This is a genomic window from Pantoea sp. RCC30.1 (genome assembly GCF_058148845.1).
Genome location: NZ_JBXUHX010000017.1, coordinates 1 through 40,527, shown reverse-complemented (window position 1 = coordinate 40,527; position 40,527 = coordinate 1). Strand labels below are relative to the sequence as shown.

38 protein-coding genes, 1 other RNA gene and 1 other annotated feature are annotated in these 40,527 nt (G+C 54.2%); of the genes, 14 read left to right on the top strand and 25 right to left on the bottom strand.

Going from position 1 to position 40,527, the window contains the following annotated elements; all coding sequences use genetic code 11:
* Positions 1-345: 345 nt before the first annotated feature.
* Both pykF and AC2LB6_RS15660 read left to right on the top strand, forming a co-directional pair.
* Complete coding sequence (gene pykF, locus AC2LB6_RS15665; RefSeq protein WP_490094195.1) at positions 346-1,758, top strand: pyruvate kinase PykF; 1,413 nt, start codon at positions 346-348, stop codon at positions 1,756-1,758.
* 304 nt (positions 1,759-2,062) lie between these two features.
* The gene (locus AC2LB6_RS15660; RefSeq protein WP_003853216.1) at positions 2,063-2,299 is read left to right on the top strand and encodes a major outer membrane lipoprotein; all 237 of its coding nucleotides are present in this window, start codon (positions 2,063-2,065) and stop codon (positions 2,297-2,299) included.
* A gap of 79 nt (positions 2,300-2,378) precedes the next feature.
* On the opposite strand, the gene AC2LB6_RS15655 is transcribed toward AC2LB6_RS15660, so the two are convergent.
* The 7 genes from AC2LB6_RS15655 to sufA are packed head-to-tail and all read right to left on the bottom strand — an operon-like array spanning position 2,379 to position 9,041.
* Entirely contained in the window at positions 2,379-3,404 is a 1,026-nt protein-coding gene (locus AC2LB6_RS15655; RefSeq protein ID WP_490094194.1) for a L,D-transpeptidase family protein, read from the bottom strand.
* A 56-nt stretch (positions 3,405-3,460) separates the two neighbouring features.
* Positions 3,461-3,877 (bottom strand): cysteine desulfuration protein SufE, encoded by a 417-nt coding sequence (gene sufE, locus AC2LB6_RS15650; RefSeq protein WP_434147225.1) that lies wholly within the window; start codon positions 3,875-3,877, stop codon positions 3,461-3,463.
* A gap of 21 nt (positions 3,878-3,898) precedes the next feature.
* Positions 3,899-5,122 (bottom strand): cysteine desulfurase SufS, encoded by a 1,224-nt coding sequence (sufS, locus tag AC2LB6_RS15645; RefSeq protein ID WP_490094255.1) that lies wholly within the window; start codon positions 5,120-5,122, stop codon positions 3,899-3,901.
* Entirely contained in the window at positions 5,122-6,402 is a 1,281-nt protein-coding gene (sufD, locus tag AC2LB6_RS15640) for a Fe-S cluster assembly protein SufD (protein WP_490094193.1), read from the bottom strand. Before sufD ends, sufS begins: the two co-directional genes overlap by 1 nt.
* Complete coding sequence (sufC, locus tag AC2LB6_RS15635) at positions 6,377-7,123, bottom strand: Fe-S cluster assembly ATPase SufC (RefSeq protein ID WP_086905756.1); 747 nt, start codon at positions 7,121-7,123, stop codon at positions 6,377-6,379. Before sufC ends, sufD begins: the two co-directional genes overlap by 26 nt.
* A 42-nt stretch (positions 7,124-7,165) precedes the next feature.
* Positions 7,166-8,659, bottom strand: coding sequence for a Fe-S cluster assembly protein SufB (gene sufB, locus AC2LB6_RS15630; protein WP_490094192.1), 1,494 nt, complete (start codon positions 8,657-8,659; stop codon positions 7,166-7,168).
* A gap of 7 nt (positions 8,660-8,666) precedes the next feature.
* Positions 8,667-9,041, bottom strand: a complete 375-nt coding sequence (gene sufA, locus AC2LB6_RS15625; protein WP_090961546.1) for a Fe-S cluster assembly scaffold SufA — start codon at positions 9,039-9,041, stop codon at positions 8,667-8,669.
* A 388-nt stretch (positions 9,042-9,429) separates the two neighbouring features.
* On the opposite strand from sufA, the gene AC2LB6_RS15620 reads away from it, so the two are divergent.
* The gene (locus AC2LB6_RS15620; protein WP_490094254.1) at positions 9,430-9,834 is read left to right on the top strand and encodes a hypothetical protein; all 405 of its coding nucleotides are present in this window, start codon (positions 9,430-9,432) and stop codon (positions 9,832-9,834) included.
* 33 nt (positions 9,835-9,867) lie between these two features.
* Here AC2LB6_RS15620 and ydiJ read toward each other — a convergent pair whose 3' ends face one another.
* Entirely contained in the window at positions 9,868-12,921 is a 3,054-nt protein-coding gene (gene ydiJ / locus AC2LB6_RS15615; RefSeq protein WP_490094191.1) for a D-2-hydroxyglutarate dehydrogenase YdiJ, read from the bottom strand.
* A gap of 205 nt (positions 12,922-13,126) precedes the next feature.
* On the opposite strand from ydiJ, the gene ydiK reads away from it, so the two are divergent.
* Positions 13,127-14,245, top strand: coding sequence for an AI-2E family transporter YdiK (gene ydiK, locus AC2LB6_RS15610; protein ID WP_490094190.1), 1,119 nt, complete (start codon positions 13,127-13,129; stop codon positions 14,243-14,245).
* A gap of 292 nt (positions 14,246-14,537) precedes the next feature.
* An RNA gene (gene rprA, locus AC2LB6_RS15605) (antisense sRNA RprA) lies at positions 14,538-14,645 on the top strand.
* A 67-nt stretch (positions 14,646-14,712) separates the two neighbouring features.
* Here the strand turns inward: rprA and ppsA are convergent.
* Entirely contained in the window at positions 14,713-17,097 is a 2,385-nt protein-coding gene (gene ppsA / locus AC2LB6_RS15600) for a phosphoenolpyruvate synthase (protein ID WP_490094189.1), read from the bottom strand.
* Positions 17,098-17,535: 438 nt separating this feature from the next.
* Between ppsA and ppsR the strand changes: the two genes are divergently transcribed.
* The gene (gene ppsR / locus AC2LB6_RS15595) at positions 17,536-18,363 is read left to right on the top strand and encodes a posphoenolpyruvate synthetase regulatory kinase/phosphorylase PpsR (RefSeq protein WP_003853242.1); all 828 of its coding nucleotides are present in this window, start codon (positions 17,536-17,538) and stop codon (positions 18,361-18,363) included.
* A 152-nt stretch (positions 18,364-18,515) separates the two neighbouring features.
* Positions 18,516-19,562 carry a 3-deoxy-7-phosphoheptulonate synthase gene (locus tag AC2LB6_RS15590; protein WP_490094188.1) on the top strand — a complete coding sequence of 349 codons (1,047 nt, stop codon included), beginning with the start codon at positions 18,516-18,518 and terminating at the stop codon, positions 19,560-19,562.
* A gap of 7 nt (positions 19,563-19,569) precedes the next feature.
* Here AC2LB6_RS15590 and AC2LB6_RS15585 read toward each other — a convergent pair whose 3' ends face one another.
* The 15 genes from AC2LB6_RS15585 to AC2LB6_RS15515 form a co-directional block, all read right to left on the bottom strand.
* Positions 19,570-21,021 carry a protein adenylyltransferase SelO gene (locus AC2LB6_RS15585; protein WP_490094253.1) on the bottom strand — a complete coding sequence of 484 codons (1,452 nt, stop codon included), beginning with the start codon at positions 21,019-21,021 and terminating at the stop codon, positions 19,570-19,572.
* 79 nt (positions 21,022-21,100) lie between these two features.
* Entirely contained in the window at positions 21,101-21,847 is a 747-nt protein-coding gene (locus AC2LB6_RS15580) for an EAL domain-containing protein (protein ID WP_490094187.1), read from the bottom strand.
* 294 nt (positions 21,848-22,141) lie between these two features.
* Positions 22,142-22,600, bottom strand: a complete 459-nt coding sequence (locus AC2LB6_RS15575) for a C40 family peptidase (protein ID WP_003853251.1) — start codon at positions 22,598-22,600, stop codon at positions 22,142-22,144.
* 68 nt (positions 22,601-22,668) lie between these two features.
* Positions 22,669-23,418: a vitamin B12 ABC transporter ATP-binding protein BtuD gene (btuD, locus tag AC2LB6_RS15570; protein WP_490094186.1), complete on the bottom strand. Its 750-nt coding sequence runs from the start codon at positions 23,416-23,418 to the stop codon at positions 22,669-22,671.
* A complete protein-coding gene (locus AC2LB6_RS15565; protein ID WP_136199111.1) occupies positions 23,419-23,964 on the bottom strand; it encodes a glutathione peroxidase in 546 nt (181 codons plus the stop codon).
* A 61-nt stretch (positions 23,965-24,025) separates the two neighbouring features.
* On the bottom strand, positions 24,026-25,009 hold the full coding sequence (gene btuC, locus AC2LB6_RS15560) for a vitamin B12 ABC transporter permease BtuC (RefSeq protein ID WP_490094185.1): 984 nt from the start codon (positions 25,007-25,009) through the stop codon (positions 24,026-24,028).
* Positions 25,010-25,187: 178 nt separating this feature from the next.
* Entirely contained in the window at positions 25,188-25,490 is a 303-nt protein-coding gene (gene ihfA / locus AC2LB6_RS15555; RefSeq protein WP_003853259.1) for an integration host factor subunit alpha, read from the bottom strand.
* A 4-nt stretch (positions 25,491-25,494) separates the two neighbouring features.
* A complete protein-coding gene (gene pheT / locus AC2LB6_RS15550) occupies positions 25,495-27,882 on the bottom strand; it encodes a phenylalanine--tRNA ligase subunit beta (protein ID WP_490094184.1) in 2,388 nt (795 codons plus the stop codon).
* Positions 27,883-27,896: 14 nt separating this feature from the next.
* Positions 27,897-28,880, bottom strand: coding sequence for a phenylalanine--tRNA ligase subunit alpha (gene pheS, locus AC2LB6_RS15545; RefSeq protein ID WP_090961585.1), 984 nt, complete (start codon positions 28,878-28,880; stop codon positions 27,897-27,899).
* Between the two features lie 71 nt (positions 28,881-28,951).
* Positions 28,952-29,077, bottom strand: a sequence feature (Phe leader region).
* Positions 29,028-29,072, bottom strand: a complete 45-nt coding sequence (gene pheM, locus AC2LB6_RS15540) for a pheST operon leader peptide PheM (protein WP_106120997.1) — start codon at positions 29,070-29,072, stop codon at positions 29,028-29,030. It overlaps the preceding feature by 45 nt.
* Positions 29,078-29,194: 117 nt before the next feature.
* Complete coding sequence (rplT, locus tag AC2LB6_RS15535; protein WP_003853267.1) at positions 29,195-29,551, bottom strand: 50S ribosomal protein L20; 357 nt, start codon at positions 29,549-29,551, stop codon at positions 29,195-29,197.
* A gap of 44 nt (positions 29,552-29,595) precedes the next feature.
* The gene (rpmI, locus tag AC2LB6_RS15530; protein ID WP_010245683.1) at positions 29,596-29,793 is read right to left on the bottom strand and encodes a 50S ribosomal protein L35; all 198 of its coding nucleotides are present in this window, start codon (positions 29,791-29,793) and stop codon (positions 29,596-29,598) included.
* A gap of 99 nt (positions 29,794-29,892) precedes the next feature.
* Positions 29,893-30,444 carry a translation initiation factor IF-3 gene (gene infC / locus AC2LB6_RS15525; protein ID WP_029519030.1) on the bottom strand — a complete coding sequence of 184 codons (552 nt, stop codon included), beginning with the start codon at positions 30,442-30,444 and terminating at the stop codon, positions 29,893-29,895.
* A 3-nt stretch (positions 30,445-30,447) separates the two neighbouring features.
* The gene (gene thrS, locus AC2LB6_RS15520) at positions 30,448-32,376 is read right to left on the bottom strand and encodes a threonine--tRNA ligase (RefSeq protein WP_490094183.1); all 1,929 of its coding nucleotides are present in this window, start codon (positions 32,374-32,376) and stop codon (positions 30,448-30,450) included.
* A gap of 247 nt (positions 32,377-32,623) precedes the next feature.
* Positions 32,624-33,385 carry a DUF481 domain-containing protein gene (locus AC2LB6_RS15515; protein ID WP_090961591.1) on the bottom strand — a complete coding sequence of 254 codons (762 nt, stop codon included), beginning with the start codon at positions 33,383-33,385 and terminating at the stop codon, positions 32,624-32,626.
* A 351-nt stretch (positions 33,386-33,736) separates the two neighbouring features.
* On the opposite strand from AC2LB6_RS15515, the gene ghoS reads away from it, so the two are divergent.
* Both ghoS and AC2LB6_RS15505 read left to right on the top strand, forming a co-directional pair.
* Entirely contained in the window at positions 33,737-34,057 is a 321-nt protein-coding gene (gene ghoS / locus AC2LB6_RS15510) for a type V toxin-antitoxin system endoribonuclease antitoxin GhoS (RefSeq protein WP_490094182.1), read from the top strand.
* Positions 34,058-34,135: 78 nt separating this feature from the next.
* On the top strand, positions 34,136-35,029 hold the full coding sequence (locus tag AC2LB6_RS15505) for a fructosamine kinase family protein (RefSeq protein ID WP_490094181.1): 894 nt from the start codon (positions 34,136-34,138) through the stop codon (positions 35,027-35,029).
* 12 nt (positions 35,030-35,041) lie between these two features.
* Here the strand turns inward: AC2LB6_RS15505 and AC2LB6_RS15500 are convergent, their stop codons facing one another.
* Positions 35,042-35,578 (bottom strand): YniB family protein, encoded by a 537-nt coding sequence (locus AC2LB6_RS15500; RefSeq protein ID WP_490094180.1) that lies wholly within the window; start codon positions 35,576-35,578, stop codon positions 35,042-35,044.
* 145 nt (positions 35,579-35,723) lie between these two features.
* Here AC2LB6_RS15500 and hxpB point away from each other — a divergent pair, with 145 nt between their 5' ends.
* The 5 genes from hxpB to AC2LB6_RS15475 all read left to right on the top strand — a co-directional run bounded on the left by hxpB (position 35,724) and on the right by AC2LB6_RS15475 (position 40,457).
* Complete coding sequence (gene hxpB, locus AC2LB6_RS15495; protein ID WP_490094179.1) at positions 35,724-36,392, top strand: hexitol phosphatase HxpB; 669 nt, start codon at positions 35,724-35,726, stop codon at positions 36,390-36,392.
* A gap of 176 nt (positions 36,393-36,568) precedes the next feature.
* A complete protein-coding gene (gene kduI, locus AC2LB6_RS15490) occupies positions 36,569-37,405 on the top strand; it encodes a 5-dehydro-4-deoxy-D-glucuronate isomerase (protein ID WP_490094178.1) in 837 nt (278 codons plus the stop codon).
* A gap of 16 nt (positions 37,406-37,421) precedes the next feature.
* Entirely contained in the window at positions 37,422-38,183 is a 762-nt protein-coding gene (kduD, locus tag AC2LB6_RS15485; protein WP_490094177.1) for a 2-dehydro-3-deoxy-D-gluconate 5-dehydrogenase KduD, read from the top strand.
* A gap of 140 nt (positions 38,184-38,323) precedes the next feature.
* The gene (locus tag AC2LB6_RS15480) at positions 38,324-38,914 is read left to right on the top strand and encodes a metal-dependent hydrolase (RefSeq protein ID WP_490094176.1); all 591 of its coding nucleotides are present in this window, start codon (positions 38,324-38,326) and stop codon (positions 38,912-38,914) included.
* A 151-nt stretch (positions 38,915-39,065) separates the two neighbouring features.
* Positions 39,066-40,457, top strand: a complete 1,392-nt coding sequence (locus tag AC2LB6_RS15475; protein WP_010670021.1) for an L-cystine transporter — start codon at positions 39,066-39,068, stop codon at positions 40,455-40,457.
* Positions 40,458-40,527: the final 70 nt, after the last annotated feature.

The window sequence follows — 40,527 nt, the reverse complement described above, 5'->3', positions numbered from 1 at the left end:
ACTTTAAGAATTTCCTCAGTTTGCGCAACTCCACTTTTATTGATCTGCATCGCCAACCCCCTCAGCTTTTTGATTGGTTTTCGCATACTTAGCGTCTATACTGTCCCGCGTTGCTTACTTGAAAGGTTTCAGCGATCACGTGCATACTGCGATAACTCAAATGATTTGCGCAACAACAGCGTGGTGGTTACCAACCGTAACCGCACAACTTCCCTGCACGCCTGGCCTTCGTCACCTATTCTTACTCAGTACTGCCCTTTTCAGTCTCAATCAGAAATTTCACTTCGATGCGCTGCCATCGGATTCCGCCCTTATTCATCCATCACAACTTACAGAAAATCCGTCATGAAAAAGACTAAAATCGTTTGTACAATCGGCCCGAAAACCGAATCTGAAGAGATGCTGACTCAACTGCTTGAAGCTGGCATGAATGTTATGCGTCTTAACTTCTCTCACGGCGACTATGCTGAGCATGGTCAGCGCATCACCAACATGCGTGCCGTAATGCAAAAAACCGGCCGTCAGGCCGCGATCCTGCTGGATACCAAAGGCCCTGAAATCCGCACCATGAAACTGGAAGGCGGCAACGACGCTGCTCTGAAAGCGGGTCAGACCTTTACCTTTACGACCGACCAGAGCGTGATCGGCAACAGCGAGTGCGTTGCGGTCACCTACCCGGGCTTCACTGCTGACCTTAAAATCGGCAATACTGTGCTGGTCGATGATGGCCTGATCGGCATGGAAGTGACCGAAGTCACCGAAAACACCGTGGTGTGTAAAGTCCTGAACAATGGCGATCTGGGTGAGAACAAAGGCGTTAACCTGCCAGGCGTCTCCATCCAGCTGCCTGCCCTGGCTGAAAAAGATAAGCGCGACCTGATCTTTGGTTGCGAGCAGGGCGTAGACTTTGTCGCCGCCTCTTTCATCCGTAAACGTTCTGACGTGCTGGAAATTCGTGAGCACCTGAAACAGAACGGCGGCGAGCACATCCAGATCATCTCCAAAATCGAAAACCAGGAAGGCCTGAACAACTTCGACGAAATCCTCGAAGCCTCAGACGGCATCATGGTTGCGCGTGGCGACCTGGGTGTTGAGATCCCGGTTGAGGAAGTCATCTTCGCGCAGAAGATGATGATCAAAAAATGTAATAAAGCACGCAAAGTGGTTATCACGGCTACCCAGATGCTTGATTCCATGATCAAGAACCCGCGCCCTACCCGCGCAGAAGCCGGTGACGTCGCCAACGCCATCCTCGACGGAACTGATGCCGTCATGCTGTCAGGTGAGAGCGCCAAAGGCCGTTATCCGCTGGAGTCGGTCACCATCATGGCGACCATCTGTGAGCGTACTGACCGCGTGATGAAGTCCCGCATCGACAGCCAGAGTGATAACCGCAAAATGCGTATTACTGAAGCGGTCTGCCGTGGTGCTGTTGAGACCGCTGAGAAGCTGGAAGCCCCTCTGATTGTGGTGGCTACTGAAGGCGGTAAGTCGGCTAAAGCTGTACGTAAATATTTCCCGAACGCGACCATCCTGGCGCTGACCACCAATCCGACCACTGCACGTCAGCTGATCCTGAGCAAAGGCATTGAGACGCGTCTGGTGACTGAGATCGCTTCAACCGACGATTTCTATCGTCTGGGTAAAGAAGCGGCGCTGGAAAGTGGCTATGGTCAGAAAGGTGATGTTGTGGTACTGGTGTCAGGTGCATTAGTACCAAGCGGAACTACCAACACCGCTTCCGTACACGTACTGTAAAACTTTCTTTAAGAGTTATTTTAAAGCGCCTGATTCAGGCGCTTTTTTTTATTTCTGCTTAAAGCAAAGGTAAGAAAAATCCAATCGAAAATAACAATCCGATTACGCTTTATATGAAGGTTAATCCGATTAAATCCCTCTGTTTTAGCTAAATTTTTCTATCATGTTCTGGGATTCGCTGCTTCTTTGAGCGAACGATCAAATTTAAGCATGTTCTCATCAAAAATTTATTCTCAACTTAAAAAGCTTTGTGTAATACTTGTAACGCTACATGGAGATTAACTCAATCTAGAGGGTATAAATAATGAATCGTACTAAACTGGTACTGGGCGCGGTAGTTCTGGCTTCAACTATGCTGGCTGGTTGCTCAAGCAACGCTAAAATCGACCAGCTGTCTTCAGACGTTCAGACTCTGAACGCTAAAGTTGACCAGCTGAGCAACGACGTGAACGCAGTGCGTTCAGACGTTCAGGCTGCTAAAGATGACGCAGCTCGCGCTAACCAGCGTCTGGACAACCAGGCTCACTCTTACCGTAAGTAAGAGTTCTGGTTTAAAAATGGCGCCTTTATGGCGCCATTTTTTTTGCCTGAATTCCGTGCCCTTTCAGGCACGTATTGCTTCAGGGTTGAACCGCTTTACCTTCAGTCTGTACAACCGGATTCTCAGCGCCCACAGACGCACTCTCCAGCCCCGCAGGCGGCACGGTATCACTCTGCACCGGCTCTCCACTGCTGACCAGCACAGGCATGCCTGAGCGGCGCGTTAAGCTGGCTTTAATCAGCGCGCTATCACTCTTCTCACTTTTCATGAACTTCTTCAGGTCACTGGTGATTGCAATCGGCATGGTCTGCGGATCGTCTTTGTCGTTACGCGACAGCGGCTGGTGCACTTCCACGTAGCGTTTCCCATCCGGCTCCACAGCGTACTTCACCGGCTGATTGATGATCTGAACACGGGTGCCCTTGGGGGCGGCGTTAAACAGCGCCTCGATATCCTCTGAACGCAGGCGGATACAGCCTGAACTGACGCGCATGCCGATGCCAAACTTCGCATTGGTGCCGTGGATCAGGTACTGGCCGGTGCCGCGCGCCAGACGCATGGCAAACTGTCCCATCGGGTTATCCGGTCCGGCTGGGACTACGCCGGGTAGCGTAATGCCCTCTTTAGCGTAACGCTTGCGGATGTTCGGGGTGGGCGTCCAGGTGGGATTAGGGATTTTCTGGCTGATCTGCGTCACCATGACTGGCGTTGCCGCACCCATCTGGCCAATGCCGATGGGATAGACGATGACTTTATCTTCCCCTTTGGGATAGTAGTAGAGGCGAAGCTCGGCGAGATTCACCACAATCCCTTCGCGCGGCGTATCGGGCAGGATCATCTGCAGCGGTACCATCAGCTGGGTACCCGCTTTGGGCAGCCAGGGATCGGTACCGGGATTCGCCTCCAGCATGCCCAGCAGGCCGACCTGGTAGCGGGACGCGATTGATTCGAGTGGTTGTTTATCATCAGGAACCTGAGTCAGGACGTTTTCGCCAATCAGGCGACTGTCAGGCGGTGGCAGCGGATATTCGGTGGCGAACGCGGGTGCAGAGAGCCCAAAGCAGGTCAGCAGCAATGCACCGGCTAAACGTAAAGCAGGTTTCATGCAATTTTCTCGTCAGATAAAAAAACAGACGCCGGATGGCGTCTGTCGAGTGTAACTTAGCTGAGGTTCTGAGCGGTATGGCGAATAGACCGAATCATCGCCTCCAGCCCCTGCGACCGGGTGGGCGTCAGGTGCTGCATCAGGGCCAGTTCGCCAAACCAGTGGCGCACATCCAGCGCCAGGATTTCGGCGGGCGGCAGGTTCTGATAAAGACTAAATACGATAGCAATCAAGCCTTTAACAATAGCAGCATCGCTGTCGCCTTCAAAGGCAATCGAACCATCTTCCTGCGGAGTCATTCTGATCCACACCTGACTCTGACAACCCGAAATCACGTTTTCCGGCTGGTGTAAGGTTTCAGAAGATTCCGGAAGCTTTGAGCCCAGCTCGATGATGTAGAGGTACTTCTCTTCCCAGTTTGCGCAACGATTGAAGTTGCGAACCAGTTTCTCTTTTTCAGGCAAAGTCGCCATCACTCACTCCGTTAAAACTGTTCAGCCGCCCAGCAGACGATGAATGCGCGTCAGACCAGCAGCCAGGCGATCCACTTCCTCTTCACTGTTGTAGAAGGTGAAGGAGGCACGGCACATCGCCGGAACATTGTAGTGCTGCATCAGCGGCATCGCGCAGTGATGTCCCGTGCGGATGGCAATACCATATTGATCCAGGAAGCTGCCGACATCATAGGCATGGTGCTTGCCCAGATTGAAGGCGATGACACCAGCGCGTGACTGTGGGCCATAGATCTGAATATCCGGTACCGTGCCCAGCTTATCGAGCGCGTAGTTCATCAGAGCCGTTTCGCGCTGATGAATGGTATCCAGTCCCAGCGCCTGCACATAGGCCAGTGCCGCACCAAAACCGATAATGCCGCCGGTATTGGGCGTACCCGCTTCAAAACGCCACGGCGCGCTGTTCCAGGTGGTGCCGGTGGGCAGCATGACGCGGTCGATCATCGAACCGCCGCCTTCCCACGGTGGCATCTCATCCAGCAGCGCTTTGCGGCCGTAGAGAATACCCACGCCGTTCGGACCATAAAGTTTATGGCTGGAGAAGACGTAGAAGTCGCAGCCGATATCCTGCACATCGACTTTGTCATGCATGACTGCCTGCGCGCCATCCACCAGCGTGATCACGCCAGCGGCTTTGGCCTGGGCCACGATCGCTTTAACCGGATTAACGGTGCCAAGTACGTTAGAAACGTGCGTGACCGCCAGCAACCGCGTACGGCTGTCGATCAGCCCCGCCAGTTGCTCCAGGGCCAGCTCACCGTTGTCATTTAATGGCAGGACTCGCACTTCTGCGCCGGTGCGCTGGGCCAGCATCTGCCAGGGAACGATATTGGCGTGATGCTCCATCTCAGTGATGATCAGGTTGTCGCCAGTCTGAAGATTACTGCTGCCCCAGGTGTTCGCCACCAGATTGATGCCTTCGGTGGTGCCTTTGACGAAAACGATCTCTTCCTGAGACTGCGCATTGATAAAACGGGCAGCCTGATCGCGCACGTTTTCCATGTCGCTGGTCGCCTGCTGGCTCAGCGTATGGATGCCACGATGCACGGCCGCGTAGCCGTGCTGATAGAAATGACTCTCGGCGTTAATCACCGAGAGTGGACGCTGTGCGCTGGCCGCACTGTCAAGATAGGCCAGCGGATGACCGTTGACCTCACGCTTCAGGATGGGAAAGTCAGCCCTGATGCGTTCGAGATCGAAGTTCATCATATGTCGCCTCCGGGAAAACGTTCAGCAATACGCTGCAGCACAGCCTGACGCATCACTTCATTTTCCAGTGTTTCGGTCAGTTCTGCGGCAAACGCATGGATAATCATGGTCTGCGCAGCATCCTTCTGGATACCGCGCGAACGCAGATAGAACATCTGCTCATCATCAATGCGACCGATGGTGGCACCGTGGCTGCACTTGACGTCATCTGCATAAATTTCCAGCTGCGGTTTGGTATCGACTTCAGAGAGCTTACCCAGCAACAGGTTGTTATTGGTCATCTGCCCGTCAGTCTTCAGCGCATGCTGTGCCACTTTGATATGACCGTTAAACACCGCTCGGCCTTTGTCACGCACGATAGTTTTATGCATCTGGCGGCTCATACAGTGGCCTTTGTTGTGCTCCAGGTAAGTACGGGTATCCGCCACTTCCTGTTTCACCGGCAACACCAGGCTGTTGATCGCCAGCGTGGTATTTTCACCGTTCAGCTGAGTACTGGTGTTGTGACGAGACAGCCCGGCACCCAGCAGGAAGCTGGTGCTGCTGACCTGGCCATCGTTGCCAATGACCAGATCGTTGTGCGCGAAGTGATAGCTGTCGCTGCTTTCAAAGGCCAGCTTCGTGTGGGTCAGCTTTGCGTTGTCGCCTACGGCAAAGGTAAAGCGCGTGCCGGTGAAATGGGCGCGCTCATCCAGTGAAACGTAGTGCTCAATAACTTCCGCTTCTGCACTTTCTTCCAGTTGCAGGTGATGACGATAGTGAACCGTGTTCATGCCCGACTGCTGGCCGCTGGTAATATGCAGCAGGTAGATCGGACGCGCAGCGGATTTACCGCGAGCCAGACGCAGAGTCGTGACCTCTTCTGCCAGACTTTCTGTCAGATGCAGGAAAACTTCCGGCTGAACCGCAGCAGGCAGCGGACGGCGCTCAGCGGCCATGCTGTGCTGAACTTCAAACAGTTCGACGTCGCGGCTACTGAAGGCAGGCTGGAACTGACCGTCAACATAAACCAGACGGATCGCATCCAGCGGCAGCGCCAGGGCATCAACCTGTTCGGCGCTCAGGGTCTGTGGCGCGTCGGGCAGCACAAACTGCTGGGACAGCAGCGTGTCCAGCGGCGTGTACTTCCAGTTTTCATGCTTGCGGGTTGGCAGGCCAACGCGCATCAGTTGCTGCCAGTGCTGCTGTGCCTGCAGAGAACGCACGTCGCCACGCGACTCAAACAGGTGGTGCCACTGTTGCAGCGCAGAATCACTCTTCGTCGGTAAGCCAGCCATAACCTTGCTCCTCCAGCTGTTTCACCAGCGAGAAGTCGCCAGATTTCACGATTTTGCCCTGATACAGAACATGAACGAAGTCTGGCTTGATGTAGTCCAGAATACGCTGGTAATGCGTTACGATGATAAAGGCACGCTTCTCGTCGCGCAGGCTGTTCACGCCATTGGCAACGATTTTCAGGGCATCGATATCCAGACCGGAGTCAGTCTCATCCAGGATGCAAAGCTCTGGTTCCAGCGCCGCCATCTGCAGAATGTCGTTACGTTTCTTCTCACCACCGGAGAAGCCGACGTTCACTGAACGGGTCAGCAGATCTTCAGGCATCTTCAGCAGCTGAATTTTCTCTTCAATGAAGTCCTGGAAATCGAAGCGGTCCAGCTCTTCCTGCTGACGATATTTGCGCACCGCGTTGACCGAGGTTTGCAGGAAAAACTGGTTGCTGACGCCTGGGATCTCTACCGGATACTGGAACGCCATAAAGATGCCTTCACCAGCACGCTCTTCAGGGGCCAGTTCCAGCAGATCTTTACCTTTGAAGCTGACCGAGCCACCAGTGACTTCATAATCCTCGCGGCCTGCCAGCGTGGCTGACAGCGTACTTTTACCTGAGCCGTTCGGACCCATGATGGCATGCACTTCGCCCGGTTTAATTTCGAGATTCAGGCCACGCAGAATGGCTTTATCTTCAACACTGACCTGCAAATCTTTAATGCTTAACATTCTTATTCCTTCACATTGCTTCCGGCAAGGCGTGTGATGGCATCAGCCCACACTGTGCTCAAGGCTGATGGCTAACAATTTCTGGGCTTCCACGGCAAATTCCAGTGGCAGCTCCGAGAATACGTCTTTACAGAAGCCGTTTACGATCATCGAGATCGCATCTTCTTCACTGATACCGCGTTGCAGACAATAGAACATCTGATCTTCACCGATACGTGAGGTCGTGGCTTCATGCTCCAGCTGAGCGGTGTTATTACGGGTCTCGACATACGGGAAGGTATGTGCGCCGCAATCCGGGCCGATCAGCATCGAGTCACACTGGGTAAAGTTACGGGCATTGGTCGCGGTTGGCATGATCTTCACCAGCCCGCGATAGGTGTTCTGACTTTTACCGGCCGAGATCCCCTTGGAGATAATGGTCGATTTGGTGTTTTTACCAATGTGAATCATCTTGGTGCCGGTATCGGCCTGCTGACGACCGCTGGTCAATGCCACCGAGTAGAATTCGCCCACTGAGTAGTCTCCACGCAGAATGCAGCTCGGGTATTTCCAGGTGATAGCAGAGCCGGTTTCAGACTGCGTCCAGGACATCTTGCTGTGGTCACCTTCACACAGCGCGCGCTTGGTCACGAAGTTAAGGATACCGCCCTCACCTTCGCCGCCTGGGAACCAGTTCTGAACGGTCGAATACTTCACTTCGGCATTTTTGTGGATGATCACTTCCACCACAGCCGCGTGCAGCTGATAGGTATCACGCACGGGCGCCGAACAGCCTTCGATGTAGCTCACGTAGCTGTCTTCATCGGCTATCAGGATGGTGCGTTCGAACTGGCCAGTTTTCGCCGCGTTGATGCGGAAATAGGTCGACAGCTCCATCGGGCAACGCACCCCTTTCGGGATGTAAACGAAGGTGCCGTCAGAGGCAACCGCCGAGTTCAGCGCGGCAAAGAAGTTATCATTAGCCGGAACAACCGTTCCGAGATACTGCTTCACCAGCTCCGGATGCTCCTGAATCGCTTCGCCGAATGAACAGAAGATAATCCCCTGCTCCGCCAGCTTGCCGCGATAGGTGGTTGCAACCGAAACGGAGTCGAAAATGGCGTCAACCGCCACTTCACGACCTTCACGTACCGGCACACCCAGCTGATTAAACGCGTTTTCCACTTCCTGCGTCAGATAGTCGCTGGCTGGCGCACTGCCTGAAGCCTGCGTGGCACCCGGCTCGGAAGCGCAGCTGTCATCACAGTTGCCGCAGGACGGTGCGGAGTAGTAGCTGTAATCCTGGTAGTCGAGTTTTTCGTAGTGCGCTTTCAGCCAGTGTGGCTCTTCCATTTCAAGCCAGGCGCGAAAAGCCTTAAGACGAAACTCCAGCATCCACTCTGGCTCGTTACGCTTGGCCGAAATCGCCCGCACCACGTCTTCGTTGATGCCGTTAGCAAATTCTTCGGTCTGCAGTTGGGTAAAGAAGCCCTCTTTATAGTTGAGCTTGCCTTCCCAGATTTGTACATCGTCAGATGTTTCGCTGTGTCGTGACATATTTCACTTACTCGACGCCAAAGCTCTCACCGCACCCGCAGGCGTGCTGAGCTTTAGGGTTATTGAATTTAAAAATCTGATTCAGGCCTTCGCGAACGTAATCCAGCTCGGTGCCATCAACAAATGGCATCGCCTGTAGCGGCACAAACAGCGTTGCGCCGTGGAATGAGAACTGCAGATCGTCGTCGACGGGCTCTTTGACCAGATCCATGACGTAGCCAAAACCGGCGCAGCCGGATTGTTTCACGCCAAGGCGCAGACCCTTGACATCAGGGTCCTGAGCCGCCAGATTGAGAATTTGTTGCGCTGCGGTTTCAGTCAGCGTCAGCCCTTTCCAGACAAAATCGTCGGGTGAGAAAGAGTCTGTATTAACGGATGCCATGTTGATACCTCTTGAGTCCGAACCTTTTCAGGCTATCCCCCTATGGTAGTGATCTGACCAATCACTTCAACCTCTTGTTTTGCAGGGATAATCATCTAGTGCTGTTTTATCTGCTTATTTAGTAAGCATAGCTGCTTCAGCTCACCTTGCAGTGAGAGAATCAGCATCAATAAGCCGGTTATAACCTATTAATAAATCACTCTTTTTAAAATAACCATTTTTGATAAAAATGTTTATTGATAGGTTACGCCTTTCTTCGATGTAAACAGATTGTTATTTCCGATTATACCGACAGGCAGGATAAATCGATAAATTTTTCTGCCCGCCAATTGCAATCCTGGCCTGGATTAATATGATAATTATTATCATTCACATTCAGGGCGGCGCAATGACCCTTTCTGTCTCAGCCTGGCTACAGCACAAAATCGACGAATACCAGTTTTCGATGCGGGATATCACCGTCGACTTTTATATGGCGCAGGCAAAGCTCGACCGGGCCGACTGCACGATCCACCAGCTGCGTCAGTTTAATGATGCCTGTCAGGATATGGCAGAAGTCTGCCAGATGAACGGTGACGATCAGAGTTATCTGCATGCCATGGGTAAACTGCATCACCGACTGGTGCAGGAGATGGGAAACAACAATCGCGATCGCCTGTTTCGCCTTCAGGCTTATCAACTGGCACGATTGACCCTGACCCGACTTTGCCACCAGCTGGCCATGGTCGGAGAATGGAACAAAGCCACCGTGCTGCAAAGTGACTTTGTGCGTCACGCAGGCTGGATATTCTAATCCAGCCACGGCGTGACGTCGCGCACAATTTTTTTACATTATTTCTAACAATGCCTGAAGCGGATGGCGCATGCCGTTGCCTTCGACCCGCTTAACCTGACTGCGGCAAGAATAACCGGTGGCCAGGCAGCGCTGGCGCGGCAGTCGCTGCAGCTGCGGATGCCAGGAGAGCGAGTAGATCCCCAGTGAGTTTTCGAGGTTTTTACTTTCGTGGCCGTAGGTGCCCGCCATTCCGCAGCAGCCGACATTGATGTTTTCCAGTTTCGCACCAAACCGTGCAAAGATCTCCTGCCACTGATTCGGCGTCGAGGGCAGCGCAGTCACCTCTGTGCAGTGCGCAAAGAGATACCAGGATTCCCCGCCCGTGGCCTGCACGTTACGTTCTGCCAGCGCACGCTCTAACCATTCATGCACCAGCAACACGTTAAAGTCGCCGCGCGATTCACCCAGCGTCTGACGATACTCATCGCGATAGCAGAGTACGGTAGCTGGATCGACACCAACCATTGGCAGTTCCAGCTTAGCCACCCGGTTAAGAAAATCGGCGGTACGGGCTGCGGTGCGGGCGAAGCGTTGCAGGAAACCTTTCACGTGCTGCGCTTTACCGTTTGGCGAGAATGGCAGCAGCACCGGACGGTAGCCCAGCTTCTCAATCAGCCTGACAAAATCGTTAACCAGCTGTGCCTCGTAGAAGCTGGTAAAGGGATCCTGTACCACCAGCACACAGCTGGCGCGCTCGGCAGCTGACAGCCCTTCCAGCTGCTCCAGCGTCATGTTCATGGCAGGATGACCACTGAGCTGCTGTTTCAGATTCGGTGCTGAGAGCAGAGGCAGATCGACCATGCCGATATGTGTTTTGCTTAACTCTTTCACCCACGGCTGGCGCAGGAAGAAGTTGAACACCTTCGGCGCTTTCGCCATCAGGGGCGCATAGCCCTCGACCGCCGCCACCAGATGATCGCTGACCGGACGCAGATAACGGGTGTGATAGAGCTGCAGGAAGCGCGAACGGAACGCGGGCACATCAATTTTAATCGGACACTGAGTGGAGCAGGCTTTGCAGGCCAGACAGCCCGACATCGCCTCTTTTACCTCGTGCGAGAAGTCATATTCTCCTTTACTGGCATGCCAGCTGTTGCGGGTACGGGCAATCATCCCGCGCAGCGACAGGCCGTTTTCCGGTAGCTGCTTTTCCAGTGTCAGCGGATCGACGCCCTGTTCGGCCAGCAGCCGCAGCCACTCCCGCGTCAGCGTCGCCCGCCCTTTGGGTGAGTGAATGCGGTTGCGGGTGATCTTCATGGAGGGACACATCGGGCTGCGGACATCAAAGTTAAAACATAACCCGTTGCCGTTACACTCCATCGCCCCACGCCATTCATCCCGGACCGTGACCGGAATCTGCCGATCAAAGGTACCGCGCTTCACCGCATCGACCTGCATCATCTCGTCGTTGCTGTTAAAGGGCGTACAGATCTTGCCAGGATTAAGACGGTTAAGTGGATCAAAGGCGGCTTTGATGCGGCGCAGTTCGTTAAACAGCGTCTCGCCAAAGAATGCCGGACTGTACTGGGCGCGGAATCCTTTGCCATGTTCGCCCCACAGCAGGCCGCCGTAGCGCGCGGTCAGCGCCACCACTTCGTCGGAGATCTGTTTCATCATCATCTCCTGCTGCGGATCGCACATATCCAGCGCCGGACGCACGTGCAGAACGCCTGCATCGACGTGACCAAACATGCCGTAGCTCAGGCCGTGACTGTCCAGCAGCGCGCGAAATTCGACAATGTAGTCCGCCAGTTTTTCCGGCGGGACGGCGGTATCTTCCACAAACGGAATTGGCTTCGCACGGCCTTTGGCATTACCGAGCAGACCCACCGCTTTTTTACGCATGTTATAGATGCGCTCAATGCCATCAAGGTCGTTACAGAACTGATAGCCAATTACGCCGCCCTGCTGCTGCGCCATCAGCGCGTCAAGGCGGGCGCAAAGCTGTTCAATCTGCTGATCGATCAGCGCCGCGTTGTCACCGGCAAATTCAACAATATTCAGACCCAGCATCTCTTTGTCGGGTACATCAGCAATCAGTTCACGCACCGAGTGCCAGACGATATCTTCCCGCGCCAGGTTCAGCACTTTGGAGTCTACAGTCTCAACCGACAGCGCCTGCGCTTCTACCATAAAGGGCGCATTACGCAGGGCAGAATCAAAAGAGTCATATTTGATGTTCACCAGTCGCCGCACTTTTGGCAGCGGGGTGATATCGAGCCGCGCTTCGGTGACGAAGGCCAGCGTACCCTCTGCGCCACACAACAGACGCGTCAGATCAAAAGTTTGCATATCGTCGCTGAATACGTGGCGCAGATCATATCCGGTCAGGAACCGATTCAGTTTCGGAAACTTCTCCAGAATCAGCGCACGATGCTCGCGGCAGCGCGTCAGCACCTGCTGATAGAGCCGGCCTTCAGGTGTGGCCGTCTGCGCCAGGGTTTCAGCCAGCGCGGTCGCCATGGGACGCGTATCAAGGATATCGCCGCCCAGCAGCACGGCGCGCAGGCCCAGCACATGGTCTGAGGTTTTGCCATAAACCAGCGATCCCTGACCCGACGCATCGGTATTGATCATCCCGCCCAGCGTTGCACGGTTACTGGTGGAAAGTTCTGGCGAGAAGAAAAAGCCGAAAGGCTTCAGCCACGCATTCAGCTGATCTTTAATCACCCCCGCTTCGACCCGCACCCAGCCCTCATCCGTATTGATCTCCAGGATGCGGTTCATGTAGCGCGACATATCCACCACAATCCCCTGATTCAGCGACTGCCCGTTGGTGCCGGTGCCACCGCCACGCGGGGTAAAGACCAGACTCGCAAAGCGCGCTTCTCCAGCCACGCGGGCGAGCAGTGCAACATCCGCCGTCGAACGCGGAAAGAGCGCCGCGTCGGGCAGCAACTGATAGATACTGTTATCGGTCGAGAGTGAGAGACGATCGGCATAGCTGGTCGCCATGTCACCGGTAAAACCCTGCTCTTTCAGCGACTCAAGGAACGTCAGCACCAGTTGAACGAGGCCCGGCGCCTGCGAAATCTGTGGGATCATGATTGTCTGACCGAAGGTGTTGTAAACGTTTGCGTTTATACGTTAGCGATTTCTCGTTTTATCATACTTTTCCTGCGTCTGCCCTTTTTTCAGAAAAGGCAAAAACCTTTCACCACGACGCTGTTTAATCCCTGGTAAATAGATCATGATAAAAACGGGCATCCGAATGCCCGAAAATGAAGGATTAAGACGAGGTTATGAGTCAATGATGAAAAGCCAGTACCGGGATATGGATTTACCGCAAATACTCTTCACCCTGATGTTCATTCTGCTGCTGATCGTCGCCTGTTTATGGGTGGTGCAGCCGTTTATTCTGGGCTTTGCCTGGGCCAGCATGGTGGTGATTGCCACCTGGCCATTGATGCTGAAATTCCAGCGACTGTTATGGGGACGCCGTTCACTGGCAGTGATCGTGATGACACTGCTGCTGTTGTTGTTGTTTATTATTCCTATCGCCCTGCTGGTCAGCAGTCTGATTGATAACAGCGCGCCGGTGATTGCCTGGGTGACTCAGGGTCACACGATGCCGAAGCTGATGTGGCTGAGGGAAATCCCGATGGTCGGCAGAAAACTTCATGTCAGTTATGACACGCTGGTGGCGAGCGGCGGTGCCGGCGTGATGGCGAAAATACAGCCTTATATTGGTCGCACCACGGGCTTTTTTGTGGCTCAGGCCGGTCATTTCGGGCGCTTTATGATCCATCTGGGCGTGATGTTACTGTTCAGCGTGCTGCTTTACTGGCGTGGCGAACAGGCTGCCCAGGGCATCCGTCACTTCGCGTTTCGCATGGCGGGGCGACGCGGTGATGCCGCCGTAATGCTGGCAGCCCAGTCCATTCGTGCCGTGGCGCTTGGCGTGGTGGTGACGGCGCTGGTGCAGGGTGTGCTGGGCGGTATCGGTCTGGCGATCTCGGGCATTCCATATGCCACGCTGTTGACGGTGCTGATGATCCTCTGCTGTCTGGTACAGCTGGGTCCGCTGCTGGTGCTGGTTCCTGCCATCATCTATCTCTACTGGAGCGGCGATACCACATGGGGAACCGTGCTGCTTGTCTGGAGTTGTGTGGTCGGCACGATGGATAACGTTCTGCGCCCGATGTTAATCCGTATGGGCGCAGACCTGCCGATGATTCTGATCCTCTCAGGCGTTATTGGCGGCCTGTTCGCGTTCGGGATGATTGGTCTGTTTATCGGGCCGGTGGTTCTGGCGGTTTCCTACCGTCTGGTTTCCGTCTGGGTGCATGAAGCGCCAGCCCCTGATAATGACCCGATGGCCTCGGCTGATGCCCTGGCCGATCACGAGGGTATCCCGCCAGCCGTCTGATGCAATGCGGTAACACGCTTCGCCAATCCCCCTTTTGAGCATTGATTAGTGCGGTTAATGATCATTAACCGCACCCACTCTCACCAATCAGATAAATTCTGTTTTTCATTAGCGATTTTTAAGAAAAAAGCCATCTTTGGCCGAAAAGTGACCTTTCAGGGCTAAAAAAGATTACTTTCTGGACTGTTTCTTAAGCCAAATGGCAAAGTAAAGGTGACAAAAGATTATCGGCTTTAAACTAATAAGAGGATTCTTAAAGACGCCAGCCAGCCGTATGAATAACATGTTTCCTATGTTCGAAATCAACCTGATGATTTTCAGACAAACTAATTCCCCTGAGTAGCGTAAAGAATTGCTGTGTGTAGTCTTTGCCCATCCCCTGTGATGGGCTTTTTTTTGCCTGAATCAAGCCAGCTATAAATAGAAAAGGCCCGCAATGCGGGCCTTTATGATTGCTAAAACCGATGTCAGGCGCTTTTATTTAGCTGCGCCAGGCTTACCCAGGTTTCCACCACGGTGTCCGGGTTCAGTGACAGACTGTCAATGCCCTCTTCCATCAGCCAGGCGGCAAAATCCTGATGGTCGGACGGTCCCTGCCCACAGATTCCGACATATTTTCCCTGCTTCTTCGCCGCTTTGATGGCCATGGAGAGCAGCGCTTTTACGGCTTCGTTACGTTCGTCAAACAGTGCGGAGACCACGCCGGAGTCGCGGTCCAGCCCCAGCGTCAGCTGAGTCATATCGTTGGAACCAATAGAGAAGCCATCGAAGTGCTGCAGGAACTGTTCTGCCAGCAGGGCATTGGACGGAATCTCACACATCATAATGATCTTCAGTCCGTTCTCGCCACGCTTCAGTCCCTGACGCGCCAGCTCTTCCACTACGGCCTGCGCCTGATCCACGGTGCGCACAAACGGAACCATGATTTCGACGTTGGTGAGGCCCATTTCGTTGCGAACACGCTTCACCGCTTCACACTCCAGCGCAAAACAATCCCGGAAGCTGTCCGCCACATAGCGACCTGCCCCACGGAATCCCAGCATCGGGTTTTCCTCTTCCGGCTCGTAGCGTTCACCGCCCACGAGGTTGGCATATTCATTCGTTTTAAAATCTGAAAGTCGGACAATTACGCGTTTCGGTGCAAATGCAGCACCAAGCGTGGCAATTCCTTCGGTCAGGCGAGCAATGTAAAACTCGACCGGATTATCAAATCCTTTCATCATTTTACGGATCTGCTGCTGCAGTTCCGGCGTCTGCTTATCGAATTCCAGAAGCGCTTTGGGGTGAACGCCGATCATACGGTTAATGATAAATTCCAGACGCGCCAGACCAACACCTTCATTAGGCAGACAGGCGAAATCAAAGGCACGATCCGGGTTACCCACGTTCATCATGATTTTCAGCGGCAATTCAGGCAGCGAATCGACCTGCGAACTGGTGACGTCGAAGTCGAGCAACTGATCGTAAACGTAACCGGTGTCGCCCTCGGCGCAGGAGACGGTGACCTGATGGCCCTCTTTCAGCCGATCGGTGGCGTCACCACAGCCGACGACGGCCGGAATGCCCAGCTCACGCGCGATGATCGCCGCATGACAGGTTCGTCCGCCACGGTTAGTAACAATCGCTGACGCCTTTTTCATGATCGGTTCCCAGTCCGGGTCGGTCATGTCCGTCACCAGCACATCCCCTTTTTCAATGCGATTCATTTCGCTGATATCGTGGATGACTTTAACGACGCCTGCGCCAATACGATGACCGATAGCACGGCCTTCAACCACGACACTGCCCTGCCCCTGCAGCGTGTAACGCTCCATCACCTGACCATTAGAGCGCACGGTTTCAGGACGCGCCTGAACAATAAACAGCTTGCCCGTGTGACCATCTTTAGCCCACTCAATATCCATCGGGCGCTGATAATGCTGTTCAATCAGCACGGCCTGCTTCGCCAGCGCCTGCACTTCTTGATCACTCAGACAGAAACGGTCGCGTTCAGCTTCCGGCACATCTTCGATCCGCACCTGCTCGCCATGCGCCTGAGAGTCGGCATAGACCATGCGAACCTTTTTCGAGCCCATATTGCGGCGCACGATCGACGGACGATCGGCTGCCAGAGTTGGCTTGTGGACGTAAAACTCATCCGGGTTAACGGCACCCTGCACTACCATCTCACCCAGTCCCAGCGCGGCGGTAATGAAGACCACCTGATCAAAGCCGGACTCGGTATCAATGGTGAACATCACACCTGACGAGGCCAGGTCAGAGCGCACCATGCGCTGAATACCAGCCGACAGTGCAACGCCACGGTGGTCGTACCCCTGATGCACGCGGTAAGAGATAGCACGGTCATTAAATAGCGAGGCGAAAACATGCTTCACCGCCACCATCACGGCGTCGATGCCCTGCACATTGAGGAAGGTTTCCTGCTGGCCGGCAAAGGAGGCGTCAGGCATGTCTTCTGCGGTGGCAGAGGAGCGGACAGCGAACGAAGCGGCATCATCATCTGCAGAAAGTTGCTTATAGGCGTCCAGAATGGCGGACTCCAGCTCTGGCAGGAAAGGCGTCTCTACCACCCACTGACGAATCTGCTTACCCGCTTTTGCCAGCGCATCCACATCATCAATATCGGTCTCATCCAGCAGCGCATAAATTCGCTGGTTCAGACCGCTTTGATCGAGGAACAGGTTAAAGGCCCAGGAGGTGGTCGCGAAACCATTGGGCACGGAAACGCCCAGCGACGACAGATTAGTAATCATTTCACCCAGAGAGGCATTTTTGCCGCCTACCCGATCAACATCATGCATGCCAAGTTGGTTATACCAGAGCACAAGTGGCTGTTCGCCTTTAGTGGACATTGAGCTTATCCTTTATCGATTATCAATGAATGGACACAGGGAGTTATCTGTCCTCAGCCTGGCATATCACCCCCTCAATAACGATCTGTTGAATCGTTAAAGCAGAATTTCAGCAACAGTTTCGGAATTGTGAGCGGATTATTTTGCTGTTGCGCAAAGACGCTATTTTTCGCTAAATGATTGATGCAGCGGGAAATGGCAGGTTTTCATCCATTTAACCATTCTGTTTTGTTGCGCAACAGTGGCGTGGCTATTTGCGGTTTAATAACAGATAAAAAAGAATTCCGTCGAGAGGAAACGCTTTTCCATTTTTTATTATCATGATGAAACAGCAGGCAAATAATCCGGACAGACCTTCCAGAATTTAAAATCAGAGATGATTTATTTAAGCGCATGGCTCATGCTGATTGCTCACTCTTGTCTGAGGCTGATTTCGTTATGACAACTGACAGAAGCGTTTTTTATATCTCCGATGGTACGGCCATTACGGCTGAAGTGCTGGGCCATGCGGTGCTGTCGCAGTTTCCGGTCAATATCACCAGTCTGACGCTGCCATTTGTGGAAAACGTCCAGCGGGCGCTGGCGGTTAAAGCCCAGATTAACGCGCTCTATCAGCAGAGCGGCGTCCGGCCGCTGGTATTTTTCTCCATCGTCACGCCGGAAGTGCGCGACATCATCGTGCAGAGCGACGGATTTTGTCAGGATATCGTGCAGGCGCTGGTCGCCCCGCTGCAGCAGGAGCTGGGCCTGTCGCCCGCGCCGGTTGCTCACCGTACCCATGGACTGGATGCCAGTAATCTGGGGAAATATGATGCACGCATTGCGGCGATCGATTACGCCCTGGCGCATGATGACGGTATCTCGCTGCGCGGGCTGGAGGATGCACAGGTAATTCTGTTAGGCGTCTCGCGCTGTGGCAAAACCCCCACCAGCCTCTATCTGGCGATGCAGTTTGGTGTTCGCGCCGCCAACTATCCTTTTATTGCTGACGACATGGATAACCTCAAACTGCCGCCCGCGCTGCGTGCACATCAGAATAAACTTTTCGGGCTAACCATCGATCCGGAACGCCTGGCGGCGATACGTCAGGAGCGAGCGGAAAATACCCGTTACGCCTCAATGCGTCAGTGCAGGCTCGAAGTGGGCGAAGTTGAAGCGCTGTTCCGCACTCATCAAATCCGCTATCTCAACAGCACCAACTACTCGGTGGAGGAGATTGCCACTAAAATTCTCGACATCATGGGCCTGACGCGCCGCATGTATTAAGAGGCTAAGCGGGAAGGACTTGTAAAGCGGCGCTGCCGTCGCTTTTGATTTCATTATCAAATCCCGGGTTGAATTCGCAGGCTAATGGTTTATTGTGACCACCATCACTTCCCGGTATTTCACCGCTGCGAAGAATCGTTTTCGAGAAACTCATGAACAAAACCGACGAATTGCGTACCGCACGCATTGGTAGTCTGATTACCCCCGCCAGCCTGGCGGCTGAGCATCCTGTCTCTGCGGCGATTGCCGACAATGTCACTGCTGCCCGTAAGCGTATAGCCCGTATTCTTACCGGGGAAGATCCCCGCCTGCTGGTGGTAATCGGCCCCTGTTCGCTGCACGACCCGAAAGCAGCACTGGAGTATGCTGAACGTCTGAACGCGTTACGCAGCCGTTATGAAGACCGGCTGGAGATTGTGATGCGTGCTTACTTCGAGAAGCCGCGCACCGTAGTGGGCTGGAAAGGCTTAATCTCCGATCCGGATCTGGATGGCAGCTATGATGTGAACCGTGGCATCGGTATCGCCCGCAAGCTGCTGATTGATATCAACGCACTGGGTCTGCCAACCGCCACCGAGTTTCTGGATATGGTGATCGGCCAGTTTATTGCCGACCTCATCAGCTGGGGCGCAATTGGCGCACGCACCACCGAAAGCCAGATCCACCGCGAAATGGCCTCGGCCCTCTCCTGCCCGGTCGGCTTTAAAAACGGTACTGACGGTAACGTACAGATTGCCGTGGATGCGATTCGTGCCGCGCGTGCCAGCCACATGTTCCTGTCGCCGGATAAGCTGGGCCAGATGACCATCTATCAGACCAGCGGCAACCCGCACGGTCATGTAATCCTGCGTGGCGGCAAACACCCTAACTATCATGCCAGTGATGTCGCCGCCGCAGCGGAGAGTCTGTCGGCGTTTAATCTGCCAGAGCAGCTGGTGATCGACTTCAGCCATGCCAACTGCCTGAAGCAGCATCGTCGTCAGATGGATGTCGCGGCAGAGGTGGCAGAGCAGATTAAATCTGGATCACGAGCCGTTGCCGGTGTAATGATTGAGAGCTTCCTGGAAGAAGGCAATCAGAAAGTGGTGACCGGTGAACCGCTGGTTTATGGCAAGTCGATTACCGATCCCTGCCTCGGCTGGCAGGACAGCGAAGAGGTGCTCGCCCTGCTGGCCGAGGAGGTTTCTCACCGCCTGTGAGTCTCTATCAGCTGGAGCAGCTCACCTCTAAGGTTTTGCCCCAGTCTGGCGGCCGCTGACGATACTCAGCGGCTGTCTCATCGCTAAAGGGTTGCTGTAACGCCTGATGCAGACGTGCCAGCGCACCCTGTTCTCCCCGCTCCGCCTCTTCTATCGCCTGCTGCGCCAGATAATTGCGCAGAATCACCGCCGGATTGGACGCCTTCATCACGGCCTGGCGTTCCGCATCGCTGACCTGCTCATCCATCAAACGACTGCGGTAGCGCTGATACCAGCCGTCAAACGCCTCACGATCGATAAATTCGTCCCGCAACGGTGAACGGCTTTCAGCCTGTTGGGTCTCACTTAGCAGCCGGAACGTCAGGGTGTAATCGCTGTGCTCCTGGGTCATCAGGGCCAGCAGATCCGTCAGAATCTGATTGTCGCTGCTCTGCTGCGTCAGCAGGCCGAGCTTCGCCCGCATCCGCTCGCCCCAGACACGCATCAGTTCAGGTTCATAGGCGCTCAGCGCCGTCCGCAACTGCTCCGTGGTCAGCAGACCCGACAGCGCATGCGCCAGCCGGTTGAGATTCCACATGCCAATCATTGGCTGATTTTCAAAACTGTAGCGCCCCTGATAGTCGCTGTGATTGCAGATGAAATCAGGCTGGTAATCATCGAGAAAACCAAACGGGCCATAGTCGATGGTCAGGCCAAGAATCGACATGTTGTCGGTGTTCATCACCCCATGCGCAAAGCCCACGCTCTGCCACAGTGCAATCAGCCGCGCGGTGCGTAACACAATATCGGTAAACCACTGTTGATAGCGGTCCGCTTCCTCTTCCAGATGTGGCCAGTGATGACGGATGGCGTAGTCGGCCAGCTGCTGCACTTTCTCCTGCTGCTGGCTGTAAAAGAAATGCTCGAAATGACCGAACCGCAAATGGCTCGGTGAAATGCGCATCAGCATCGCGCCACGCTCGGTGGTTTCGCGGTAGACCGGCTCATCGCCTATCGACAGGGTAAGTGCGCGCGTGGTGGGAATGCCCAGATGGTGCAGCGCTTCCGAAGCAAGAAACTCCCGCACGCTGGAACGGATCACGGCACGACCATCGCCCATGCGGGAATAAGGCGTCAGGCCTGCGCCCTTGAGATGCCAGTCAAGTTTACTGCCATCATCAAGGCGCTGTTCACCCAGCAGAATGCCGCGCCCGTCGCCAAGCTGACCCGCCCAGACGCCAAACTGATGGCCGCTGTAGACCTGCGCCAGCGGCTGCATGCCGGGCAGCAGGGCCGCGCCGTGCCAGACGTCATGACCGCGACCTTCAAAGAGTGCGCTATCCAGACCCATTGAGGTTGCAAGCGGTGCGTTGTGATACAGCAGGCGTCCGCCTGCCAGCGGTGTGGGGTTTAGCGCGGTGTAACACCCTGTCAGTTCACGGAACCAGGTATTGTCAAAAGATGTCTTGCCTGAGGACATTGTTTCTCCCATGCGCTGCTCAGCGATACGTAGATTAATTCTCTAGTGTAACGCTGATAACGGGGATTAACAGGGAGTATCAGCCAGGATGCTGAGAGGATGGCATGCGATCGTCGGCGCAGAGCAGCGAACGCAGTGCATCAGATTTGACCACCGGGAAGAGCGCACCCTGAAAGTCGGCACCGTCGAGCTGGCTGACTTTATCGAACAGCACTTCGTCGTCAACGCCACAAATAATGAGGCGGTCACAATGGGCGCGAAAATTATCAATAATGCTCTGAATAAGTGGTACGAATGAAGCGCGTGTTGCCAGTGAATGAATAAATTCTTTGTCCAGGCAGATGCAGCTGAATAAATTATCGTAGACCGCATTAGAGGGTGTCTTGCCTGCGCCGAAATGTGAAATCGCTAAATTAAATTCAGCATGCAGGTTCGCCAGCAAAGGATTATTTTTGCCCAGCTTCAGTTGCGGAAACGTTTCAGTTATATTCAAAAGAATGAACGGCAGCTGCTTTATTTTCCGCATCACTAATTCACTGGCCAGCAGTGTCCGCGCCATACCTTCATCAATACGGATAAATGCTGACACCGAATGCGCTTCAAATAACGCACGATTCTGCTCCAGCAATCCAATCTGACTTTGCAGAAGGCGCAGCTGCTGCGACTCATCAAGCTGCGGCAGCAACAGGTCCTGCGGCAGAGTGATGGGAGCACTTTCATGCACAAACTGCGTTACCAGCTCGACAGCGGTCAATCGCCCGTGAAAATCACAGACAGGATAAAACCAGATTTCCGACTGATAGTCGGCCGAGAGATGAATTTTCATTTTAATGCCAGAATAAGCGGCGATGGGGATATCGTATAGTAATGGTCAGGTACAGGCAATAGTGCCAAACCATTGAAGAGACGAACTTCTTTACCCTTCCACCGCCGTTTGACAACAGGCGATCACGCTTAAGCCAAATAGTGGCACTAAAATAGCGGTTATTAGTGGAATTAAATAAGCACTTATTATGATTATTAAAACCTGCTCTCAATAACTGTCATTTAAAATAAAACTTTTACTCTCTGTTTTAACTCTATTTAAAATTGGACTTAAGTCGGATTTGGCGAGCTGCGTTTAAATACGGCGCGCCTGCCAGAACACTTTTCGCCAGTAGACATTGTCCAGCGAAGAGCGGACTACGCCCTGGCTGGTTGAGGCATGGATAAAGGCATTATCGGTATCATAAATGCCCACATGCAGGCCATTCTCGCCGCGACCGGTTTTAAAGAAGACCAGATCGCCGGGCAGAAGTTCGTCTTTGCTGATTCGGGTGCCGATATCGCTTTGGGCGGAGGTAGTGCGCGGCAGCTGCAGCGAAAATTTGTCGCGGAAGGTCAGATAGACAAAGCCCGAGCAGTCAACACCGTTACGACTCATGCCGCCATAGCGATAAGGCGTGCCACGCCAGTGACCGAGTTGATCGTTCAGTTCCGCTATCACGGTGATCGAATCGGAAAGACGGCCATTAATCGGCGGAGCGTGATGACTGCATCCCGTCAGCAGCAGAACTAAAATCAGCAAACCCAGGCGCATCGCCAAATGTCCTTATCAGAAGTTACAACCGGCTTAATGTAGCGGTAAAGCCCGCCAGGTAGCAAGTGTCAGGGCAGGACGGTCAGTAGCGTGCGTCCTTCGAGTTGAATCTGCCGGAAAGCTATCTGGTAAAGCGGAGTCAGGCGCTGCGGCGTCAGGACTTTTGCCGGTTCGCCCTGCGCAACCACTTGTCCCCTGTTCATCAACCAGACCCGATCGGCCTGTTGCAGGCTGTGGTTGAGATCGTGACTACTGGCGATAACGCTGATACCTGCCTCGCACAGCTCCGCAATCAAATCATCTACCGCTTTCTGCTGCCCGATATCCAGCGCCGTCAGTGGCTCATCAAGGATTAACAATCGCCCGTGGGGATTGATGAGAGGATCAATCTGCGCACAGACTGCCGCCAGCCTGACGCGCTGCCATTCACCGCCGGAGAGTCGGCTCAGCGAACGGGATAATTTATCCTGCAGCTGAAGTCGTTCCAGCAGCGTGCTGAGTCGGACATCGGACTGCGAGCCCGCCTGTTTAAGATGCAAACGCAGATAGTGCCAGACCGGCATCTGACTCAGCGGTGCCTGCTGCTGTGGCAGCCAGCCGCGAACCCTGGACAGTGCCGCGCCGTTCCAGTCACTCAGCGGCTTTTCATCCAGCAGCACCGTGCCGGAGGTGGGTTGCAGCCCGGCAATCACGCTAAGTAAGGTGCTTTTTCCTGCCCCGTTCGGCCCTGCCACGTGCAGCAGCTGACCGGCGGCAAGCTCACCGGTCACTAACAGCAGCCGTCCGGAGACGGCAGCCTGTTGCAGGCGCAACAGCATCTACTTTGCCAGCGCCTGCTTAATGGTTTCCAGAATGATCGGATCTTCCGGCGTCATGTCAGGTGCAAAACGCTGGATTACGCTGCCGTCACGGCCAATCAGGAATTTTTCGAAATTCCACAGAATGTCGCCCTGCTCTTTCGGCGCGCGGCCTTTACTCTCCATACGCTCGTAAAAGCCGCTGCCTTCCGGACGCACCGCGTCAGGACGGGCCGCGATCATCTGAGCATAAAGCGGATGACGTCCTGCGCCATTGACCTCGGTTTTGGCAAACATCGGGAACGTGACACCATAAGTGGTGCTGCAGAAAGTTTTTATCTCCTCACTGCTGCCCGGCTCCTGCTCCAGAAACTGATTGCAGGGAAAACCAAGTACGCTGAAGCCCTGATCCTGCCAGGCTTTCTGCAGGTTCTCCAGCTCTTCATATTGCGCCGTCAGACCACATTTCGAGGCAACGTTGACCACCAGCAGGACCTTGCCCTGCCACTGTGACAGCGTGGTTTTTTCCCCATCGAGCGTAACCAGTTCAGTCTCATAAATGTTCATGCTATTTCCTTTGTGAATGCTGTTGTGGATGCTGTTGTGGATCCAGAATAACCAGCCGAAGCTAGCGCGAAGATTTCACCAGTAAAATAATAAACAGCGGCGCGCCCAGTGTCGCGGTCACTACGCCTATCGGCAATTCCGCCGACGTCAGCGCCAGACGTGCCACGATATCGGCGGCCAGTAGCACCGCCGCGCCCGCCAGCGCCGAGGCCGGCAGCAGATAACGGTGGTCGCTGATGCCACTCAGGCGCAGCAGATGTGGGATCACTAGTCCGACAAAGCCAATAGCACCAGCCATCGCGACGCTGATGCCCACCAGCCAGCCCATCGCCAGCACCAGCAGGTTGCGCCAGTAGAAGAGTGACAGCCCGAGCTGGCGGGCGGATATCTCGCCCAGGGCCAGCAGATTGAGGATTGGCCCGGTCGCCCCCAGCGCCAGCATCACCGGCAGCAGGGCCAGTATCATCCAGCCGTAGCGCCAGTCAATCCCGCTGAATCCCCCCATCATCCAGTACATCAGCTGACGCAGATCGAGACTGGTGCTGAAGTAGACCGCCCAGGTCATGATGGCGCTGCAGATAATTCCTAGCGCCACACCGGTCAGCAACAGCCGGGTGACCGAAAGCTGGCGATGCGCAAAATGCAGCAGGATTAGCGTAATAATCAACGCACCGGCCATCGCCGCCAGCCCGAGGCTCCACAGCGAGCCGCTGCCCAGCAGCACGCCGAGCACCAGGCCGATACCGGCTCCGTTCGAAACGCCAAGGAGGCCAGGCTCCGCCAGCGGATTAGTAAACAGCGCCTGCATCACAACACCGCATATCGCCAGAGACGCACCCACCAGCACCACCGCCAGGCTGCGGGGCAACCGCAACTGCCAGACAAAGAGTCTGCTGCTCTCGGTGAACCATGCTGAGGGCGCGATCCAGCTGTCTCCGGCGCAGAGGCTGAGACAGACCAGTGCAGCAAGCGTAAGAGCCAGCGCAATCAGCCATTTCTGGCCGCGCCGATCGGACTGGCGCGCGAACGTATCGAGCAGAGACATAAGCAGGATTAGCTGAGAAAACAGTGATTTGATTGTAGAGGGATTGCAGAAAAAAGAAAGGCTGGTGAGGCGGTTTGTGCCGGGATGGGGTGGACATTAACGGGTATGGAGAGCAGAAATTCTGCGTGCTGAACCATGAAAAAAGGCCGCTTTCGCGGCCTTTTTGAAACGCTGAAATTCAGTCAGTCTCTTTGGGTGTAGCGTTCTCTACGCGGCTTTTCAGCTTCTGTCCTGGGCGGAACGTTACTACGCGACGCGCAGTAATCGGAATATCTTCACCCGTTTTCGGGTTTCTGCCAGGACGCTGGTTCTTGTCACGCAGGTCAAAATTACCAAACCCAGACAGTTTTACCTGTTCTCCATTCTCCAAAGCGCGACGTACCTCTTCGAAAAACAGCTCTACTAACTCTTTGGCATCGCGTTTGCTCAACCCAAGTTTCTCAAACAGGTACTCTGACATCTCAGCTTTTGTAAGCGCCATAGGTTCAATCCCTCAAGGTTGCCTGGAATCGCTCTTTTAATGCCGCAACGCATTTGCCAACGGTCGCGGCAATCTCCTCTTCTTCGAGTGTCCGGCTGGTATCCTGCAAAATCAGGCTGATTGCGAGGCTCTTGTAGCCCTCAGAAACGCCCTTACCGCGGTACACGTCAAACAAGTTTACGCCAACTACCTGATTTACGCCAACTTTCTTACACTCCGCGATGATATCTGCTGCAGGGACGTTTTCAGCCACCACAACGGCAATATCACGACGGTTCGCTGGGAAGCGAGAAATCTCGCGCGCGTCAGGCAGGACGCGGTCTGCGACCTTATTCCAAAGCAGTTCAAAGACTAAGGTGCGGCCATTGAGATCAAGCTTACGTTCCAGCTCAGGATGAACCACGCCGATAAATCCGATATGTTCATCATGCAAATAAATCGCCGCGCTCTGTCCTGGATGCAACGCCGGATTCGCTTCAGCCCGGAAGCTGATGTCATCCAGTTTGCCGGTTAAATCGAGCAGCGACTCTAAATCGCCTTTCAAATCATAGAAGTCAACTGTCTGACGCGCCAGATCCCAGTGCTCTTCAACACGGTTACCGCTGATGACGCCAGCCAGCATAAGATCCTGACGGATGCCTAAATCCGCCTGGGTATCTGGCACAAAGCGTAAGCCGCTCTCAAACAGGCGCACGCGGCTCTGCTGACGGTTCTGGTTATAGACCACCGCGCTGAGCAGACCGGTCCAGAGTGACAGACGCATGGTCGACATATCGCTGGAAATCGGGCTAGGCAGTAACAGCGCCTCTTCACCCGGATGCAGCAACTGCTGGATTTTCGGATCGACGAAGCTATAGGTAATCGCTTCCTGATAACCTTTATCGACCAGCAGGTTTTTAGCGCGTTTCAGCGACAGGTTCGCTTCGCGGTGCTGAGTCATGACCAGACCGGCCTGTACTGGCACATCCGGAATGTTGTTGTAACCGTAGATACGGGCCACTTCTTCAACCAGATCTTCTTCAATCGCCATATCGAAGCGCCAGCTCGGGGCGACCGCCTGCCACTGTCCTTCACCTACGGTCACTTCACAGCCGAGGCGCGTCAGAATGTCAGTGACCTGCTCATCCGCAATCACGTGACCAATCAGACGGTCCAGCTTTTCACGACGCAGCGTAATAGTTGCCGGTACAGGCAGGGCTGCCTGATGGGTCTGATCGATGATTGGGCCTGCTTCACCGCCGCAGATGGACAGCAGCAGCTGGGTAGCGCGCTCCAGCGCAGTGTGTTGCAGCGCCGGGTCAACGCCACGCTCGTAGCGATGTGACGCGTCAGTATGCAGACCATGACGACGGGCACGACCGGTAATAGAGAGCGGATCAAAGTAAGCGCACTCGAACAGGATGTTCTGCGTTTCGCCGTTCACACCCGAATGTTCGCCACCAAAGATACCGGCCATCGCCAGCGCTTTCTGATGATCGGCGATCACTAAGGTATCACTCTGCAGCCTGGCTTCAGTACCATCCAGCAGCGTCAGCTTTTCACCCTCTTTCGCCATGCGCACCACGATACCGCCGTCAATGCGGTCCAGGTCGAAAGCATGCATCGGCTGACCCAGCTCGAGCAGAACGTAGTTGGTAATATCCACGACCGGATCGATTGAGCGAATCCCGCAGCGACGCAGCTTCTCTTTCATCCACAGTGGTGTTGACGCCTTAACGTTAATCCCTTTTACTACGCGACCCAGATAGCGCGGACAGGCTTCTGTCGCATCAACCTGAATCGGGAAAGTTTCGTTCAGCGTAGCCGCGACAGGCTGTATCTCTGGCACGTTCAGCGGTAAGCCGTTCAGCACTGCAACATCACGAGCAATACCGATCAGACCCAGGCAGTCAGCGCGGTTAGGCGTGACGCTGATTTCAATGGTGTTGTCATCCAGTTGCAGGTAAGCGCGGATGTCAGTGCCAATCGGCGCATCGGCAGGCAGTTCGATGATACCGTTGTGGTCGTCGGAAATACCCAGCTCCGAGAACGAGCAGAGCATGCCTTCAGACGGCTCGCCACGCAGTTTGGCCGCCTTGATTTTGAAATCACCTGGCAGCACAGCGCCTACGGTCGCAACGGCGACTTTCAGTCCCTGACGGCAGTTCGGCGCGCCACAGACGATATCCAGCAGGCGCTCGCCGCCCACGTTGATTTTGGTTACACGCAGCTTGTCGGCATTGGGGTGCTGACCGCACTCCACCACTTCACCGACCACGACGCCGTGAAACGCACCGGCCACCGGATCAACGCCGTCCACTTCCAGACCGGCCATGGTGATTTGTTCAGACAGCGCGGCGCTGTCCAGGGCTGGATTTACCCATTCGCGTAACCAGAGTTCACTGAATTTCATTGGATATCCTGCCCTTACTTAAATTGTTTGAGGAAACGTAAATCATTTTCGAAGAAAGCACGCAGATCGGTCACGCCGTAACGCAACATGGTCAGACGCTCCATGCCCATACCAAAGGCGAAGCCGGAGTAGACTTCCGGATCGATGCCGACGTTGCGCAGCACGTTAGGGTGAACCATGCCGCAACCCAGCACTTCCAGCCATTTGCCGTTTTTACCCATGACGTCCACTTCTGCAGAGGGCTCAGTAAACGGGAAGTAAGAAGGACGGAAACGAATCTGCAAATCTTCTTCGAAGAAGTTGTTCAGGAAATCGTGCAACGTGCCCTTCAGGTTGGTAAAGCTGATGTTTTTATCAACAATCAGCCCTTCCATCTGATGGAACATCGGCGTGTGGGTCTGATCGTAATCGTTACGGTAGACACGGCCCGGCGCAATAATGCGGATGGGTGGCTGCTGGGCCTTCATGGTACGGATCTGCACGCCAGAGGTCTGGGTACGCAGCAGACGCGTGGCGTCGAACCAGAAGGTATCGTGATCGGCACGCGCCGGGTGGTGGGCAGGAATATTCAGCGCATCGAAGTTATGATAATCATCTTCGATTTCTGGTCCGGTCATGACGGCAAAGCCTAACTCACCAAAGAAGGTCTCAATGCGATCCATGGTGCGGGTTACCGGATGCAAACCGCCATTCTCAATGCGACGGCCCGGCAGCGAGACATCGATGGTCTCTTCCGCCAGTCGGGCATTCAGCACTGCGGACTCCAGGGCATCTTTGCGCGCATTCAGGCGCTCAGTGACCTGCTGTTTCGCTTCGTTAATTACCGCACCCGCTGCAGGACGCTCTTCTGCTGGCAGCTCACGCAACGTAGTCATCTGCAGTGTCAGATGTCCTTTCTTACCCAGGTATTCGACGCGCACCGCGTCAAGGGCGGCGATATCCGTCGCCCCGTCGATGGCCGCCGTGGCGCTGGCCACCAGTTCTGCGAGTTGGGACATAGTTTCCTCTTCTTCCAGTCAGGCTGGTCAGTTCTCGTTGGGACCTGCCGGTCCAATATACTTACGCCAGAAACAAAAAAGCCTCCACGAGGGAGGCTTTCAGCGCGATTTTTCGTTTCTTCTCTTATGCGCAAAAGCCCCCGAATGTCAGGCGCTAAAGTAAAAAAAGAAACGGAAAATAGCAGCATTCATGCTTGCGGTTACCTTGTCATGCTCTACAGGGGGTCTATTGAAATGCTCAGCGACGAAAATGTCAATCATTTGCGTAAGTTACAGGCAATAAAAAAGGGAGCAAGCTCCCTTTTCCATCTGACTTACGCCAGGGCTGATTTCGCTTTTTCGACCAGTGCAGAGAATGCCACTTTATCGAATACTGCGATGTCTGCCAGGATCTTACGGTCAATCTCAATGGCTGCTTTTTTCAGACCATTGATGAAACGGCTGTAAGACATGCCGTTCTGACGTGCCGCTGCGTTGATACGCGCGATCCACAGCTGACGGAACTGACGCTTACGTTGACGACGGTCACGGTAAGCATACTGACCAGCTTTGATAACAGCCTGGAAGGCAACGCGGTAAACACGTGAACGTGCACCGTAATAGCCTTTAGCTTGTTTTAAGATTTTTTTGTGACGTGCGCGAGCAACTACACCACGTTTTACACGAGCCATTTAGCTCTCCTGTTTAATATTCTGAATTAATGAAAAAAATTTACTTATGCGTACGGCAGGCAGGCAATTACCAGACCCAGATCGCCTTTAGACACCATGCCTTTCGGACGCAGGTGACGTTTACGCTTAGTAGATTTTTTAGTCAGAATATGACGCAGGTTTGCGTGTTTACGCTTGAAGCCGCCAGAAGCGGTCTTCCGGAAGCGCTTGGCCGCGCCACGTACAGTTTTAATCTTTGGCATTTTAAAAATATCCACTTCGCATTGTTAATAACATGACCCAGACAGGCGAACAGTTAACCGCACAGCGCGAACGCTGCGCGGTAAATGCTACTTGAAAGCCTACTGTTTCTTCTTAGGAGCGAGCACCATGATCATCTGGCGGCCTTCGATCTTCGAAGGGAAGGATTCGACAATGGCCAAATCCAGATCTTCACACAGGTCTTTACGGACGCGGTTAAGCACTTCCATACCGATCTGCTGGTGCGCCATCTCACGACCGCGGAAGCGGAGCGTGATTTTGGCTTTATCGCCTTCTTCCAGAAAGCGAATCAGGTTGCGTAGTTTGACCTGATAGTCGCCATCATCGGTTCCAGGACGGAATTTGATTTCCTTGACCTGAATAACTTTTTGCTTCTTCTTCTGTTCCTTAGAAGATTTGCTTTTTTCATAGAGGAACTTGCCGTAATCCATAATGCGGCAAACCGGCGGTTCGGCATTCGGGCTGATTTCAACTAAATCGCCGCCCGCTTCCTCGGCTTTTTCCAAAGCTTCGCGTAATGTGACAATGCCAATCGGCTCGCCATCCATGCCTGTTAAGCGCACTTCGGTAGCACGGATCTCACTGTTAATTTTGTTCGGACGCGTAGGTAGTACTCGTTTTCCGCCTTTAATACTTTATTCCTCCAATTGTTGAAGATTTCGGCTGCGAATCTCTTGCTGAAGTTTCTCAACAAGCACATCGACATCCATCGACCCAAGGTCTTTACCACGGCGGGTGCGAACGGCAACTTTGCCAGCTTCCACCTCTTTATCACCGCAGACCAACATATAAGGGACGCGACGTAATGTGTGCTCGCGGATTTTAAAGCCTATCTTCTCATTTCTCAAGTCTGCCTTCACACGAATGCCAGCATTCTGCAGCTTACGCGTCAAAGACTCAACATATTCTGCTTGTCCATCGGTAATATTCATTACCACGACTTGCAGTGGTGCCAGCCAGGTTGGGAAGAAACCGGCAAATTCCTCGGTAAGAATACCGATGAAACGCTCCATTGACCCCAGAATCGCACGGTGAATCATCACTGGCGTCTGACGATCATTGTTTTCACCCACGTAGGTGGCTTCAAGGCGTTTTGGCAGGGAGAAGTCTAGCTGAACTGTTCCGCACTGCCAGGCGCGATCAAGACAATCGTACAAAGTGAACTCAATTTTAGGACCGTAGAACGCGCCTTCGCCTGGCTGGAACTCAAACTCAATGTTGTTTTCGTTCAGCGCAGCAGCCAGATCTTCCTCGGCACGATCCCACATGTCATCTGTTCCGATGCGCTTCTCAGGACGGGTGGATAACTTCACCACAATCTTTTCAAAGCCGAAGGTGCTGTACATGTCATAAACCATGCGGATACAGCTGTTCACTTCGTCACGCACCTGCTCTTCTGTACAGAAGACGTGTGCATCATCCTGGGTAAAGCCACGCACGCGCATCAGACCGTGCAGCGCACCTGATGGCTCGTTACGGTGACAGCTGCCGAACTCTGCCATACGCAGCGGCAGGTCACGGTAGGATTTCAGACCCTGATTAAAGATCTGAACATGCCCAGGACAGTTCATCGGTTTGATGCAATATTCACGGTTCTCAGATGAGGTGGTGAACATCGCTTCTTTATAGTTTTCCCAGTGCCCGGTTTTTTCCCACAGGACGCGATCCATCATGAATGGACCTTTCACTTCCTGGTACTGGTACTCTTTTAACTTGCTGCGGACAAACACTTCCAGCTCGCGGAAGATGGTCCAGCCGTCATTATGCCAGAAGACCATGCCTGGTGCTTCTTCCTGCATGTGGTAGAGATCCAGCTGCTTACCAATCTTACGATGGTCACGCTTCGCCGCTTCTTCCAGACGCTGCAGATAAGCTGCCAGCTGCTTTTTGTCTGCCCATGCGGTGCCATAGATACGCTGCAGCATTTTGTTGTTGCTGTCGCCGCGCCAGTAGGCGCCGGAGATCTTCTGCAGTTTAAAATGATGGCAGAACCGCATGTTCGGCACGTGCGGACCGCGGCACATGTCGACATATTCTTCGTGATGATACAGGCCTGGCTTATCGTCATGGCTGATGTTTTCATCAAGAATGGTGGTCTTGTAAATCTCGCCGCGTGCCGCAAATACGTCGCGTGCTTCCTGCCAGCTGACCTTCTTCTTCACCACATCGTAGTTGGTTTCAGCCAACTGATGCATGCGTTTTTCCAGCTGGTCGATATCTTCCTGGGTCAGGGTACGATCAATGTCGACATCATAATAGAAGCCGTTATCAATGACCGGGCCAATCGCCATTTTGGTATCCGGCCACAGCTGTTTAATCGCATGCCCTAACAGGTGCGCACAGGAGTGACGGATGATTTCCAGACCCGCTTCATCTTTAGCGGTAATAATCGCGACGGCGGCATCTTCGGTGATGGGATCAACAGCATCAACCAGTTCACCGTTAACGCGGCCAGCAATACAGGCTTTCGCCAGACCCGGACCGATGTCGAGCGCAATATCCATCACACTGACAGGGCGGTCAAACACGCGCTGGCTGCCATCAGGAAGCGTAATTACAGGCATTTCATATCCTTATTTGCAGTGGTAAGCCACACGAAAGCCTACATGCAACGTAATGTAAAATTAGTGACCTGGCGTGATATCAGACCCACATTGTCGGAATGTCACCAGGATTGCAGTGCGGAGCAGATGATAGCAGTTTTCCCCGGCGAGAAAAACCCATGCCCTTTTCGCTAAGCCGTGGAGAGAACAAAAAAAAGCGGCCTGACGTAATGTCAGGCCGCCGGGAATACCACGGGCAAAAATGCGCTTACATCGCGTAAGAGAGCATGATTGAGGTTTTGGTATCCGTACGATCCGGCGCAGATTCTGGCGGATTGTTGTTCCAGGTGACGTTGTAAGCCAGCTTCAGCGCGAAGTGGCTGTTGATCGCCACCTGCAGGCCGGTTTCGGAGTTCACCGTGGTGTCTTCTCCGAAGCTGCTCAGCACGGACACGCCCTGAATGAATTTAGTGGTGTCGGTCAGCTGCCACTGATAGCTGACTGCGCCATAGCCCAGCGCCTTGGTCTGATGACCGCCCGCGTGGTAGTCGTCATAACGTACACCCGGACCGAATTCGGCACGCAGCGAGTGCACCGGACCGTTCAGGATCTGACGACCGTAACCGGCAGTCAGCACGTCACGTGAATCGTAACCATTGAAACGATCGCTTAACCAGCTCGCCTGTCCAAACAGGTAGTCATAGGAGTTGAGGTTATAGCGTGAACGACCACCAATGTTGTACGTCTCAGAAGAGCGTTCATCGTTTGACGAAGTGTTGGCTGCGTTACCCCACAAGCTGTAAGCCATAGACGACTGATACCAGGTCATATTGGTCTGAGCAGTCGTTGATGAACTGGTGGTGTTACCGGTTTGCGCCAGGTATCCCGCAGCAGCAGAACCTTCAAACGGCTTTTTCGCTGTAGAAGGGTCATCCATTGACGTAAATACGGCGTTATCGGCCAGTGCCTGGTGACAAAAAGCTCCGGCGGAGAGCAAAAGAACAGCAGACAGCTTGTTATAGGCTTTCATTAAATGTGATCCGTGCGACTGTTTAAAAAACGGAGAGTCTGAAGCGTTTTGCCGGGCATTCAATGCAATTTACGGTAAGTTTTGTAAAAAATTATTAACTTACACAAAATGCCTGGAATCGCCCTGACAACCCCTGTTAATTGGGACTCATCTCATTAACGTCGCGCATTATAGTGCTGCACAAATGAAAAGCCAGACGTAACGGCAGAAGAATTTTGCATCACCGCACTGGCTCCTTACACAAATTTACGCTACGCATCACGTCAGACACGCAGCATCTCCTTCATAATTCGCCTGATTTTTCGCCATAGTCTACGCTCAGTTCAGTTTCCTTTCCCCCAGAGGTGCCTCATGAGCAGCAATGAATTAACCCGCTATATCGTGACCTTTCATTATCAGGAATCGGGATTAAGTGACATCCTGGAGCTGACCAGCGCGATGACCGCCGCCGGTTTTACGACCACGCTGGCGGATGACAGTGGCCATCCCCATGAGTTGGGCACCAACAGCTATGGCATTGTCAGCACGCTGGACGCGGAGGATCTGCGACAGCAGGTCACTTCGGCCGGTGAAAGCGCGCTGGGTCAGAGACCTGAGGTGACCGTCACGACCTTCGAAGAGTATCTGCGCGACGCCGCCGATCATCGCCCCGCCACCTCTGCGCCAGAATAAGAGGTGCAATCGCGCGGGTTTTGGTGAATATTTAAGCATCACAATCTGACTTACGCAGCGAATAACGAGGATAGCCCTATGTGGTCAGCCATTAGTCGTCTGTTAAGCGAGCAGTTAGGCAACGCCGAAATCACTCAACGTCACGCCCTTGCGGGAGGTGATATCCATCCCACCTGGCATATCCGCTACGGTGACCACGACGTCTTCGTCAAAAGTAACAACCGCGAGATGCTCTCGCTCTTTACCTGGGAAGCCGATCAGCTGGCGTTGCTGGCGCGCACCGGTACAGTTCGTGTGCCCAAAGTTTATGGTGTGGGCCATCATCGTGAAGAGAGTTTTCTGCTGCTGGAGTACATCCAGCCACAGCCACTTGATGAGCAGAGCGCGTATCAGCTGGGTCAGCAACTGGCGCACCTGCATCAGTGGAGCGAGCAGACGCAGTTCGGGCTGGATTTCGACAACAACATCACCACTACGCCACAACCTAACAGCTGGCTGCGACGCTGGTCGGTCTTTTTTGCCGAACAGCGCATTGGCTGGCAATTGCAGCTGGCGGCGGAAAAAGGCATTCAGTACGGTGATACAGAGCTGATTATTGCCTCCGTGCAGCGGGTGCTCGCCTCGCATCATCCGCAACCTTCATTGCTGCATGGCGATCTCTGGCCTGCTAACTGCGCCAGCAGTGACAACGGTCCCTGGCTGTTCGATCCCGCCTGCTACTGGGGCGACCGCGAATGCGATTTAGCGATGCTGAGCTGGTACCCCGACCTGCCTCGTCAGATTTACGACGGTTATCAGTCGGTGTGGCCATTACCGGATGGATTTTCGCAGCGTCTGCCGGTCTACCAGCTCTACTATCTGCTGAACCGGGCTAACGTGTTTGGCGGGCACTGGCCTGGCGATGCACAGTTCGCCATTGGCCAGTTGCTGGATGAGGATGCGCTCGGCAACAGTCAGGCCAGACCGGCCTGACCTTGATGTCTGTCAGATAAAGCCCAGCAGCGACAGCGCGAAATAACCGGCTATCGCAATCACCACCGGCAGCACATAGAGCGGGAAGATCTGCAGGAAGATGGTGTGGCGAGGAACGCGCACCTTCTCTTCCAGTTGCTGTCGGGTGCGCCCTTCAGGGCCTTTTGCCTGCTCAAGGATCATCTGATCCTCAATGCCCTCTTTGACGTGACGCGCCTGACGTCCCATCCGCGCGCCTGATGACTCCAGCGCCAGTCCGACAAAAATCAGGATGTAGATCAGCCAGAAACCCAGGTTCATCTGACCGTTAAATTCCGGCACCGGCGAGTTATGCCAGAAGATGTTCAGGAACGGCGTGTTAAAACGCAGCATATCAACGATAACATGGACGAAATCGAGCATGACGGCGTCAATGCCTGGCTGCTTTTCGCTGTGCTTAAACATAAAGCTCAGAACAGAAATAATGGTCGACATCAGCGCCACTAAAAAGAGCACCCAGCCCGCAACTCGCTTAAGGATGGCAATACGGCCAGCCTGTTGATAAGTCATAATATCTCCTGAACCCGGAATCCAATTTGCCGTCAGTCTACCTGCCAACGGTGAAATTTCCCAAATAAAGCGTGGCCGATTGGGCAGAGAGTGCGCCCGCAGAGAATGATGTTAAGGTAAAGCCGACTTTATAAGGAGACCTCTGATGCCCTATCACCGCCCTGTCCTCGCCGCCCTGTTTGATATGGATGGTTTACTGATCGATTCTGAGCCGCTGTGGGATCAGGCTGAACTGGATATCTTTTCAACGCTGGATGTTGACCTGTCACGTCGCAGTGAAATGCCCGATACCCTGGGTCTGCGCATCGATCAGACGGTACGGATGTGGTACGAAACGCTGCCCTGGCAGGGCCCCTCTCAGCAGGAGGTCACCGAGCGTATTATCGCGCGCGCCATGACGCTGGTAGATCAGACGCGGCCCCTGCTGCCAGGTGTGGAAACGGCGCTGCAACTGTGCCGCGAACAGGGGATGAAAATCGGTCTTGCCTCGGCATCGCCGCTCCGGATGCTGGAACAGGTGCTGGAGATCTTCAATCTGCGCCACTATTTCGATGTGCTCTCTTCAGCAGAAGCACTGCCCTATAGCAAACCCCATCCGCAGGTCTACCTCAACGCTGCCGACAGCCTTGCGATCGATCCGCTCAACTGCGTCACGCTGGAAGATTCCTTTAACGGCATGATCGCCACCAAAGCTGCGCGTATGCGGTCAATTGTGGTGCCCGCGGCTGAACACCGTGACGATCCCCGCTGGGCGCTGGCGGATGTCCGGCTGGACAATCTGACACAGCTCAGCCTGCAGCATCTGCAGGGATAATCAACAGCCCGCCTTGTGCGGGCTTTTTTTTTGCCGGTTACACTTCTCGCTTGATCCCGCCCACAATAAAATAAAACAACGTTTCATTTTTATTGAATTCCCATGCCGCTCTGCCTAAGATGCCCGAAGCGTCCCCATTCGGGGCATGAATAACCTGACCTGCAGAGAGGCCTGAGATGGACATTCGCCAAAGTATCCACAGCGATCACGCAAAACAACTCGACACCGACGCACTGCGCCGCGAGTTCCTGATTGAGAAGATTTTCACTGCCGATGACTACACCCTGACATACAGCCATATCGACCGCATCATCATTGGCGGCGTGATGCCAGTGAACAAGCCGGTCACGATTGGTGATGAGATGGGAAAACAGCTGGGCGTCAGCTATTTCCTCGAACGCCGCGAGCTGGGCATGATCAATATTGGCGGGCCGGGGCTGGTAGAAGTGGACGGTAAAGCGTGGGAAATCGGTCACGAAGAGGCGCTCTACATCGGCAAAGGTGAGCGCAACCTGCTATTCCGCAGCCTGAATCCGTCTCAGCCCGCCAAATTCTATTACAACAGTGCACCCGCACACAGTACCTTCCCGGACAAGAAAATCACGCTGCAGGAGGCGGCCACCGCGACGCTGGGTGATGCCGCGACCTCCAACCGCCGCACCATTAACAAATTCATTGTGCCGGATGTTCTGCCGACCTGTCAGCTCACCATGGGTTTAACAAAACTGGATGAGGGCAGTCTGTGGAACACCATGCCCTGCCACACTCACGAACGCCGAATGGAAGTCTATTTCTACTTCGACATGAGCGAAGAGAGCGCCGTCTTTCATATGATGGGACAACCGCAGCAAACCCGCCATCTGCTGGTACACAACGAGCAGGCGGTCATCTCACCCAGCTGGTCAATTCACGCCGGTGTCGGCACCCAGCGTTACACCTTTATCTGGGGTATGGTGGGTGAGAATCAGGTCTTTGATGACATGGACCACGTCAAAATCAGTGAACTACGCTGAGCAGAGGAGAAATACCATGGTACTGAATACGTTTAACCTGGAAGGTAAAGTGGCGCTGGTGACCGGCTGTAACACCGGCCTGGGGCAAGGTATGGCGCTGGGTCTGGCGCAGGCGGGCTGTGATATCGTCGGCGTTAACCGTGATGGCCCGGATGATACCCAGAGCAAAGTCGAGGCGCTGGGTCGCAGTTTCTGGCCGGTGCAGGCTGATCTGATGCAGACCAGTGAAGTGGCTTCTGTGGTTGAACAGGCGGTAGCGGCGGCAGGCAAAATTGACATTCTGGTCAACAATGCCGGCATTATCCGGCGTGAAGACGCACTGAATTTCAGCGAGCAGGACTGGGATGATGTAATGAACATCAACAGTAAAAGCCTGTTTTTCCTGTCGCAGCAGGTTGCCCGTCAGTTTATTGCGCAGGGTAACGGCGGCAAGATTATCAATATCGCCTCTATGCTCTCCTTCCAGGGCGGAATCCGGGTGCCCTCTTATACCGCCTCGAAAAGTGCCGTGATGGGCCTGACCCGTCTCATGGCAAACGAGTGGGCGAAACATGGCATTAACGTCAACGCCATCGCGCCTGGCTACATGGCGACCAACAATACCGAGCAGTTGCGTAATGACGAGTCCCGCAGCGAAGAGATTCTTGGACGTATTCCGGCCGGACGCTGGGGCGTGCCCGATGACATGATGGGCCCGGTGGTCTTCCTTGCCTCTGCCGCGTCTGATTACGTCAATGGCTACACCCTGGCAGTCGATGGTGGCTGGCTGGCGCGTTAATCTTTCAGGTGGGCAGTGTTTCATCGCTGTCCGCCTTGTTAATAATATTCATGCTTCGTTACAGCGTCACATGTTCTCATTTACTGGATAAATCCCTATACTGGATGCATCGACAGCTTTCTTTGCAACCAGGTTCTATCATGACGGGCGAAGGCCACATCATTTTTGCCATTGCCAGCGCTATTTTTGCTAAGCGTGCTGAGCTGACACCCGTGCTGGCGCAGGCCGACTGGTGGCATCTTGTTCCCTCAGCCCTGCTGACATGTCTGTTACCCGATATCGATCACCCCAAATCTCTGCTGGGACAGCGACTAAGCTGGCTCTCTCATCCTATTGCACGCGCGTTTGGCCATCGGGGGTTTACCCACAGTCTGCTGGCCATCGCCGCCGGTTTGTGGCTTTTTCAGATTAACCTGCCCCATTCGTCGCCGATCCCCGCAGATGTGCTGCAGGGTCTGACGCTGGGCTACCTCAGCCATATAGTGGCCGATATGCTGACCCCCGCCGGGGTTCCGCTGCTGTGGCCCTGCCGCTGGCGCTTCCGCCTGCCGATTCTGCGCAGCCAGAAAGGCAACCAGCTTGAACGGGCATTGTGCCTGGGACTGGTGGGATATGCGCTGTGGTTTCCGGTAGGGATGCCATCTTTTGGTGCAAACGGCTGGCCGTCACAGTTGTTCGATACGCTACAAAATGGCGTCGGGCGATTGATTTCCAGTCATACTGCGCAATAAAAGAGCGCAAAACGCCATTAAGTTATAAAGCATTCCATTTGGATATAAGGCGCCCTCTGCACCTGCTGTTACCATTCCTGCTGTCTTAATTCGTGATTAACATTATGCGGCCTTCCCGTGATGGAAGGCCGCATTACTCTGGAGTTTCAGCATGGACCTTCCTCTTACGCTTAATATCGTGGCCTTTGTGGTGCTGCTGGTATTGCTCTCCCGCTTCAGCCGTCAGAACTGGAGCCTGTCAAAAAAAGTGCTGACCGGTCTGGTAATCGGCGTACTGTTCGGCCTGGTATTACAGTTGATCTACGGCGAAAACAGCGCAGTGGTAAAAGAGTCGATCAGCTGGTTTAACATCGTCGGTAATGGCTATGTCCAGTTGCTGCAGATGGTTGTGATGCCGCTGGTGTTCGTTTCCATTCTGAGTGCGGTCGCCCGTCTGCATAACGCCTCGTCGCTGGGAAAAATCAGCGTACTGACAATCGGCGTTCTGCTGTTTACCACCGCGATCTCGGCGCTGGTCGGCGTGTTCGTTACCGGCCTGTTTGGTCTGAGCGCAGAAGGTCTGGTACAGGGCGTACAGGAGACCGCGCGTCTCAGTGCGATCCAGAGCAACTACGTCGGCAAAGTAGCTGACCTGACCGTACCGCAGCTGGTGCTCTCCTTTATCCCGAAAAACCCGTTTGCCGATCTGACCGGAGCCAGTCCGACCTCGATCATCAGCGTCGTGATCTTTGCCGCCTTCCTGGGTGTGGCTGCACTGCAGTTGCTGAAAGATGATGAAGTTAAAGGTCAGCGCGTACTGGTGGCGATCGACACGCTGCAGTCGTGGGTCATGAAGCTGGTGCGTTTAGTGATGAAGCTGACCCCTTATGGTGTGCTGGCGCTGATGACCAAAGTGGTTGCCGGTTCTAACCTGCAGGACATCATCAAGCTGGGTAGTTTTGTGGTCGCCTCTTACCTCGGTCTGGCCATCATGTTTGGTGTTCACGCCCTGCTGCTATCGGTCAATGGTATCAACCCGATGCGCTTCTTCCGTAAAGTGTGGCCGGTGATCACCTTCGCCTTCACCAGCCGCTCCAGTGCAGCCAGCATTCCGCTGAGCGTTGAGACCCAGACCCGTCGTCTTGGCGTGCCTGAGTCGATTGCCAGCTTCGCAGCATCCTTTGGTGCCACTATCGGCCAGAATGGCTGTGCCGGTCTCTATCCGACCATGCTGGCCGTGATGGTTGCCCCAACCGTCGGTATCAACCCGTTTGATCCGCTGTGGATTGCGACGCTGGTTGGGATAGTCACGCTGAGTTCAGCAGGCGTTGCCGGTGTCGGCGGCGGTGCGACCTTTGCTGCACTGATTGTCCTGCCTGCGATGGGCCTGCCGGTGACTCTGGTGGCGCTGCTGATCTCGATTGAGCCGCTGATTGATATGGGTCGTACTGCCCTGAACGTCAACGGATCCATGACCGCTGGTTCCCTGACCAGCCGCTGGTTAGGTCTGACCGATAAGCGCGTACTGGAAAGTGACGACAACGCCGAGCTGGCACACCGTTAATCTGCTCTAAACCTGGCGCGCCCGCGCCAGGTTATTCCTGCCCCTCTTCTCCATAATCTTCCCCATTGAT

Excerpts from the sequence above, each read along its gene's own strand:
- pykF (WP_490094195.1), top strand. The coding sequence starts at position 346 with ATGAAAAAGACTAAAATCGTTTGTACAATCGGCCCGAAAACCGAATCT.
- AC2LB6_RS15660 (WP_003853216.1), top strand. The coding sequence starts at position 2,063 with ATGAATCGTACTAAACTGGTACTGGGCGCGGTAGTTCTGGCTTCAACT.
- AC2LB6_RS15655 (WP_490094194.1), bottom strand. The coding sequence starts at position 3,404 with ATGAAACCTGCTTTACGTTTAGCCGGTGCATTGCTGCTGACCTGCTTT.
- sufE (WP_434147225.1), bottom strand. The coding sequence starts at position 3,877 with ATGGCGACTTTGCCTGAAAAAGAGAAACTGGTTCGCAACTTCAATCGT.
- sufS (WP_490094255.1), bottom strand. The coding sequence starts at position 5,122 with ATGAACTTCGATCTCGAACGCATCAGGGCTGACTTTCCCATCCTGAAG.
- sufD (WP_490094193.1), bottom strand. The coding sequence starts at position 6,402 with ATGGCTGGCTTACCGACGAAGAGTGATTCTGCGCTGCAACAGTGGCAC.
- sufC (WP_086905756.1), bottom strand. The coding sequence starts at position 7,123 with ATGTTAAGCATTAAAGATTTGCAGGTCAGTGTTGAAGATAAAGCCATT.
- sufB (WP_490094192.1), bottom strand. The coding sequence starts at position 8,659 with ATGTCACGACACAGCGAAACATCTGACGATGTACAAATCTGGGAAGGC.
- sufA (WP_090961546.1), bottom strand. The coding sequence starts at position 9,041 with ATGGCATCCGTTAATACAGACTCTTTCTCACCCGACGATTTTGTCTGG.
- AC2LB6_RS15620 (WP_490094254.1), top strand. The coding sequence starts at position 9,430 with ATGACCCTTTCTGTCTCAGCCTGGCTACAGCACAAAATCGACGAATAC.
- ydiJ (WP_490094191.1), bottom strand. The coding sequence starts at position 12,921 with ATGATCCCACAGATTTCGCAGGCGCCGGGCCTCGTTCAACTGGTGCTG.
- ydiK (WP_490094190.1), top strand. The coding sequence starts at position 13,127 with ATGATGAAAAGCCAGTACCGGGATATGGATTTACCGCAAATACTCTTC.
- ppsA (WP_490094189.1), bottom strand. The coding sequence starts at position 17,097 with ATGTCCACTAAAGGCGAACAGCCACTTGTGCTCTGGTATAACCAACTT.
- ppsR (WP_003853242.1), top strand. The coding sequence starts at position 17,536 with ATGACAACTGACAGAAGCGTTTTTTATATCTCCGATGGTACGGCCATT.
- AC2LB6_RS15590 (WP_490094188.1), top strand. The coding sequence starts at position 18,516 with ATGAACAAAACCGACGAATTGCGTACCGCACGCATTGGTAGTCTGATT.
- AC2LB6_RS15585 (WP_490094253.1), bottom strand. The coding sequence starts at position 21,021 with ATGTCCTCAGGCAAGACATCTTTTGACAATACCTGGTTCCGTGAACTG.
- AC2LB6_RS15580 (WP_490094187.1), bottom strand. The coding sequence starts at position 21,847 with ATGAAAATTCATCTCTCGGCCGACTATCAGTCGGAAATCTGGTTTTAT.
- AC2LB6_RS15575 (WP_003853251.1), bottom strand. The coding sequence starts at position 22,600 with ATGCGCCTGGGTTTGCTGATTTTAGTTCTGCTGCTGACGGGATGCAGT.
- btuD (WP_490094186.1), bottom strand. The coding sequence starts at position 23,418 with ATGCTGTTGCGCCTGCAACAGGCTGCCGTCTCCGGACGGCTGCTGTTA.
- AC2LB6_RS15565 (WP_136199111.1), bottom strand. The coding sequence starts at position 23,964 with ATGAACATTTATGAGACTGAACTGGTTACGCTCGATGGGGAAAAAACC.
- btuC (WP_490094185.1), bottom strand. The coding sequence starts at position 25,009 with ATGTCTCTGCTCGATACGTTCGCGCGCCAGTCCGATCGGCGCGGCCAG.
- ihfA (WP_003853259.1), bottom strand. The coding sequence starts at position 25,490 with ATGGCGCTTACAAAAGCTGAGATGTCAGAGTACCTGTTTGAGAAACTT.
- pheT (WP_490094184.1), bottom strand. The coding sequence starts at position 27,882 with ATGAAATTCAGTGAACTCTGGTTACGCGAATGGGTAAATCCAGCCCTG.
- pheS (WP_090961585.1), bottom strand. The coding sequence starts at position 28,880 with ATGTCCCAACTCGCAGAACTGGTGGCCAGCGCCACGGCGGCCATCGAC.
- rplT (WP_003853267.1), bottom strand. The coding sequence starts at position 29,551 with ATGGCTCGTGTAAAACGTGGTGTAGTTGCTCGCGCACGTCACAAAAAA.
- rpmI (WP_010245683.1), bottom strand. The coding sequence starts at position 29,793 with ATGCCAAAGATTAAAACTGTACGTGGCGCGGCCAAGCGCTTCCGGAAG.
- thrS (WP_490094183.1), bottom strand. The coding sequence starts at position 32,376 with ATGCCTGTAATTACGCTTCCTGATGGCAGCCAGCGCGTGTTTGACCGC.
- AC2LB6_RS15515 (WP_090961591.1), bottom strand. The coding sequence starts at position 33,385 with ATGAAAGCCTATAACAAGCTGTCTGCTGTTCTTTTGCTCTCCGCCGGA.
- ghoS (WP_490094182.1), top strand. The coding sequence starts at position 33,737 with ATGAGCAGCAATGAATTAACCCGCTATATCGTGACCTTTCATTATCAG.
- AC2LB6_RS15505 (WP_490094181.1), top strand. The coding sequence starts at position 34,136 with ATGTGGTCAGCCATTAGTCGTCTGTTAAGCGAGCAGTTAGGCAACGCC.
- AC2LB6_RS15500 (WP_490094180.1), bottom strand. The coding sequence starts at position 35,578 with ATGACTTATCAACAGGCTGGCCGTATTGCCATCCTTAAGCGAGTTGCG.
- hxpB (WP_490094179.1), top strand. The coding sequence starts at position 35,724 with ATGCCCTATCACCGCCCTGTCCTCGCCGCCCTGTTTGATATGGATGGT.
- kduI (WP_490094178.1), top strand. The coding sequence starts at position 36,569 with ATGGACATTCGCCAAAGTATCCACAGCGATCACGCAAAACAACTCGAC.
- kduD (WP_490094177.1), top strand. The coding sequence starts at position 37,422 with ATGGTACTGAATACGTTTAACCTGGAAGGTAAAGTGGCGCTGGTGACC.
- AC2LB6_RS15480 (WP_490094176.1), top strand. The coding sequence starts at position 38,324 with ATGACGGGCGAAGGCCACATCATTTTTGCCATTGCCAGCGCTATTTTT.
- AC2LB6_RS15475 (WP_010670021.1), top strand. The coding sequence starts at position 39,066 with ATGGACCTTCCTCTTACGCTTAATATCGTGGCCTTTGTGGTGCTGCTG.